The following is a 54,371-nucleotide window of genomic DNA, read 5'->3' as shown; positions in this document are numbered from 1 at the left end:
CGGATTCCAGTCTCGCCCGCGTAGGGAACGGGTGCGTTGCCGTTCCGGTAGAACGGAACCTTCTCGTGCTCCGTGCCGACGGCGAAGCGCTCGGGCGGTTTTTCGCCCTCGGCGAACCACGCGATCAGTTCGTCCCGCTTCGTCAGCGGTGTCGTGTCGGACGTATCGCGCGCCATGCGCTGCCTCGTGATGAAGGTCGTGTGTGGTGAGAGGCAGGCCGGACCGCAGCGGAGGAGCCCCTTTGAAGATGGCGACTCCTTAGTCCAGCCGCGAGCCATGAACAACGCGGCGTGGTGGGGGGCTCATCAGCGTGTGTCTCCCAGCACAGACTGCACCAAGGTGAGAGCCACCACGGCCGCCGTATCCGCCCGTAGTATCCGAGGTCCGAGGGATAGCGCGACTGTGTTGGGTCGCGCAGCGATCATTTCCCTCTCCTCTGCCGAGAACCCACCCTCAGGCCCGATCAGAACCGCCAGGGTCGGCGGCGCCGCCGGGTCGGCGGCGCCGCGCAGGGCCGCGACAGGATCGGCCACCGCGGCGTCCTCGTCGCAGAAGACGAGGAGGCGTTCGGGCGCGAGTTCCGCGAGCGCTACGGGGAGCCGGACCGCGTCGGGAAGATCGGGAATCGCCAGGATGCCGCATTGCTCGGCCGCTTCGATGGCGTTGGCGCGCAGGCGATCGAGATTGATCCGCTCGCCTTGCGTGTAACGGGTGAAGACCGGCCGGATGGTGCCGGCTCCCATCTCCACGGCCTTCTGCGCCAGATAGTCGAGCCGGGCGGTCTTCAGTGGCGCGAAGAGGTAATGCAGGTCGGCACGTTCGGGTTGAGGGCGTACCTGCTCGACAACGATCAGTTCTGCGCTCTTGCGCCCACTCTGAGCGATGCGGGTGCGCCATTCGCCGTCGCGGCCGTTGAAGACGAGGACGGGATCGTCCGGGCCACGACGCAGGACGTTCAGCAGGTAGTTCGCCTGGGCGCGTTCCAGGGGAAGGACAGTGCCTTCACCAAGGTCGCATTCGACGAAAAGGCGGGGGGCGGTAAAGTCGTATGCTGCCATGGCTCAGCGTGGTCGCCCGCGTTCGCAGGCCTGTCAACGCCGGCGTCCGATTGCGAGTGATGCGCCGGGGCAACAGCGCTGGATTTTGTCGAGTTTCCCCAAACGCAAACCTTACCGGCCATTTACGTCTCGAAAGACGCCACATTCCTATGGCGAGACGTCAACGAGGTTCGGCAATCGCTCCGGCAGCCACGGCAAGGCACTGGTGTAGATTGGGGGAGAGGGAAATCCAACTATGTCATCGAAGATCATCGCGGCCGTCGCCGGAGCTGCATTCGGCTCCGTTCTCATCGCTGGTCCCGCCTTCGCGCAGAACGCGGAATGCGGTGAGATCCAGAAGACGCTCCAGTCGCGCAAGGATCTCGTGGCCAAGGCGAATGCCGCGTCGAACTCCAAGAAGAAGATGACCCCCGCCGAAGCCTGCGCGCTGTTCGGCAAGCTGCAGACCAACGGCAACGAAGGCGTGAAGTGGATCGCCGCCAACAAGGAATGGTGCTCCATTCCCGATTCCTTCGCCGAAGGCTTCAAGGCCGACCATCTGAAGGTCGCCGGCATCCGCACCAAGATCTGCGGCGTCGCCGCCCAGGCCGCGAAGATGGAAGCCCAGGCGCGGGCGCAGGCCCAGAACGGCGGCGGCGGTAGCGGTGGTGGCATGCTCGGCGGGCCAGGCCTGACGGGCAGCTTGAAGATGCCGCAGGGCGCGCTCTAGGCCTTGGCTGCCATTTCGGTCCACGGTCACGCCCGCCCATGGCGGGCGTGACCTCGCCAGACGGCGCAGACGGGAAGGTCGCGGATGCTGTCGTTGGCCACTGGGTCGATCGTCTCGCCCCGCGCGGCCTCCGTCCCTATCTCCGCCTCGCCCGCATCGACCGGCCGATCGGCTGGTGGCTACTGCTCCTGCCGTGCTGGTGGTCGGCCGCCCTGGCGGCGCTCGCCGGTCACAAGCCGTTTCCGGACCCGGCGCATCTGCTCCTGTTCCTGATCGGCGCCATTGCCATGCGAGGGGCGGGCTCGACCTACAACGACATCGCCGACCGTGATCTCGACGCGCAGGTGGAGCGCACGCGCTCTCGCCCCCTCCCCTCCGGGCAGGTGAAGACGCGGTCCGCCGCCATCTTCCTCGTGATGCAGGCGCTGGTCGGTCTGGCCGTGCTACTACAATTCAACGCTACCGCCATCTGGGTCGGCATGGCGTCGCTCCTGCCAGTGGCGATCTATCCGTTCATGAAACGGGTGATGTCGATGCCCCAGGCGGTGCTCGGCCTCGCCTTCTCGTGGGGAGCGCTGATGGGCTGGGTCGCCGCCTTCGGCAGTCTCGGTGCGCCGGCCTTGGCTCTCTATGTCGGCGCGTTTGCGTGGATCGTTGGCTACGATACGATCTATGCTGTCCAAGACATCGAGGACGACGAGATTGCCGGAATCCGCTCGTCCGCCCGCCTGTTCGGCCGTGGTCTGAAGCCCGCCATCGGCCTGTGCTACGCGATCTCGGCCGCCGCCATTGCCACAGCTGCGGCACTGGCTGGTGCGGGCCCTGTCGGGTTTCTCGGCGTTGCCTTGTTTGCCACCCATCTCGGATGGCAGGTTTTCCGTCTGAAACCCGGTGACGGGCGCGGGGCATTGCTGCTCTTCCGATCAAACCGCGATGCCGGGTTGATACTTTTCGCTGGCCTGTCGGCCGATGCCCTGTGGCAGGCCCTCTTCTGAAGCCGGTCCGGCTTCAGGACAGCGCGCCTCCGACGATCTCGCTCTCACCGCGATAGATCAGGGGACGCACCGGCAGCACGCCGGTCTTACGACGGACGAGGAAGCGCGGGCGGCGGCCATTGAGCAGGCCGTGACGACGGCGGGTGCGGGTCGTTCCGAGAGCGACACGGCCGAGCTGGCGCGACACGGTTGCGAGGGTGCCGTCTTCCCGCACGATCATCCGCGGCAGGCCGGTCCGGGCCGAGCAATCACGCCAGATCGCGACCACATCGTCATCGCCATAAGGTCCGAGACGACCCAGCGTGGCGCCGGTCTCGTCCACGAGCAGAAGGGCGAAGCGATCCTCGTCGCAGGCATCGGAATCCTCGGATGCGAAGGCCAGGGCGACACCGACGGCCACGGTACCACCGGCGACGCGGCCCGTGATCGGCAGAACCGAAGTAGTGAACGCCACGGAGCTCAGCGCGACGCCATCCTGCAGGCAGTGATCGGTGGCGATGCCGACGTTTGTCTCGGTTGGATTCATGTTTGAGAAAGTGTTCATTGGTCCGACGCCCTGTTGGTGTGATCGGCCTCTGTCGGGCCGTCTCTTATGACAAGCAGATTTGCGTCTAACCTCCTCAAACCGCCTTAATAGCCACAGTTAAGCGATCGTGGACGGCGGGGAAGCGATTGGGATGCTCAACACTTCCTTGCTTCATTCCTCAGGATCGCGGTGCATCTCCGGATCCTCGATCCTTGTGGGCATGGGATGCCCGCCCTACAACGGTATCAGTCTCTTCCCGCCGCAGGGCGCGGAAAGGCCCGATTCGCATCCCTTCTCGAGAAAACCCGAAGATTCGGAGACGCATGTCCGACACGATGTCGATCGAAGCCGCCAAGGCCCTCGTCCCTGATCTGCGGGCGGCGATCCGCGAAGCTGCCTCCCTCGCCCTTCCCTACTTCCGGGCGGACGGACAGACGACGGCCCGGACATGGTCGAAGGCCGGTGGCTCTCCGGTGACGGAAGCCGATGTGGCGGTGGATACGTTCCTGAAGATCAGGCTGAGTGCTTTGCTGCCAAAAGCCGCCTGGCTTTCGGAGGAAACGAGCGACGATCCAATTCGCCTGGGCTCCGACCTCGTCTGGATCGTCGATCCCATCGACGGCACCCGTGCCTTCCTCACAGGCCATCCCGATTGGTCGATCTCGGTGGCGTTGCTCTCGCAGGGGCAGCCGGTTCTCGGCTTCGTCCATGCTCCCGTCAGCGACAAGTTCTACGAGGCGGTGGCGGGTGCTGGCGCGACGTGCAACGGCGTTTCGCTGTCGGTCTCGCGACAGGCCGGGCTCGCTGGTGCTCGGGTGACAGGACCGAAACCGATGGCCGATAAGCTTGCACGGGGCGGCTCCGTTGACGGAAAAGCGGTCGATTTCGAGATCATCCCGCGTGTGCCGTCCCTTGCTTTGCGGGTGGCCAGGGTCGCTGAGGGATCGATCGATATCGGCCTCGTTTCGTCCGACGCGCGCGACTGGGACCTCGCCGGGGCCGACCTGCTCCTGCGCGAGGCGGGAGGATCGGTGAGCGACCTGCGGGGAAATCGCACGACCTACAATAGACCAGATCCCGTCCACGGGGCCCTGATCGCGATGTCGGACACCCTGCGCGACGATGTCGTTGCCGCCCTGACGCGGGTCTGAAGCGTTCGACATCGCGACGACGCGTCATTCCCTTCGCAGCCTGGCGAAGCGTCGATCGCGTGTGGATGCGGCGGTGAAATCGACCGGAATCGAGCCGGGTTTCGACCGCCATCGGCGAGGCTTTCGGGGTCTCCGGGCCGATCGGCAAATCCGGCCGCGTTGCGGTGCTCCGTGGCGCCATCGACCGAGCGTTCACCCTGGTAAGCGCAGGCATCCGGCGAGGTGCGGGTCACCCGATGGTCGAGACGACCGAAGGTGATTCTCCCCCGCCCCATGCCGGCGCGATGGGCCCAGACACGCAAACGCCGAGCCCTGTGAGGAACTCGGCGCGAAACGTCCATCAGCGCGGGGACGATGCCCTCGACGCAGGATAAGCCCGATCAGGCGTGTTCGCGAACCGCGACCACTTCGGGAGCCACTCCGAGCCGCTCGGCGAGGTGCCAGCGCAGTTCACGGGGCGAATGGTAGTTGTATGAGGTATCGATGAGGTGGCTGAGATCGATGTCCTGCGCATCACGCGACGTCGTCTGCTTCAGCTTTCCTACCTTGAATGTCGCTGCATCGGTGATGGGCGAACGGACGCCGCGGCGCCGGGTGTATTCGAACAACATGTTTTCTTGTGATCTTTCAGATTTTCTTGGTGTGCAGAACAACGAGCTTAGCTCCGTGTTCCGTAAGTCAGAGGTTTGAAGGGTGGGAGGGATGCCATCCTCAGCGAACTCGTCTCCCCAGAGGAGATCGTCGGGATGGCGGCGGACACGGCGCTCGATCGCCGATGGTGACGCCAGCCCCGAGGGCTGGCGCCGGGGGCGTCAAGCCGCCTGGAGGTTACCAGCCGAGTCCTTGCCGCTGCGCTTGTCGGTCTGGATCTCGTAGGAGACCTTCTGACCTTCAATGAGATTGCGCATTCCCGCGCGCTCGACGGCGGAGATGTGAACGAACACGTCCTTGCCGCCGTCATCGGGCTGAATGAAGCCGTAGCCTTTGGTTTCGTTGAACCACTTAACAGTGCCGGTATTCACGAATAGAACCTCGTATCGTTCGTTGACCAAAGACGTGCATCTGCTCGAGATACCCGGCGCCGGTCCTCTTTTACATTTGACGGGATCAGCAGGTCGTGAGACGTGCGATGCACGTTGCGTTCGGCTCACTGATGCCCGCTGTCCTCCATGTAGGCTGATTGTGCGGCGGCAACAAGGCACCCGGCTCGATCTTGCCTGCCGCACCGGCACGCTGCACTCTCATGGGACTCCGATCGGACCCCGTGTTTTTCGGTCCGCGACATGCATATATGGGACCTGTTCCAGGCAGTTAGGCGACGCAATTAGGCGGTTCATGGCGGGCATCTCGGTTTCCCTCGAAGGCGCGAACATCCAGCTCTCATTCCAGAAGGACGATCAGGCCACGGCCGTCGTCATGGATGCGCGGGCGGCCCGTGCGCTCGTGCGTGCGGTGGGACAGCTGCTGACCGCGATCGACGAGCCGGACGATGTCGACCTGCCGGACGATCTGAGCGACGAGGATATCGCCATGCTCGAAGTCACCTCGTCCGCCATTGAGGTCGGCACCGACGAGCAGGGACAGGCCGTGGTCGCCTTGCAGGCCGGGGCGCTTCCCCCCTTCCAGCTGCGCCTGACGGACGAAGAGGCCCGCCACGTGGTGACGAGCCTCTCTGAAATCCTCAGTGCGCCCCGGGACGTGCGCGCGTCACACGGGGATCACTAGACCCCTCGATCACATCCTGACGCCGGGGTCGGTCGGTCCGCCCGGCAGATAATCGGGCTCGGAGCCCGGTCCCTTCGGCTCGTCGACGCCGGGATCGTCGACAGGATACGGGGTCCGTGGTCCGGTCGGGCCGATATCCGGCCCTTCATCTGGCGGCAGCGGCGGCGGTGGCAGATCACCGGGGATTCCGCCCGGCAGCGGCTCGGGGATCGGTAGGCCTGGATTGGCCATTCAGCGTCTCCTTCGCTTCTAGGTGGATCGCGCTTCTAGGTGGATCGCGTTCCGACGTTAAGTCGGTCGTCTGTCGGACCAACCCGCCCCGATCGTCGCCAGTTCCAGCAAAGCATGAATTCGAGCCTTGTGCTGCCGCCGTGGCTGCATTGCGCCTCGGCCCGTCCAGGAACCTGCCCCAGCCGCTACCGGTTCTTCCGCTACCTCTTTGAACACATGCGGAGATCTGCCATGGCCGACATCGAGCAGTCGAAGGTTCTCATCGTCGCGACAGACGGTTTCGAGGAAACCGAGCTCACCGTTCCGCTGCAGAATCTCAGGGGGGCCGGAGCCAGCGTCGTCGTCGCATCGCCGAAGTCACGCGAATCGCGGGAATCCATTCGCGGCTGGGACAAGACCGATTGGGGCAAGAACGTTGCGGTCGACAAGGATCTCGAGGATATCGACCCGGCCGATTTCGAAGCGCTCGTCCTCCCCGGCGGTCAGATCAACCCGGACAAGCTGAGGCTCGAGCCGAAGGCCCTGGAAGTCATCAAGGCCTTTCTGACGTCCGGCAAGGTCGTGGCCGCCATCTGCCACGCGCCCTGGCTGTTGATCGAGGCCGGTGCCGTGAAGGGCCTGAACCTGACCTCGTTCTCATCGATCAAGACGGACGTCATCAATGCCGGCGGCCAGTGGCACGACGAGGCGGTGGTGACCGACAAGGGGATCGTCACCAGCCGCAATCCGGGCGACCTCGACGCGTTCTGCGCCAAGATCGTCGAGGAGATCCAAGAGGGTAACCACGGCGCTCGCCAATTGGCCGCCTGACGGCAAGCTTGCGCTCCGCCCGCCCCGAAACGGGCGGGCTGTCCGACTCAGCCGCGCGATGACCCGACTTCGCCGGTGACTTCCAGCACCAGGCCGGAGGAGAGCGGACGACCATACTCGTCCTCGACATCCACGGTGATGCGGTGACTGCCGGCCGGGATGTCCCCGTCGAGACGTGCCACCCAGATATGGCTCGAGGGCTCCGCCTTCACCCAGGGTTTCTTCGCCTCGGGATAGCGGAGGTAGACCTCGTTCACGAACGGATCGGGGCGTCGCGTCCGCACCATCGCGACGGCCGGGCCGCTGCCGATCCGATAGGAGACCCGCGTGCGCGGGCCGCCGTCGAAGACGTTCACCACCAGATTGGTGGCGGAGAGGCTCTCTCGCGGCACCGGCGACCGCAGGGTCTGCATCGGCCGGTAATCGCGCAGGACCTCGCCCGCGCCGCCGCGATACTGGCTCTCCAGAACGATCCGCATCCCCTCGTCCGGCTCGCCCTGGGCCGGGCGGTAGCGGGTCGTGTAGCCGGCGCCGTCCATCGACAGGACATGGAAGCCATTCGGTGTTCCGTCGCGGCTGTCGGCCGAGGGGATGCCGGTGCGGGAAGAGGGGCCGCTCCACCACGAGCCCGAGACGGCGGTGAGGACGTGGTGATGGTGGCTCCCCGCGCCGCCCGCACGGGGATAATGATGCTCCGTCGTGTGGGTATGGCCGGCGAGGCTCAATACCGGGCGGTCGCCCAGAAGGTCCAGCAGGCGCTCGCGGTCCATCACGTTCTGGCGCGGATCGTCCGGGTTGAGGTCGGTGTAGAGCGGGATATGCATCGCGATGACCACGAGGCGATCCTTGGGCGTCTGCGCCAGCATGTTGGCCACGAAGGCGAGCTGGCGTTCGCCGATGCGCCCTTCGTAGCGCCCTACCCCATCGCCCACCCCCGATGCGGCGCCGAGATAATGGACGGTGTCCAGCATCAGGAACAGCGCCTTGCCGCGGTGGAAGGCGTAGTACGGCGCTCCGTAGACCCGCTTGAAGGTCTCGCGGCTGTAGCGTGCGTCGGGCGCCTCGAAATTGAGATCGTGATTGCCGCCGATATGGAACCAGGGAATGCCGATGCGCCCCATGATGCGGTTCGAGCGGCCGTAGAACGAGAGATCGTCGAACAGGATGTCGCCCGTGGTCATGCCGAAGGCGGCTTTCGTCCCGAGGACGCGCGTCACCGCCGTATCGCGGACATGGCCGAGTTCCACCGGGCTCTCGGGCTGCGGATCGGTGAACAGGATCACCTCGAAGGCATCCGGTTCCGCCTGGCGCGACAACGCGAAATCGATGGAGGCGGGAAGCGGTCCCGTCGGGTCGATGCCCCGATAGCGCAGCCGCAATTCGGGCGGCGTCCCTTGCGGTTGGTGGAGGTAGCTGAAGCGCGGGATGTTGTTCTCGTCGCGCGGCAGGGCAAAGCCCGGCGGCTTGACCACAAAGACGGTGTCGCCATCCGACACATCGAGGCCGTAGCGGCCCTGACGATCGGTGAGGACCACGTCCCGGCCGTTGGAGACGGCGACATCCGGGATGCCGATCCGTTCGCCGGAGACACTCTCGTAGACCATGCCCGTCGCACGCTCCGACGCCCGGGCGGAACTGGCCGACAGCGCCAGTGCGGCGGCGCCTGCCATGGTCTGGCGGCGGGTCAGAGCGGATCGGTCCATCATGCGAAAGCCTGTTGCAACGGGTCGGCCACACCGAACCACGTGCCTTTGACCATCGCGTGACGCTTCCGGCGAGCGTCGCCCGTTCAATGCGTGGCGACGGTCTTCTCGACTTTGGGCTTGGTCACGGCGGCCCCGGAGATCAACTCGCCGAGACGCTTCTGGTCGAGCCCGCGTGTCACGTCCACGAGGCGATCACCGGCGGGGGATTCGACGGCTCTCACGGGGATCGACCCCGTCGCCACCGGGTCCTTCATCGCTGCCACAGGCACGGCGGACAGCGCGGGCTCGCGTTGGAGGCGCATGGCCCAATGGGCGGCGGTGGAAAGCGCGGCAATGGCGACGATCGCCTTGGTGCCGTTGGTAAGAAGGCGGCGCATGAGGAGGAGCCCGAGACTACGCGGAGGAACCTGGCCGGTTCCCCGGCCCGTCTCACTTGTGCGTGAAGTCGGTAAACCAATCCGCTCAAGCACTCGTCCGGCACTTGTCCTGAAATGGCTCGACAAGCTGAGCGCGCAATGAGCGTGGGCCATCAGCCACGGCGACGGTTCCTGTTCCCCGCACTCGTGACACACCTGACGCGACCCGGCCCACCAGGCCTCACAGGATCGACGCAGAGAACTGGTCCGCATCGCCCCGTCACGGCAAGCCCTGCAGCCACGCAAGTCCGAGAGGGTTCGCGAAACCGTCGAACGCATTAGCCGCGGGGACCGCCGATGTAGACATCCTACACCGAGCCGGCAACCGATCCGGCTGCATAGGGCCCTTCCGCCGCAGGCTCGTCCGCTGGCGGAACACGGGACTGGATGGGATCGGCCTCGGCGAGGCTCGTCCATGTCGGCATTCCCGGCTCACGCCGGGGACAGCATCACTGCAGCGAAGAACGGTGAGGATATTCCCACCGCTTCGATCGAAGCGGGTTTCGACCGCGCTGCCTCATGGCACCGGGTTGGTGTTGGTCGGCGCTCGACGTCTCAGCTCAGCGAGCCGCAGAAGCGCTGGATGCGGGTGCAGGCCTCTTCCAGCGCCGTGTTCGACGTGGCGTAGGAGATGCGCAGGTTCGGTCCGAGGCCGAAAGCCGAGCCGTGAACGGCGGCGACACCCTCGGCCTGGAGCAGTTCCAGCACGAAATCCTCGTCCGATTCGATGACCTTGCCCGACGGCGCCTTGCGCCCGATCGTCTCCGCGCAGGACGGGTAGACGTAGAAGGCGCCTTCCGGCGTCGGGCATTTGAGGCCCTTGGTCTGGTTCAGCATGGAAACCACGAGGTCGCGGCGCTCATGGAAAGCGGCGCGGAAACGGGCGAGATGCTCCTGCGTGCCGTCGAGGGCCGTCACCGCCGCCCATTGCGAGATCGAGGAGGCGCCGGAGGTCTGCTGGCCCTGGACGAAATCCATCGCCTTGATGAGGTGCTCGGGACCGGCGGCGTAGCCGATGCGCCAGCCCGTCATCGCATAGGCTTTCGAGACGCCGTTCATGGTCAGCGTCCGGTCGTAGAGGCCGGGCTCGACCTGGGCCGGCGTGACGAACTCGAAATCGCCGTAGCAGAGGTGCTCGTACATATCGTCCGTGAGCACCCAGACATGGGGATGCCGCATGAGGACGTCGGTGATCTTCTTCAGCTCGTCGCGGGCATAGGCCGCGCCGGAGGGGTTCGACGGCGAGTTGAGGATGATCCACTTGGTCTTCGGCGTGATCACCCGCTCGAGTTCTTCCGGCTGGAGCTTGAAATCATGCTCCATGTCCGTCTCGGCGAAGACCGGCGTGCCGCCGCACAGCACCACCATCTCCGGATACGAGACCCAGTAGGGACGCGGGATCACCACCTCGTCGCCGGGGTTCAGCGTGGCCAGGAGTGCGTTGTAGATAACGTGCTTGCCGCCGGTGCCGACGATGGTCTGCGACGCTTTATAATCGAGGCCGTTCTCGCGCTTGAACTTCCGCACGATCGCTTCGCGCAGGGGCACGATCCCGGAAACCGGCGTGTACTTGGTCTCGCCGCGACGGATCGCGTCGATCGCCGCCTCCTTGATGTGGTCGGGCGTATCGAAATCCGGCTCGCCCACCGACAGGCTGATCACGTCCATCCCGCCGGCTTTCAGCTCGCGGGCCTTCTGCGTCATCGCGATGGTGGCGGACGGCTTCACCTTGGACAGGGCGTCGGCGAGAAAGCCCATGATGGTCTACTCCGATCACGTCAGATGGGCGCCGATACGCGCCTCTTCAAAAAGCGCGCGGACCCTAATCCCGGAGCTGTGAGCCGGCAAGGCTGGCGGACACGTCAAAGCGGCCACCCCTGGCGCGATGACGCTTCGGGATGGCCGCTTCGTACTGATGAGGACAGATGTGCCCTGAGGTCAGATGCCCCCGAAGACCCAACGGAGCTTCGACAGGAACCCTCCGCCGGATTTCGCAGCGCGGGTCGCCTCTGGCTCGTCCTTCTCCGTTGCGGAGGCCTTGTCCGCATGGATCAGCCCGAGGGCCGCCGTATCGGTGGTCTCGCGATCGATGAGGATGAACCCGCCGGTATCGCGGTTGGCGGCGTAGGCATCGATGGCCACGGCGCGGTCCAGGCTCAGGGTCACGTCCGCGATGTCGTTGGCCACGAGACGGGCGGCCGGAACGGGATTGCCGCTCTCGGGATCGATCCGCGTATGGATGGTCGTGACGGTGGCGTTCACCGTCACGGTGCCGATCTTGGCGAGCAGGGTGGCGCCGGGCAGGAGTTCGGTCTCGGCCGCCCAGAAGAGACGGGCGTCGAAACGGTCGCTCACCCGCATCGGCGCATCGGCCGTGACGATTACCGAACCGCGCGAGGCGTCGATCTCGTCGGCGAGGACGAGGGTGACGGACTGGCCCTCCACGGCATGCGGCAGGTCGCCATCGGCGGTGTAGATGCGGGCGATGGTGGAGGTCCGGCCCGAAGGCTCGACGATGATCGCGTCGCCAGGGGCGACGCGGCCGCTGGCGATCAGGCCCGAGAAGCCGCGGAAGTCGGAGTTCGGACGGTTCACCCACTGGACCGGAAGACGGAACGGAGCGGCCTGCTCCTCGACCCGAACCGGCACCTCTTCCAGGTACTGGAGGAGCGGCGTTCCCGTGTACCAGGGCACGGCGGCGCCGGGCAGGACGACGTTGTCGCCGTTCTTGGCGGAAAGCGGGATGGGCCGGATCTCGGTGAAGCCGAGGGGCGCGGCGAACGCGTCGAACGCAGCCGTGATCTCCTCGAACTTGCCCTGCGACCAGCCGACCAGATCCATCTTGTTCACCGCGAGGGCGACGCGCTTGATCCCGAGCAGCGAGACCAGCAGCGCGTGCCGCCTCGTCTGGCGGGTGAGACCCTGCCGAGCGTCCACCAGGATCACGGCGACGTCGGCCGTGGAGGCACCGGTCGCCATGTTGCGGGTGTACTGCTCGTGGCCGGGCGTGTCGGCGACGATGAACGAGCGCTTGTCGGTGGAGAAGAAGCGATAGGCGACGTCGATGGTGATGCCCTGCTCGCGCTCGGCCTGGAGACCGTCCACGAGGAGGGCGAGGTCGATCTCGGCGCCCTGGGTGCCGTGCTTGCGCGAATCGCGCTGCAGCGCCGTCACCTGATCGTCGAAGATCTGCTTGGTGTCATGCAGGAGGCGGCCGATCAGGGTCGACTTGCCGTCATCGACGGAGCCGCAGGTGATGAAGCGCAGCACTTCCTTGCTCTGGTGAGCGGCGAGGAAGCTGTCGTAGCCGAAGGCTTCGGGTGATTGATGGATCGTCATCTTAGAAATACCCCTCCTGCTTCTTGCGCTCCATGGCGCCCGATCCGTCCTTGTCGATCACGCGGCCCTGACGCTCGGAGGTCCGGGCGGCCAGGGTCTCGCCGATGATCTCCGGCAGGGTCGCGGCATCGCTCTCGACGGCACCGGTGAGCGGGTAGTCGCCCAGCGTCCGGAAACGCACGGACAGGTTCTGCGGGGTCTCGCCGGGGTTCAGGGGCAGGCGGTCGTCGTCGACCAGGATCAACTGGCCGTCGCGCTCCACGACGGGGCGGGGCTTGGCGAAGTAGAGCGGCACGATCGGGATCTGCTCCTGCTCGATGTAGAGCCAGACATCGAGCTCGGTCCAATTCGAGATCGGGAAGACGCGCAGGGATTCGCCGCGCTTCTTCTTGAGATTGTAGAGGTGCCAGGGCTCGGCGCGCTGGCGCTTCGGGTCCCAGCGATGCTGGGCCGTCCGCAGGGAGAAGATGCGTTCCTTGGCGCGGGACGCCTCCTCGTCGCGGCGCGCGCCGCCGAAGGCAGCGTCGAACTTGTGCTTGTCCAGCGCCTGACGCAGGCCCTGCGTCTTCATCACGTCGGTATGAACTTCGGAACCATGGCTGATCGGGCCGATGCCCCGGGCCAGGCCGTCCTGGTTGGTGTGGACGATGAGATCGAGGCCAAGCTCCTTGGCGCGCTGATCGCGGAACGCGATCATCTCCTTGAATTTCCAGGTCGTATCGATGTGCATCAGCGGGAACGGCAGGCGTCCCGGTGCGAAGGCCTTCAGCGCCAGATGCAGGAGCACCGACGAATCCTTGCCGATCGAATAGAGCATCACCGGGTTCTCGGTCTCGGCGACCGTCTCCCGCATGATGTGAATGCTCTCGGCTTCGAGACGCTGCAGGTGAGTCAGACGCTCGGGCAGCGTGGCGGCCAGGGCGGTGGCGGCGCTCATCGGGCCATCTCCAGATTGCTGTTGCGGGGTACGGATTCGAACGCGGCGGCTTCCTGGCCCGGCTGAACGTTCGCCTCGGGCTGGTGCACGTGCAGGCCGCATTCCTTCTTGGATTCCTGCTCCCACCACCAGCGGCCGGCGCGTTCGGATTCGCCGACCTTGATGGCACGCGTGCACGGGGCGCAGCCGATCGAGGGGAAGCCGCGATCGTGCAGAGCGTTGTAGGGGATGTAATTGTCGATCACGAAGCGGTCGACATCGGCTCTGGTCCAATCCGCGAGCGGATTGATCTTGATGAGACCACGCGCCTCGTCCGCCTCCGCCAGGGGCGTATCCGCGCGATTGGCGGATTGGCCAGCCCGCAGGCCCGTCAGCCAACCGGCGGCGCCGTCGAGGGCCCGGCCCAGCGGCTCGACCTTGCGGAAGCCGCAGCAGGCCTGCCGGGCGGCGACCGAGTGGCGAAAGCCGTTGATTCCCTCGTCGCGGACGAACGCCTCTTCGGCGAGCCGCTCAGGTGCATAGGCCTGGATGCGGATGCCGTAGGCCGATTCGGTCTCCGCCCATACATCGTAGGTCTCGGGAAAGAGCCGTCCGGTATCGAGCGTGACGATCTCGGTCCGCCCTTTGGCCATGGCGAGGGCGTGGGTCAGAGCCTGATCCTCGATTCCGAGGCTGGTCGTGAAGACCAGTCGGCCGGGAATCGCGGCTTCGATCGCGCGGATCCGGCCCCGCAGATCGAGGCCGGCCATCGTGGACGCGAGGTCCCGCGCCGTTCGTTCCAGGGAATTGCTCATCTGCGGTGCTCGATACGACTGCCTGAAAGATGCCTGCTTGTCTGACGCCTGAAATGTTCGCTATAACGAACGCTGTCAAGGCATAGCGGCCATCGCGGCGCGGCATTCCCACGCGGACGCCGCTATGGTTTGCAAAGGCGCGGCGACCGGATTGGTTGCCTGTCGAAGGAATATCCTTCTCAATTCGCCGGTCGACGTCGTGCCTCCGCGCACCTCGGCGCTGCCGATCGGAACTGCTTAACGAGGTCAATATGGACGCGATCGATCTGAAGATCCTGGCACTGCTGCAGAACGACGCCACTCTGTCGATCGCGACGATCGGAGAGAAGGTCGGCCTGTCTCAGACGCCGTGCTGGAAGCGTATCCAGCGCCTCGAAGCCGATGGCGTGATCGACCGCAGGGTCGCGGTTCTCGATCCCGTCAAGCTGGGTCTCGGCCTCACCGTCTTCGTGTCCATCGAAACGTCGGACCATTCCCGCGATTGGCTCGAGCGCTTCGCCTCGACCGTCGCAGCCATGCCCGAAGTGCTGGAGTTCTACCGCATGGCGGGGGATGTGGATTACATGTTGCGGGTCGTTGTCGCTGATATGCAGGCTTACGACACATTCTATAAGCAGCTCATCGCCACCCTGCCGCTCAAGAACGTGACGTCGCGCTTCGCCATGGAAAAAGTGAAGTCGACGACGGCACTTCCGCTGCCGGCCGCTCCCTCGAACGGTCGTTTCACGCCAACCCTCTCGGTCGTGGCGGGAGAATAAAATTCTCTATTGCGCTGCAAGGATAGGCAGCTCCTTCTACCCCGACGTCGTTCTGTAAAACGGACATCCCGTTGACAGCCGGCCTCTCAGGACGACATGGCTTACCGATGGCACGACAAGCGATCCTTCCCCAAACCGCCCCGTTCAACGACAGCGAACGCGCGAGCCTCGACTCGGTCCTCGGCGGAGCGACGCCGATCCAACGCGCCTGGCTCGCGGGCTTCCTCGCGGGGTTGGATGCGGCCGGCGGCCAGAACGCCGTGGCACCCGCCGCGCCGCCGAAGGCATCCGAGCCGTTGACGATTATCTACGCGAGCGAATCCGGCAATTGCGAAGCCCTGGCCGGCTCCGTGGCCAAGCTGGCCAAGAAAAGCGGCTTCAAGCCAAAAGTGGTGGATTTCGCCGACCTCGACATCGCGACGCTGCCCGGCGCGAAGAACGTGATCGCCATCGCCGCCACCTGGGGCGAGGGTGAGCCTCCGGCCCGCGCCACCCGCGCCTATAACGAATTGATGGGCGACGGCGCCCCTCGCCTCGACGGCGTGAATTTCGGCGTGCTGGCGCTCGGCGACACTTCCTATGTCGAGTTCTGCGCCATCGGGAAGGCGCTCGATGCGCGGTTCGAGGCGCTGGGCGGAAAGCGTAGTGTGGACCGCGCCGATCTCGATCTCGATTTCGACAAGCCCGCCGCCGATTGGATCAAGAACACCCTGAAGGCTCTGGCGCCCGCGCCGAGCGCCGACAACGTCGTGGCGGTCGATTTCGCCGGCCGCGCCGCCGTCGAGGACGACGATGCCGAGCCGAGCCGCGAACCGGTCGTGGTCGAGGTGGTGGATCACATCAACCTCAACTCGTCGCTTTCGGACAAGGAGACGATCCACCTCGCGCTCGAATTCCCGGACGGTGCCCCCGCCTACGAGCCCGGCGATTCGCTCGAAATCTACCCGGAGAACGATCCGGCCCTCGTGGAGGAGATTCTGAAGGCGACGAATCTTTCAGGCGACGAGAGCCTGCGCAAGGCTCTCTTGGCGGAGCGCGACATCACCACCTTGTCGGCCACCACGGTGGAGCGATTCGTGAAGACGACGGGCCATTCCGAGGCGCAGAAGCTCATCGACAGCGGTGAGGTGAAAGCCTGGATCGAAGGTCGCCACCTCATCGATCTCATCGAGACCTTTCCCGCGACGTTCTCGGCCGAGCATCTCAACACCATCACGCGGCCCTTGCCGCCGCGGGCCTATTCCATCGCTTCCTCGCGCAAGGAAGTGGGCGACGAGGTCCATCTCGCCATCGTCGCCGTTCGTTACGACAGCCATGGCCGCTCCCGGTCGGGCGTCGCCTCGGTCCATGTGGCCGACCGGATCAAGAACGGCGCCAAGCTGCGGGTGAAATTGAAGCCGAACCGGCATTTCCGCCTGCCGCAGGACCCGGCCACCGACATCATCATGGTAGGCCCCGGCACCGGCGTCGCCCCGTTCCGCGCCTTCGTGCAGGAGCGCCGCGCCATCGAGGCCACCGGTCGCTCGTGGCTCTTCTTCGGTGACCGCCACTTCACCCACGACTTCCTCTACCAACTCGAATGGCAGGACGCCCTGGAAGACCGCTCGTTGACGAAGATCGACGTCGCCTTCTCCCGCGACCAGCCCGAGAAGATCTACGTGCAGGACCGCATCCGCCAGCACGCCAAGGAAGTTGTGGAATGGCTCGATGGCGGCGCCAGCTTCTATGTCTGCGGCGACGCGAACCGGATGGCCAAGGACGTGCGCAACGCCGTCGTCCAGGCTTATGCCGAGGTCAAATCGCTGAGCGACACCGATGCCGAAGCCGCGGTGGCGGCGCTGGAGCGGGCCCATCGCTACCAGCAGGACGTCTACTAGGGCGCGTTGTTCCTCCCCCGCTCAAATGGGGATGCGCTTGCGGCGCCCAAATATGAATTGAACAAGACCGGATCATCGCCATGGACGACCTGACTCCTCCCCGCACCTACGAGACCCCGCCGACGACCCGTCCCATCGACGAGGCCGACGCGGCCCGCGAGGCGGGCCTCGCGCATAATGAGCACATCAAGATCGCGAGCGGCTTCCTGCGCGGCACCCTGGCGGATGGCCTGCTCAAGCATGCCACCGGGGCGATCTCGGAGGATGACGGCCAGCTCGTGAAGTTCCACGGGATGTACCTGCAGGACGATCGCGACCTGCGCCCCGAGCGCACCAAGAAGAAGCTCGACAAGGCCTACAGCTTCATGATCCGCCTGCGCATTGCCGGCGGCGTCGTCACGCCCAAGCAATGGCTCGTCCTCGACAACATCGCCACCACCTACGCCAACGGCACGTTGCGGGCGACGACCCGCCAGACCTTCCAGTATCACGGCGTCATCAAGTCGAACCTCAAGCGGACCATGGCCGCCATCGACGCCGCCCTGCTCGATACCATCGCGGCGTGCGGCGACGTGAACCGCAACGTCATGGCGTCGACGAATCCGGCCCAATCGGGTGCCCACAAGGCGGCATACGATCTCGGCAAGGCGATCTCCGACACGCTCCTGCCGAAGACCAATGCCTGGCGCGAGATCTGGCTCGACGGCGAGAAGGTGATCGGCGGCGAACCGGAATTCGAGCCCGTCTACGGCAAGACCTACCTGCCGCGTAAGTTCAAGATCGTCATCGCGGTGCCGCCGTCGAACGAAGTCGACGTCTTCGCCCACGATCTCGGCTTCATCGCGATCCTCGACAAGAAGAACAAAGTCACCGGCTGGAACGTCACGGTCGGCGGCGGCATGGGCATGACCCATGGCGAGCCGGACACGTTCCCGCGTACCGCCGATGTGATGCTGTTCTGCAAGCCGGACGAGGCGGTGCGGGTCGCCGAGGCGGTGATGACGGTCCAGCGCGACTGGGGCAACCGCAAGAACCGCAAGAACGCCCGTCTGAAATACACGATCGAGCGCTACGGTCTCGCAGCCTTCCGCGCCGAGGTGGAGAAGCGCTTCGGCAAGCCCCTCTCCGACCCGAAGCCCTTCACCTTCACGGGGAACGGCGACCGCTTCGGCTGGACCGAGGGTGACGATGGCCGCCACCACCTGACCCTCTACGTCCCATCGGGCCGCATCAAGGACGATCTGGGCGACGGGCCGAAGCTCCTGGCGGGCCTCCGCCGGATCGCGGAGATCCACGAGGGCGACTTCCGCCTCACCGGCAACCAGAATGTCATCATCGCCAACGTGCCGTCCGAGAAGCGTGCGGAGATCGAGGCGCTGGTGGACGAGTACGGGATGCAGAAGGGCGCCAGTGCCCTGCGTCGCAATTCCATCGCCTGCGTCGCCCTGCCGACCTGCGGATTGGCGCTCGCCGAGAGCGAACGCTACCTGCCGGACCTGATGACGGAACTGGAGGAGAGCCTCGCCTCGCATGGGCTGCAGGACGACGAGATCACGATCCGCATGACCGGCTGCCCCAATGGCTGCGCCCGGCCGTTCATCGCGGAGATCGGCTTCGTCGGTCGCGGCCCGGAGCGCTACCACCTCTATCTCGGTGCCGCCTTCGATGGTTCGCGCCTCGGCAAGCTGTACGCCGAGGATGTGAGCAGCTCCGAGATCAGGACCATCCTCGATCCGCTCTTCGCGGCCTATGCGCAGGGCAAGACGGCGGGCGAGCGCTTCGGCGACTTCCTCATCCGCGCCGGCTATGTCGAGAAAACCTTCAACGGACCGGACTTCCATACCAAGACCGGCGCCCTGAAGGCTGTTGCCTGAACCGACCTTCCTCCGTGCATTGCTTCGGCAATGTTGCAGTGCACGGGGGTTTGTCTTTACGGCCAAGCTCAGGTTGGAACCGAATATAAGTTCGAGACGGCTGAACTCTGACGCGGCTTAGCGGTTGATCTGGAGATTCGACCGGAGGCTGCGATGGCCAAGCACGAGATCCTGAATTTCTTCGAACATCGCCGCGACGGCGCCTGGATCTGCGTGAAGCCCTTCACGCTGACGACGAAGCAGACGAGCGTCGATATCCGGCAGGGCATGCGGTTCGATTACGGCAAGCGTGTCGGCGGCGTGGACCTGGCCGAGTATCTGGAACAGCTCGGATCGCAGTTCGGCTCGTAAACGCACGCCCGCGAGCCGGCCGCGATATGAGCGTCCGCTTCGGCCACGGCCCATTTGTATCGTGAGCCCGACATTCGTTATTGCAGTCCTCTTCGACCCATCTCTTCGCGGGAACGCCGACGGTCCCGGCCTCCTGTCCGGAATGTCGTATCACTGACGGCGCGTAGGCCGCCCCGCAATCGTGGATCGTCGCCGTCAGCGATCCCTGGGCGGTAAAGACACGAGTGGCTCCGGACATCCGACGCGGTGTCCCGACGTGCGCCGGCCACCACCTCAAATCCATCGTTCATGATGGTCCGATGAGACCTTCCGCCGACCTCACCGTTTCTTGGATGAGCCGCTTCGATTTAGCGCTGGGATCATTCCTGCGCCGTTCATCTGTTCCGTGCGATGATCCACTGTTCAACGCCGTGTTTTTGACGGCTGGAGGCAGGAGATTTAGGGTCCGTTTATGACAATCACCGTCGACCCGTTGCAGGCGAGCCTGGAAGACGCGGCCCCCACGACACGATGCAGGATTCTGGCGACGGCAGAGCGTTTCTTTCGCGAGATCGGCTACCAGAAGACCACCGTCTCCGACATCGCCAAGACGCTCCGGATGAGCCCGGCCAATGTCTATCGGTTCTTCGAATCGAAGAAAGCCATCAACGAGGCGGTGGTCGAACGCGTCACCCGTGAGGTCGAGGCACTGATCGCGGGCATCGCCGTGGCTCCCGGCCTCAGCGCGGACCAGCGGGTCGCGGAAATCATCCGGGAGCTTCACCGCGACTGTATCGAGCGCTGCAAGGACAACCCGCGCATCCATGAGATGGTGGAAGCCGCCATGACGGAGAGTTGGGGGGTGTGCCGGCACCATATCGACCGGATCGGCGCGGCATTGGAACGGGTGGTGACGGACGGTGTCCGCAGCGGCGAGTTCCAGGTCGAGGATCCCGCGACCACCGCTGCGTGCCTGCACGTGGCGATCACGCGCTATTGCCATCCCGTTCTGGTCAGTCAGTACCCCAATGCGCCGGCGCCACCCATCGACGCAATGATCGCCTTCCTGTTGCGGGCGCTCCACGAACCCGCCTTGACCGCCACCCCGGTCAAGGCCAGGGAACCGGCCGAGCCGCTGTAGCGCGCCGAGATCATCAGCCCATCTGGGCGAGGATCGCCTGCGCCGCGGCGCGAGGATCGGCGTTCTGGGTGATCGGCCGGCCGACGACGATGTGATCGATCCCCACCGCCATGGCGGCCGCCGGCGTCAGCACGCGCTTCTGGTCGCCGAGATCGTCGCCTGCCGGGCGGATGCCGGGAGTCACGATCAGCCGCGACGGGCCGATGGCGGACCTTACGGAGGCTGCTTCGACGGCACTGCAGACGATGCCGCCGATCCCGGCCTCGGCCGCCTGCCTCGCGCGCAAAGCCACCAGATCCGCGATGGGCATGGCGTAGCCCGCCTCGTCCGCATCGGCTTGATCGTAGGAGGTGAGCACGGTGACGGCGAGGATCGTCGGCCCGCCCCGGCCGGCACCCCGAACGGCGGCGCGCATGGTCTGCGGATAGGCATGGACGGTGAGGAAGGTCGCGCCGAGGTCGGACAGCGCCCGGACGCCGTCTTCCACGGTATTGCCGATATCGTGCAGCTTCAGGTCGATGAAGACCTTCAGGCCCGCTCGCGAAAGCCGCTGCACCAGGGGAAGGCCACCGGAATAGGCCAGCCGGTACCCGATCTTGTAGAAGGTCGCGGCATCGCCGATGCGGTCCACCAGCGCCTCGGCCTCGGCCACGCTCGGCAGGTCGAGGGCGACGATGAGGCGGTCTCGCGGATCGTTGGCGGCGTGGGACATGGAAGGCTCCGGGGGATCGGGTGACGGATCGCCGCCACGGCGCTCCATGTCAACGCGGGCGGCCCTGTCACCCACGCGTCATCACCCGGGAAACCTCCTCCTTCAGCACCGGCAGCAATTCGGCCTCGAACCACGGATTGGTCCGGAGCCAGCCGTTGTTCCGCCAGGACGGGTGCGGCAAGGGAAGCACGCGCGGCCTGCGCGGCTCATCGAGAATGGTTCGCCAGTTGCGCACCATGGCGGTGAGCCCGCCCTCGACCCGGCCGAGATGCCAGGCTTGCGCGTATTGGCCGATGACCAGGATGAGTTCCATCTCGGGCAGGCCCTCGAACAGCGTATCCCGCCAGCGTTCGGCGCATTCACGGCGCGGCGGCTTATCGCCCCCCTTCGCGTCGAGGCCAGGGAAACACGCCCCCATGGGCACGATGGCCAGCCGGCTGGCGTCGTAGAAATCCGGCTCGGAGAGGCCGAGCCACGACCTCAGGCGGATGCCGGACGGATCCATGAACGGGACACCGCTCTTGTGCGCCCGGTTCCCCGGAGCCTGGCTGGCGATGCAGAGACGCGCCGAACTCGAGCCCTGGACGATGGGTTTGGGCTCCTGCGGCAGGCGCGCCCCATAGAGCGGCGCATCGCGGCACAGGCGGCAGGCACGGAGGGACGCGGCGGTCGATTCGAACGAGGTCATGCGTCGTGACAGGTAGTGTGAACACGGGATCCTGGGAGTACGGGACGTGGGAACGAGAGGCCGCACCCCGCGCTTGAATCGTCGGAGGAGCCCACGACGCCGGCCTCCCCCGCGAGCATGCCCTACCGAGAAACACAGGGAGTACCCCATGGCCTTCATCACCGCGCAGGATGGCACCGGCCTCTATTACAAGGATTGGGGTCACGGGCGGCCCGTCGTGTTCCTCCACGGTTGGCCCCTCGACGCGGATATGTGGGAATATCAGATGGTACCCGTGGCCGAGGCGGGCTTCAGGACCATCGCGTATGACCGCCGTGGGTTCGGACGCTCGGAGCAGCCGTGGCAGGGCTACGATTACGATACGTTCGCCGACGACCTGAAAGCGGTGCTGGACGCCCTCGACCTCACCGACGTGACCCTGGTCGGATTCTCTATGGGGGGCGGAGAGGTGGTGCGCTACCTGTCGCGGCACGGCAGCGCCCGGATCTCCCAGGCGGTCCTGATCTCGGCGGTGACGCCGATGATGCTGGAGACCCCGGACCATCCCGATGGCGTGGATGCCGGCGTGTTCGAGGAGATCATCGACGGGCTGAGGATGGACCGGCCGTCCTTCCTCGCCAATTTCAACAAGGGATTCTTCGGTGCCGGCATGTTCACCTCGCCAGCATCGCCCGAGATGATCGCCTGGGCCGGTCAGGTCGCAATGCTGGCCTCGCCCAGGGCCACCATCGCTTGCGTGAAGGCCTTCTCCGAGACCGATTTCCGTCCCGACATGGCGAAGGTGACGGTGCCCTGCCTGATCATCCATGGCGATGCCGACCAGACGGTGCCGATAGACGTCACCGGAAAGGTCGCGGCCTCAGCCGTGCCGAGCGCGGAATTCGAAATCTACGAGGGGGCTCCGCACGCGATCCCGCTCACCCATCACGAGCGTCTGACGACGGACCTCATCGACTTCCTGAGGCGCTGACGCCGCCGCGACTGGCGGAGGCGCGCTCCCGATCGGGCTCAGACCCCCTTCAACCCGCTCAGGTCAAGGGGCAGCGAGCGCAGCCTCTGGCCCGTCGCGGCAAAGATCGCGTTCGAGATCGCCGGGGCGATGACGGGCACGCCCGGCTCGCCGATGCCGGTCGGGGCAACGTCGGAGGCCACGATATGGACCTCCACCACCGGCATCTCGCTCATGCGCGTCGGCTCGTAGGCGTCGAAGTTCTTCTCCTGCACCACCCCGTCCGTCAGCGTGATCCTGTTGCGCAGCACGGAGGAGAGCGCGAAGCCCACCGATCCCTCCACCTGGGCGCGGATCACGTCGGGGTTCACGGCGATGCCCACATCCACCGCCGCGACGATGCGGTTGACCTTCACATGGCTCCCATCCGCCGTGATGTCGGCCACCATCGCCACGTAGGAGCCGAAAGATTCGTGCGCCGAGATGCCGAGGCCCTGGCCCTTGCCGCTACTGCGCTTGGCCCAATCCGCCTTCTCGGCGGCGAGCTTCAGGACGGCGGAGAGGCGCGGCGCGCCGCCGAGCATCCCGAGGCGGTAAGCCAGCGGGTCGGCCCCTGCGGCATGGGCCAGCTCGTCGATGAACACCTCCATCGCCTGCGCCGTATGGGTGTGGCCCACCGAGCGCCACCACAGGACGGGGACGCCCTCACGGGCGTTATGGACCTCGAACCGGTAGGCCGGGATGGCGTAGGGCGTGTCCGATGCGCCCTCGACGGTGGTGGAATCGACGCCGTTCTTCACCAGCATCGCCTCGAAGGGCGATCCGATCATGATCGATTTGCCCACCATCCGGTGCTGCCAGCCGGTGACGGCGCCCTTGGCGTCGATCCCGGCCTTGAGGGTGTGGAGCACCATCGGGCGGTAATAGCCGCCCGCCATGTCGTCTTCGCGGGTCCAGACCAGATGGACCGGCGCCTTGCCGCCGGTCGCCTTCATGATCGAGGCCGCCTCGGCGATGTAATCGGCCGTTGGCGTCGCCCGTCGTCCGAACGATCCGCCGGCCCATTGCGTGTGCAGCCTGACCTTGTCGGCCGTGACGCCAAGGGTCGCGGCGGCGACTGCCTGTTCGATCGTCTGGAATTGCAGGCCGGCATAGATGTCGTAGCTGCCGTCGGATGCGCGCTCGATCGTGGCGTTCAGCGGCTCCATGGCCGCGTGGGCGAGGTAGGGGAAGGTGAATTCCGCCTCGATGACCTTGGCCGAACCGGCGAGAGCGGCGGCGGGATCGCCCTTCTCCGACGCGACGATTCCGGGCCGCTTGGCCGTCTCGCGATACTCGGCGAGGATCGTGTCCGAGGAGCGCTTCTCCGCAGCGCTCTCATCCCAGGTGACCGAGAGAGCGTCGCGGCCCTTCATGGCCGACCACGTATCCTTGGCGAGAACGGCGACGCCCGTGGGGATCGTCACCACGTCGATGACGCCCGGCACCGCCCGCGCGGCCTTGTCGTCGACCTTCGCCACAATGCCGCCGAAACGCGGGGCATGTGCCACCACCGCCGTCACCTGGCCCGGCCGGCGGATGTCCATGGAATAGATCGCGGTGCCGTCCGTCTTGGCAGCGGAGTCGAGGCGCGGACGCTTCTTGCCGATATGGACCCATTGGCTCGGGTCCTTCAGCTTCGGCTGCTGTGGCACGGGCACCGCCGCGGCGGCTTCCGCCAGGGCGCCGAACCGCTCCTCGCGCTTCGAGGCGAGATGGCTGACCGTGCCGTTCGAGACCGTGATCTCGGAGGCCGGGACGGACCATTTCTCGGCCGCCGCGGTGACGAGCATCGCGCGGGCGGCGGCACCGGCCTTGCGAAGCTGGAACCAGGAATTGGCCACGGCGGTCGAACCGCCGGTCCCCTGGATCGGCCCCATCAGAAGGTTGTTGTAGAGCTTCGCATCGGCGGGTGCGAAGGCCACGCGCACGCGCGACCAGTCGGCATCGAGTTCATCGGCCAGGATGGTGGCGAGACCCGTCGTATTGCCCTGCCCCATATCCAGATGCTTGATCAGTACGGTGACGGTGTCGTCGGCGGCGATCCGCACGAAGGCGTTGGGTTGAGCCGGGGCGGAGGAGAGATCGGGCCCGGCCGCCGCGCGCACCGGCTTGGCGGGGTCGAGGGTGAAGCCGATCACCAGGGCGCCGGCCGCGACGCCGGCTCCGCCGAGGAAGGCGCGGCGCGACGGACGGGGGGCGGCCGCCTCGGATTTGGTCTGACGGACCTTCAGCATGGCTTCCTCCAGGGCGACGACGGCGGGCATTGCATGGGTTCAGGAGTGTGCCGGCCCTTGGGCCGGCCTTCGGTGCGGATCAGGCGAGGGAGCGCGCGGCCTCGTGGATCGCGGCGCGGACACGCTGATAGGTGCCGCAGCGGCAGATGTTGCCGTCCATGGCACTGTCGATTTCGGCGTCGCTCGGCTTCGGCGTGGTCGAAAGCAGACCGATGGCCGACATGATCTGGCCCGATTGGCAATAACCGCACTGGACCACATCGAGGCCGCGCCACGCGGTCTGAACCGCCTCCGCCACCCGCCCGGACACACCCTGGATCGTCGTGATCTTCGCCTCGCCCACATCGCCGATGCGGGTCTGGCAGGAGCGGACGGGCTGGCCGTCGAGATGCACCGTGCAGGCGCCGCATTGAGCGATGCCGCACCCATATTTCGTACCGGTCTTGCCCAGATGATCGCGCAACGCCCAGAGGAGCGGCATGTCGGGATCGGCATCGACTTCATGCGACGCACCGTCGACATTCAGCTTCAGCATGACATCTCTCCGACTTTAAGCTCGACTACTTCTAAATACTGAATCGACCTGGGAAATGTGCGCTTTCGCACACCAGGCGGGCAGCCGGATCGGGGCCTGCATAGGTGCCAGCGGAGTGAAGCCACGCGATTTAGAGACAAGTGTTCGGATCACGGCAGGCCGTTCTTAACGTATCTGGCGCACCTTGGCCTTGTCGCTGCACCGACAGGCCGAGGTCCTTTCGACCTCCGTTTTCCCTCGCAAGATCCCCAAGACGGTGATGTCGGACCTGACAGCGGAGATGGTTCAGCGTGGACGCGGTCCTTCGGCACCGGAATCCGTTCGCCGCCGCAAAGTGGCCCGCGACATCCGTTCGGCACGCGAGCGGCTGACCTCGACGAACGGGCTCGAACGCGCCTTCGATTACGAGCTGCTCCGGATCTACGCCGAGTACCGTTCGGGGGCCGGGCTGACCCATGCCGTTCTGGGCCTCGTCATCGCCGGGGCGTCCTCCCTGTGGGTGCCGATTCCCGTCGCCCTGTCCTGGGCCGTCTGCCTGATCTGCGGCGTCGGCCTCTCGATGGGATTGACCAATCATTTCCTCCGGCAATCGGCGGACACAGTCTCGGTGAGACGCTGGCGCAGCGCCTTCATGCTGAGCGAGATCGTCCAGAGTTCGGCATGGGCCTTGATGATCCTCGTAGCCGCGCCCAGCGCCCGCATTTTCGTACTGTTCGGCCTCGTCATCGCCGCCGCGGTGGCCGCGATGCTGGCGGCGACCCTGCCCGCTGCCGCCGCCGCCGCGCTGCTCCCGCTGATCCTGGCGGCGCTCTCCCTGCTGGCGTTCTCGCAGGACATGGACACGATCCTGCTCGTGACCATGGTGGTCGGATCGCAGATCTTCTTCCTGGGGCTCGCCCGCCGCGTCTACGCGTCGGCCGTGGGGGCGCTGAAATCGCAGGCGGAAAAGGACGCGATCTTCATCGAACTGGAACAGGCGAAGGGCAATTCCGACGAGGCGCGGCGACGCGCGGAGGAGGCCAACCTCGCCAAGTCGCGTTTCCTCGCGACCATGAGCCACGAATTGCGGACGCCGCTGAACGCCATCCTGGGCTTCTCGGAGGTGATGAAGAACGAGGTTTTCGGCGCCCACGTGGCTCCGTCGTACAAGGAATATGCCGGCGACATCCACGATAGCGGGATGCACCTGCTCAACCTCATCAACGAGATCCTCGACCTGTCGCGCATCGAGGCAGGGCGCTACGAGCTCAACGAGGAGGCGATCCAGCTCGCCCATGCGGTGGACGAGTGCCGCCACATGGTCGCCCTGCGGGCGCGTGGAAAGGGTCAGGCCTTCCACGAATTCATCGATCCCGCCCTCCCCCGCATCTGGGCGGACGAGAGGGCCTTGCGCCAGATCGTGCTCAACCTCCTGTCCAACGCGGTGAAATTCACGCCGCCGGGCGGCGACATCACGATCAAGGTCGGGTGGACGGCGTCGGGCGGGCAATATGTCAGCGTGAAGGATAGCGGGCCGGGCATTCCCGAGGACGAACTCGGCACGGTCATGTCGTCGTTCGGTCGCGGCTCCCTGGCGATCAAGACGGCCGAACAGGGGTCGGGTCTCGGCCTGCCCATCGTGAAGGGGCTGGTCGACCTGCATGGCGGCAACTTCCACCTCAAATCCAAGCCGCGCGAGGGGACGGAAGTCGTGGTGATCTTCCCCGCGAGCCGCGTCATGGACACGCTGCCCGCCCTCAACCTCCCCGAGGAAGCGGATTCAGGGACGACCCTGCGCGGTCGCCGAAGCGCGGCCCGCGCAGCCTGAACCGGACTGGAGCCGCGCGAAGTCGAGATCCGCGCGGCGGGTCGCGGCGGTTTATGCCTCGCTGCGCCCCGATACCCCCGCCTGGGCGAAGGTCGCCATGTCGCGGTGGCAGGCGAGCGCGCCTTTCAGGAGACCGATGGCGAGGGCGGCGCCCGACGCTTCGCCAAGCCGCATGCCGAGGGCCAGCAGCGGCACCAGTCCGAGGCGTTCCAGAACCTCCGCATGGGCCCCCTCCGCCGAGACATGGCCGGCGAGGCAATGGTCCAGCATCGTGGGATCGATGGCGTGGAGGATCGCTGCGGCCGACGTCGCCACATAGCCGTCGATGACCACGGGGATGCGTTGCATCCGCGCCGCCAGGATGGCGCCGGCCATCGCGGCGATCTCGCGGCCTCCGAGGCGCGACAGCACCTGAAGCGGGTCGTCGAGATGGCCGGAATGGAAGGCCAAGGCGGCCTCCACGGCCGCGACCTTGCGCTCGATTCCGGCCGCATCGACGCCGGTGCCACGCCCGACCCAATGCGCCGCCTCGCCACCGTAAAGCGCCGCGTAGATGGCCGCCGCGATGGTGGTGTTGCCGATCCCCATCTCGCCGAGGCCGAGGCAATCCGTGCCTGCGGCGATGGCCTCCATCCCGAAGGCCATGGTGGCGACGCATTCCTTCTCGGTGAAGGCTGGCCCTTCGCAGATGTCGCCGGTGGGAAGGTCGATGGCGAGATCGAAGACCTTGAAGCCGAGGCCGTAGGCGGCACAGAGCTGATTGATCGCGCCGCCGCCCGCCGCGAAATTGTCGAGCATCTGGCGGTTCACCTCCGCTGGGAAGGCGGAGACACCGCGCTTGGTGACCCCGTGGCTGGCGGCGAAAACGCAGACGAGGGGGCGGTCGAGGCTGGGCTGGCCCTTGCCCTGCCAGGCCGCGAGCCATTCGACGAGGTTCTCGAGGCGACCCAGCGCACCGGCCGGCTTCGTCAGCAGCGCATCCCGCTCGCGCACCATCGCGACGGCGTCACGGTCCGCGCCCGGCACGGAGGCGATCAGGCGGCGGATGTCCGAGAACGGCGTCTGGTCGGAATGATCGTGGGTCGGGGGTGTCTGGGTCATCGCGCGAAACTTGCCTTGGGTCTCGGCGCGTCCGGTATGGCGGCCTGCCTGTGGGGCGAGCTATAACCAACGGGGCGCGAACGGTGAAGGCAGGCCTCCATGACACAAGGCCGGGATCTGGAACCGGAAGACACGTTTCCGGGCGCTTCGTTGGCCTACGATCTCGCTATGTGCCTGCGGTTCTATTCGAGGCTACCGGTGCCGCGCCTTCCCGGCGAGGGCGACCCACATCGCTTGCCCGACTTCCGCACCCTGCCGCGGCTGCTGCCCGTGGCGGGTCTCATCCTCGCCCTGCCCTCCGCGCTGATCCTGCTCGTCGCCTGGGGGCTGGATCTCGGGCCGTTCCTGGCGGCGACCCTCGCCGTGGCGGCGGGGACGCTGGTGACGGGGGCGCTGCACGAGGACGGTCTCGCGGACGTGGCGGACGGGTTCGGCGGCGGCGCGACGCGCGAGCGCCGCATCGAGATCATGCGCGACAGCCGGATCGGCGCCTATGGCGGCGTCGCCCTCGTCCTGACCCTCGCCCTGAGGATCGGCGCATTCGCGACCCTTCTCGATCGCACCGGGGCCATGGCGGCGATGGCCCTCCTGCTGGCCGCGTCCCTTTCGCGCAGCGCCGCGCTCGCGCCGATGGTGCTGCTCGGCCCCGCCCGTCCCGGCGGGGCGGGCGCGTTGGTGGGCGTGCCCGATCGCCGGACCATCGCAATCGTCGTGTCCCTCACCCTCGTCTTCGTCGCGATTGGCTGGATCGCCGGCTTGCCCGTCCTCGGCATGGTGCTGATGCCCGCCCTGGCGCTGGGAGCATCCCTCGGCCTCACCGCCCTGGCCCGCGCCAAGATCGGCGGCCAGACCGGCGACGTCATCGGAGCCTGCCAGCAGGTGGCGGAGATCGCGGCGCTTCTCGGCCTCGTGGCGACGGTCCCGCGCTGACCATGGCACTTTGGCGCTTGATCGCGACCCACGCCTGAGGGCATGGAACGGCCATGACCCAGCCTGTCGCCCCGAGGGCTTCGAGCCCCTGCACGAAGCTCTGCATTCTCGACGCGGCGACCGGGCTCTGCGAGGGCTGCGGACGCACGCGCGAAGAGATCGGGATGTGGGGCTCGCTGTCGGAGACGAAGCGGCAAGCCATCATGGCGATCCTCGGGCATCGCCTCCGCGCCGCTTATCCCCTGCGTGGGAAGGCCGTGGCCGGGCCATGATCTACGCCGCCCTCGCGATCCTTCTCGGCATCGTCGCCTTTCTCGTCCTCTCGGATGGTGAGAGCACGGTGGCCGGGCTGGACAAGGACCAGCTCGCACGCCTCGCCTTCAGCGGAACCCTGCTGACGATCTTCCTCGCCGGGTTCTGGCATCGGTTCAGCCAACAGATCGGCACCAACCTGAAGGCGCTGCTGTTCTGGGCCGCCCTCACCGTCGCCCTGGTCGCGGGCTACGCCTACAAGGAGGAGGCCGGGGATGTCGGCAATCGCCTTGTCGGGACGCTGCGGCCCGGCAGCGCCGTGACGTCTGGCGATGGAAGTGTCACGGTCAACCGCCGGGCGGACGGGGCTTTCTCCGTGCGGGCAGCGGTGAACGGCCGTGCCCAGGTCTTCCAGTTCGATACGGGCGCCAGTTCCGTCGTCCTCACGGCGGAGAACGCGGCCGCCATCGGGATCGCGCCGCCGGACTCCGACTTCTCGATCCGGGTCTCGACCGCCAACGGCACCGCGATGGCCGCCCCCGTCTATCTCGACAGCCTCACCGTGGGCACGATCACCGAACGGCGCGTCTCGGCCCTGGTGAGCCGCCGCGGCGCCTTGTCGGGCAACCTCCTCGGGATGAGCTTTCTCGACAGGCTCGGCTCCTACGAGGTGCGGGGCGACCGGCTGGTCCTGCGCCCGGTGCGATAGGGTGGCCCGCGCGATATCGACTCCAGCCCTGGTTTTGCGTCAGCCGTTCGAGGATGCGGAAGCGCTCGGCGGCGGGAATGCGTAGCGAAGGTAAGCCTGGACGAAGTCGGGCATCGACCGGGCGTCGATCTCGTCGCTGGACGCGACCGTGATGAAACCAGCCAGTTCAGGGTCGATCTCGGCGAGGCGATGGCGCTCCATGTCCTGCCGCAGCGTATTTGCCTGATCGGGGAACGTCACGGGCCGCAGAAATGCCGCCTGGCTCTTTCCGCGAAGCAGAAGCCATCGGTTCTGCGCACCGGCCGGAAGTGCCATGCCGGTCTCCTCGACGAACTCGCGCTCGGCGCTGCCGGCCAGATCGACCGTGTCACCGTCACGCACGTCGTCGAGATCCGGCGTGCCGCAGGGGAAATAAGCCTGCCCGGCATTGGCCGTGTGAGCGCCCATGACACCGAGAAGCACGGCGCCATCCGACCCGTGAGGGGCAATGGCCGCGAAGGCGTTCAGAACGGTGGGGTCGGGCGAGCCCAGGTCCTTGTGGGTGATGAAGCTCGCGTAGGACGTCTCGAACAGTTCGACGGAACAGAATGCCCCTTCGAGCCGGCACGATCTCGCGAGGAGGACGCGTCCGTCGAACAGCCCGGACCGCGCGGCGCAGCGCCGACGCCAGTTCTCGGAGATGAGAGCCGCGTTGGCCTGCGCCCATTCCCATGCGAACGGCACCAGCCGCGCCGTCACCCCCTCGATCCGCGTGAGGGTGAAGCCGTCAGACAAGCAAGGTCCCCTCGCTCATCACCACGGCCGAACCACCGATCTCGACGGATTGGAGGGCTCCGGATTCGATGACCAACTGGAGCGCGATCTCGCTCGGACGGCCCATGGCGACGCCCTGGCGGATCAGGACATCGTGCTCGCCGTCACCGAGAGGCTCGAACTCCATCATCACGCCCGCGAAGGCCGCGGCGGCGGACCCCGTTGCCGGGTCCTCCATCACGCCGAGATGCGGCGCGAACATCCGGGTCTGGAAGCGGAGGCCGAGGCCCTCCGGGTCCACGGCGTAGAGGTAGAGCGCCGTCTGAGGATCCAGGGTGGAGAAGGCGGCGAGGTCCACACGCGCCGCGTCGAGCTTCGCCCGCGTATTGACCGGCACGAACAGGAAAGCCGGCCCTGCCGTGTGCCGGCTCGGCACGTGACGCCCGAAGCCGATATCCTGCGTCTCCAACCCGATCATCTGCGCGAGGAGCGTCGCGTCCGGTCCCTCGCCATCGTATCGCGGCAGGATCGGGAGCTTGAAGCGCCCACGGCCGCGCCCCTCGCCGGCCTCGACGACGCAGGCCACGGTACCGATCGTCTCTTCGAGACCGAAGGCGGTGGCGTCGGTGAGGCCGGATTTCGCATCGTGCAACGCAAGCAGGATCGCCGCCCCGAGCGTCGGGTGGCCGGCGAACGGAAGCTCGCGCGTGGGCGTGAAAATGCGGAGGCGGGCCTTGTGGCGTGCTTCCGTCGGCGGCAGCACGAACACCGTCTCGGACAGGTTGAACTCGCCCGCGATCCGCTGCATCGCCGCGTCGTCGAGCCCTTCCGAATCCAGCACCACGGCCAGCGGATTCCCGGCAAAGGGCGTGTCGGTGAAGACGTCGAGGGTGACGAAGCGGCGGCTCATCGGCTTTTCCTTTTCGTTGACCATCAGATCGGCTCTACGGGAAACGTCTCGCTGGGTGCCACGAACTCGTCCTGCGCGTCGACGGTGAGGATCTCGCGCGAACCCGCCTCGGCCGTGCGGCGCAGGAGGCCGTAGACCGAGGCACCGGCCATGCCCAAAGCCAAAGCCGCCGAGCCCGTGCGGGCGTAATGAACGAGGAACAGGGCCGCGATGGCGTCGCCCGCGCCGTTCACGTCGAGGGCGAGGCGCGGCGTGCGCAGGCGCCAGAACAGGCCACCCTCCCCCGCCATCAGGTCGATGGACTCGGACGGGGTGTCCTCGGTGACCAGGGACGTCACCAACACGACGCGCGGCCCCAAAGCCTGGATCGCCGCCACCGCGGCCTTGGCCTCGCCGAGGGTGCCGGTAGGCAGGCCCGACAGGAAGTTCAGCTCGAACTGGTTCGGAGTGACGATATCGGCGGCGGGCAGGGCCTGATCCCGCAGGAATTCAGGGATGCCGGGGCGGACATAGATGCCTCGCCCGGTATCGCCCATCACCGGGTCGCAGCAATACAGCGCCTTCGGGTTGGCGCTCCGCACCGCCGCCACGGCCCGCACGATGGCGGTGCCGATATCGGCCGAGCCCATATAGCCGGACAGGACGCCGTCGCATTGCCCGAGCATACCGCGCTCCGCGATACCGAGCACGAGGTCCTCGATCATCGGCCCATCGAACACACGGCCGCGCCAGGCGCCGTAGCCGGTATGGTTGGAGAACTGCACGGTATGGATCGGCCAGACCTCGACGCCGAGCCGCTGCATGGGAAACACCGCCGAGGCATTGCCCACATGGCCGAAGGCGACGTGCGACTGGATCGATAGAATTCTCATCGGCGTATTCGGCCTTGCTTCGACGGGTGCGAGCGCGACGGGCTGCGTCGTAGCCGGTTTTGTCCCGTGGTGCATTCACAACCGACGTGAGGCCGCCCTCGTGACGAGATCGACCCTTGCCGGAATCGCGGCCTTCCCGCACATCGGGCGCGACGAGCAGGGGCATCCATGGATTTCGAAGCGCTGAAGACCACGATCCTGACCTTCGTGGAGACGCACAAGGAATGGGCACCCCTCATCATCGCGGTGCTCGCCTTCTGCGAATCGCTGGCCTTCCTGTCGATCCTAGTCCCCGCCACCGTGCTGTTGGTGGCCATCGGCGCGCTGATCGGTGCCAGCGGCATCCCGTTCTGGCCGATGGTGATCGCGGGCGGTATCGGCGCCGGGCTCGGGGATTGGGTGTCCTACGAGATCGGCCGCTATTTCCAGCACGGCGCCAAGTCGATCTGGCCGATGAGACGCTATCCGCAGATGGTCGCCAAGGGCGAGGATTTCTGCCGGCGCTATGGCGCCTGGGGCATCGTCATCGGCCGGTTCATCGGCCCGGCCCGCGCGGTGGTGCCGCTCATCGCCGGGATGTTCGAGGTGCCGCGCCTGCCGTTCCAGCTGGCCAATTGGAGTTCGGCCTTCGTCTGGGCCTTCGTCTGGCTCGCGCCGGGCGCGGGCGTCATCAGCTTCTTCAACTCCTGACGCCGCATGCGCCGGTTCCCGCCCGAACGCATCGTCTGCCTGACCGAGGAAACCGTCGAGACCCTCTATCTGCTGGGTGAGGAGGACAGGATCGTCGGCGTGTCCGGCTATGCCGTGCGGCCTGCCCGCGTCCGCAAGGAGAAGCCGCGCGTCTCGGCCTTCACCAGCGCCGACCTGCCCAAGATCCTCGCCCTGCAGCCGGACCTCGTCCTCGCCTTCTCCGACATGCAGGCCGAGATCGTCGCCGACCTCGCCCGCGCCGGAATCTCGGTCCATCTCTTCAACCAGCGCGACGTCGCCGGCTGCCTCGCGATGATCCGCACCGTGGGTGCGCTGGTCGGAGCCAGCGAGATGGCCGACGCGCTGGCCCAGGGTTACGCCCACCGCCTCGGCGCCGCCGCCCTCGACAATGCCGGCCCGCCCCGCCTGAAGGTCTATTTCGAGGAATGGGACGAGCCGATGATCTCTGGCATCGGCTGGGTCTCCGAACTGATCGGCTATGCCGGCGGCGACGACGTCTTTCCCGACCTCTCCCGCCAGCCGGCGGCCAAGGACAGGATCGTCACATCCGAACAGGTGATCGCCGCGCAGCCGGACGTCATCCTCGCCTCGTGGTGCGGCAAGCGGGTGAACATGGCGCGCATCCGCGAGCGGCCGGGCTGGGATTCGATCCCGGCCGTGGCGGTAGGGCGTATCCACGAGATCAAGTCGCCTCTGATCCTGCAGCCCGGGCCGGCGGCGCTGACCGACGGGTTCGACGCGATCCGCGCCGCACTGACGGGCGGGCAGGCTGCCGCAGGTGACAAGGGCGGGCCGACCTGATTCCCTGGCGGGACATTCGATTCGAGACAGCACTCTCCCCAAGCGAAGCCATCCCCAAGCGAAGCCATCCCCAAGCGAAGCCATCCCCAAGCGAAGCCATGTCAGCAGCCCTCGCCCATCTCGTTCTGCCGCCGGACCGCCGGCAATCGGCGACCGCGCTCCAGGTCCAGCGCGGGGTCCGCCGGCTGTTCGCCGACCTTGGCCATGTGACGATCCCGGAATTCTCCCTCGCCAATGGCAGGCGGGCGGACATCATCGCCCTGTGCCCGGCCGGCCGGCTGACCATCGTGGAGATCAAATCCAGCGTCGCCGACTTCCGCGCCGACAAGAAGTGGCCGGATTACCGGGACTATTGCGACCGCTTCTATTTCGCCGTTCCCGATTCCCTCCCCGAAGGACTGACGCCCGACGAGGCCGGGCTGATCATCGCCGACGGTTACAGCGCCGCGATCCTGCGCGACCCGGTCGACCATGTGCTGAGCGGCGCCCGCCGCAAGGCGGTGACCCTGCGCTTCGCCCATTCCGCCGCGCGGCTGCTTCACTCGCTTGCCGATCCGGGGGCGGTGCGGGAGGGGGCGCTTTAACCAAGCAGGAAGCTGCCCCAGTCCTGTAACCCGGCCGCCCCCGGGATCGGCCTACCGCCCGCTTCGCCGCGCCGAGACCAGCGCCAGGGCGGCGAGATCCTTGTCGCCGTCGCCGTGGCTGACGGCATCGATGAGGTTGTCGCGCAGCACGCTGGCGAAAGGCATCGGTACGCCGGCCTGACCCGATGCCGCGAGGGCGAGGCCGATATCCTTGAGCCCGAGCCTCAAACCGAAGCCCGGCGGTTCATAGCGCCCGGCGGCGATGGATGCGCCGTAGCCCTTGTAGACCGGCGAGGCGAACAGCGTGTTGGTGAGAAGGTCGAGGAGATCGGCACCGGCGACGCCATGCCCTTCGGCGAAGGCGGCGGCTTCGCCCATGGCCTCGATGGCCGCGATGAGCATGAAATTGCCCGCGAGCTTCACCGCATTGGCCCGGTACGGCTCGGTTCCGAAGGGCCAGGTCTTCGTGCCGAGGGCGTCGAGCAGCGGTTGCGCCTTTGCGATGACATCCGGGTCTCCGGCGACGACGATGTTCAGGGCACCGTTCTGCGCCACGTCCGGCCTGCCGAAGACGGGGGCGGCGATATAGGGCACGCCGGCCCGCTCGTGGATCGCGGTGAGCTCCTGCGCGAGCGCCACCGAGATCGTGCTCATGCTGAGATGCAGGCCGGGCCGCGTGCCGGAATCGAGAAGTCCGCCCTCCACGATCACCGAACGCAGGGCCGCGTCGTCGGCGAGCATGGTGATCGCCGCATCCCCGGTGAAGGCGTCCGCTGCACTACGCGCGACCGTCACCCCGTCGAGACCGTCGGCGGCGGATGCGGTTCGGTTCCAGACCCTCACCCGATGACCGCCCCGGACGAGGCTCTGAACCATACCCCGGCCCATCCGGCCCAACCCGATCACGCCGACATCCATCCGAGGGCTCCCTTGTTCGTCCCGGTTCAATGGCCGTTGAGAAATTCGATCATCGTGGCGTTGAAGCGATCGGTCGCTTCCATATGGACGAGGTGGCCGACGCCCTCGAAGACGACCGCCCGTCCGTCCGGCATCCGGGCCGCCAGGCTCTTGGCATGGCCGGCATTGTCGCCCATGGCGGCGCGCAGGTTCTCGGGGGCGAAGGGCTTGCCCGGTGCATTGCGATCGTTTGCGCCCATGATGAACAGGGTCGGCGCGGCGATCAGCGGGATCTCGTGCACCACCGGCTGACCCCAGATGATCTGGTAGGAATTGACGAAGGATTGGAGCCAGCGCGGATATTCGCCCGAACCTTTCACGCGCTCGCGGATCGCCACGAAGGGCTCGATCGCCGTGGACGGAAGCGACAGCGCGTAATTCGTCATCAGCTGGCGCCGGTAGACGTCCGCGGTGACACCGCCTTCGATGCGGAGAAGCGTGTCGTTGGAAACGGGCGGGACGGTGAAGCGATAATCCTCGAGACCGATCGGCGCTTCGAGGACGAGGCTGTTCACCCGGCTCGGCGCGTTTCGGGCAAGTCGGGCAGCCAACATACCGCCCATGGAATGCGCGACGACATCGACGCGCGGGAGATTGAGGGCATCGAGAAGCGATACGGTTTCCGCCGCCATCACGTCGAAGCTGAACGGTCCCACCGGCTTCGACGATTTGCCGAAGCCGAGCTGGTCGGGGACGACCACGCGGTAGCCCGCCCCCGCCAGGGCACCGATCACCGGCTCCCAGTAACTCGACGGGAAATTACGGCCGTGCAGCAGCAGAACGGTGCGTCCGTTCGGTGTCCCGGTCGGCGTGACATCCATGTAGGCGAGGCGCTGCAGCTCGTTGTCCCGCGTCAGGTCGAGAAACCAGACGGGGTGGGGATAGGCAAAGCCCTCCAGGCCAATTCCTAGGGGCCCGGCATCGTCGGCTCGCGTGAGAGAAGGTGTGACCGCCAGAAGGAAGCCGAGCAGGAAGGTCGCCAGACGCATGTGATCCCCGGTGGAACGCCTCGATGATGTCTTTGCGATCGATGGGTGACATAGGGCACTTGCCGAAGCGAGCAGGGATCGTTCACGGCTCTGTGCGATGACGCACGAGGCAGACCCTCTCAATAACGGTGGAGCCGGATCGCGGCCCGGCGCGAAACCCATGGATGGTCTGCCGGTGCGAGAGCGCATGCTTGCGCTTCTCGCCATCGGACTCGCCATGACCATGGCGGTACTGGACGGGGCCATCGTCAACGTGGCGCTGCCGGCCATGGCGAAGGATCTCGGGGTCAGCCCCGCTTCCGCGATCTTCGTGGTCAACGCCTTTCAGATCGCCGTGACCGCGTCGCTGCTGCCGCTTGCCTCCCTCGGCGACATCCTGGGCTATCGGAAGGTCTATCTCGCCGGCCTCGTCGTGTTCGTCGCGGCCTCCCTGGCCTGTGCGCTGTCGACCTCCCTGCCCGGGCTCATCGTCGCCCGGATCGCCCAGGGGCTCGGTGCGGCCGGCATCATGAGCGTGAACATCGCCCTGGTGCGCTTCATCTATCCGCATCGCATGATCGGCCGGGGGGTCGGCAACGTGGCGCTCATCGTCGCCATGGCCTCGGCGACCGGCCCGACCGTCGCCGCCGCGATCCTCTCGGTGGCGACCTGGCCGTGGCTGTTCCTGGTCAACCTGCCCGTCGGCCTCGTAGCCCTGGCGGTGGCCGCGCGGACTCTGCCGGTGACGCCGGTGAGCGGGGCCCGGTTCGACGTCCCGAGCGCGATTCTCAACGCCCTCACCTTCGGCCTTCTCATCATCGGACTCGATGGAATCGGCGAGGCGAATGGGCGCTGGCTCGCCCTTGCCGAGATCGCCGCCGGGCTCGCGGTCGGCACCGTCTTCGTCCTGTATCAGGCCCGGCTCGCGACACCGCTGCTGCCGGTGGACCTGCTGCGCATTCCCGCCTTCGCCCTGTCGATGGTGACCTCCATCGCCTCGTTCGGGGCGCAGATGATGGCCTATGTCGCCCTGCCCTTCTATTTCCAGGACGCGTTGCACCTCTCCGCCACCGAGACCGGTTTCCTGATGACGCCCTGGCCCATCGCCATCGCGATCACGGCGCCGGTCTCCGGCCGCCTCGCCGACCGGTACGCGCCGGGTGTTCTCGGCGGAATCGGCCTGGCGCTCATGGCCGGCGGCATCGCGGCGCTGGCTTTGCTCCCCGCCGCCCCAACGCTGGTGGATATCGCCTGGCGGCTGACCGTCTGCGGGATCGGCTTCGGATTGTTTCAGGCGCCGAACAACAAGGTGATCGTCACGAGCGCTCCGCGTTCGCGCAGCGGTGGAGCCAGCGGCATGCAATCGACGGCGCGGCTGACGGGGCAATCGCTCGGCGCGGCCCTCGTCGCCGTCATCTTCGGGCTGACCCATGCCGGCGGAACGGCCGTCTCCATCGGGGCAGCGCTCTGGTGCGCCTGCGCCCTGTCAGCGGCCGGTGCCGTCTCCAGCATCATGCGGCGCCAGCCGACGGGCTGATCCCCGAACGCAGCCACCCATCGCCTGAGGCGTTGATCGACGAGGCTGCCAACGGAGGAAGACATTCATGGACATGAATCTGAAGGGGCGACGTGCCCTGGTGACCGGCTCGACCGGCGGCATCGGCTACGGCATCGCCAAGGCCCTCGCCGAAATGGGCGCCACCGTCGCCGTCAACGGGCGCACACCGGACCGGGTCCGGGCGGCGATCGGGCGCTTGACGGAGGAGACCGGCACGACGGCGTTCATCGCGGCCCCCGGCGATATCGCCACGGCGAGCGGCGCGGAGGCCGTGGTGAAGGGTTTGCCGGAGGTCGATATCCTGGTGAACAACACCGGCATCTTCGAACCGAAGCCCTTCTTCGAGATCCCCGACGACGATTGGCTTCGCTTCTTCGAGACCAACGTGATGAGCGGCATACGCCTCTCGCGGGCCTACACGCCGGGCATGGTCGAGGCCGGATGGGGGCGGGTCGTCTTCATTTCCAGCGAGTCGGGCCTGAATATCCCGGTCGAGATGGTCCATTACGGCATGACGAAGACGGCGCAGCTCGCCGTGTCACGGGGCCTCGCCGAGACGGTGGCCGGAAGCGGAGTGACCGTGAACAGCGTACTGCCCGGGCCGACCCTGTCGGAGGGTGTCGCGGACTTCATGGCGAAAATGGCGAAGGATACCGGCGAGGTCGATCTCGACAAGCTGGGACGTGACTTCGTCGCCGAGCACCGCTCGACCTCGCTCATTCGTCGCTTGGCGACGGTCGAGGAGGTCGCCAGCATGGTCGCCTACATCTGCAGTCCGTCCGCCAGCGCCACCAGCGGTGCGGCCCTACGCGTCGATGGGGGAGTGATCCGTCACATTGCCTGAGCGCAATGCTCTCGAGTCGCTAGCGGACGCGCCGAAACTCACAGAGAGCCTGCCCGGCGCCACTCGAGCGCCGGGCCGCACCGGCATCAGGCCGACTTGAGATGGGCAGCGAGGTGCTTGTTCATCTCGAACATCGTGCATTTGTCTTTGCCGAAGACCTTCTTCAGCTTGTCGTCGGCCAGGATCTCGCGCTTGTTCTCGGGATTCTGGAGATTGTGCTTCTTGATGTATTCCCAAACCTTGCTGACGACCTCGCCGCGCGGAAGCGCTGCGGAGCCGACGACGGCCGCGAGTTCCTCGGAGGGCTTCAGCGGCTGCTGCAGCGCGTTGGGCTTAGCGGCGCCTTCAGCCTTCGGAGCAGCGGTCTTCTTGGCAGCGGCCGGCTTGTCGGCTGCCTTGGTGGTGGTCTTGGTTGCCATGAGTTCCTCCGGTTTTTGGCTTTGAGCGCCGTCACGCCCACGGCCAAGGGCCTCGGAGCGCATAGCTGCAACAACTAAGCGGTGCTGAGAGCGTTCCAAGAGGGAATCACGTAGACCCCGCCGCCCATCCACAGAAGGGACGGGGATAGCGGGGATATTGCAAGCCCACGAAGGCGGGAGCACGGACTTCCGTCCCGACGCGATCCGATCCGCATGACGGCCGCTCCCTCTATGATCGTCATTTGGGACGACAGAGCGGCCCGGCGGCATCGAAACGGGCATCGTCCGAAAAACCTGTCGTCCGACAATGCGTTAGGAAGACAACCGAGTCGTTCCGAGGCCTTCGCTGTGCGGTTCGCGAGAGAAGCGCCGCATGATCCAGTGGTAAGGAGAGGATCGGGTCTGCGCCGGGTGGCAGGACGGTACGTCGCCGGACGATGCCGCATCACGGCAGCGTGCAATCTTTTTTCGTTCCTCCCCCGGAATCGCCGCATCTGCGCGATCTCGGAACACCGCCCAGATGCGACGGAGAACGATCCCTTAAGCGCGATGAGGAACACTGAGGGCATGTTCATCGCAGCCATTGCCCTCGCCCTCGTCGCTTCCGGCGTGCTCCTCGCTGGCCTGACGGGACTCGTTGCCGCCGAAGGTCGGGTCGATACCGACACGCGTGGTGCCGATCTCGTCTGACCGGCATCGTCGCCCTCACACACGACAACGCCGCCGATGGGGGCTCCATCGGCGGCGCTTTTAGAATCCGTCAGTCGCGTCGCGCGGTTCTAGAACTTCCCGCCGAGGCCGACACTGCCGCCCGACCCCATCTGCGGGGCGAGCCCGCCGGAGCTCGAACGGCTGGTCGTTTCGCCCTCGATGTCCTCACGGCGAATCCGGCGCTCCGCCTCTGCCTGGGAGCGGGTCTGGCCGCCGGCCGATTTCGGCAGGTCCAGGCGCCGCGTCGGAGCCGTCTGGAGCGGCGCCCCATCGGGATCGACCTCGGCCGCCCGTGCGCGCTGAGCGCCGGGCACGGCACCGCGCATGGAGGGCGGAGGACCGACTTCGCTCTCAGGCATGACGCCACCGCCGCCGGACAATGCCTGGCAACCGCCCAAAGACGCTGCAAGAAGCGCCAGAGCGCAGGCTTTCGACGGGATACGCATCGACGAGTTCCTCAAAAGTATTCCACCTCAGTTCGCGCGGGTGGTTCGGCACGCTTGCGCGCATCTCTACGATGCACAAAAGGCGAAAACCAGACGATCACAGGGCTTTCGTCATACCTCACGCGGCGGACAGGGAAAAATTCCGTGTCGGCGGGCGCCGGTTCGCCTGGACAGCTTCCGCGCTGCACGCCACCATGACCGCCACGGTCCGGTTCTTGCCAATCCGTGATCGGGACGAGCCGCTCCTCTGCCGATCGGTTCGCCGTCATCCACAACTTCGCCTTGGTCCGCTCTCATACGCCTTCCCACTCCATGCCAGGCGAGAACGTCTCGGGATGGCCGAGGTCGAGCGGGAGCCGGCGACATGCTTCTTCGGGGAACGCACGTGTTCAGAACTGTCCGGCTGGTTGCCGCCGCGTCGATTACCCTTTGGGCCGCAGGAGCCGCAGCAGAGGGAACCGCTCCGGCTACCGGCGCGGCGAGCGACGCGTCTCCGGCCGCGCCCGCGGCACCCGCACCCCCTGTCTCGCCGCCGGCGCCGCCACCGCAGATCACCGCTCCGGCACAGCCGGCGGCTGCCCCGCCCGTACCGGCCACAGGGACACCCGCGACGGTTCTGGATACCCAGGATTACGAGGGTGTGCTCGGCAAAGCCGTGCGCAGTTCCACCGGCGAGGATATGGGTCGGATCATCGACATCATCCTCGACAAGGATGGTCGGCCACGCGCCGCCATCATCGATTTCGGCGGCTTTCTCGGCGTAGGCTCGCGCAAGATCGCGGTGGACTGGCGCGCCATGCGTTTCTCGCCGGATGGCAAGCCGAGCCGCCTCGTCCTCCAATTGAGCCGGAACCAGGTTCGCGTCTCGCCGGAATACAAGCCGGGCGATCCCATCGTCGTCCTCGGCCCGGCGAGCCCGAGCGTTCCGCCCGACGGCGACGCGGCGGCCGGCCAAGCGGCTCCGCCCGCTCAGGTGGCCCCTGCGCAAGTCGCTCCCGCGCAAGTTCCGGCAGCGCAAGGCCCGGCAGCGCCAGTCCCGGCAGCGCAGCTCCCTGCGGTTCAGCCCCCCGCCGCACCGACTCCGGCGGCTCCGGTCCAGGCTCCCGTCACGCCGCCGTCGACCCCTGCGGCCACTCCCATGCCAGACAAGCCGGCTGAGAAATCGCCGGACAAATGACGGCATCCCGCTCGCAGAATCGACGCGTCATCAAACCCCGCGAAGTGCCCCGGTCGGAATTCCGACCGCGAGGGGTTCCCCGGCGTGACGCCTATGCCGAGATGCCCGGAGAGGCTTCGACCGACATGCAGGCCGTTTCGGTGAGAAGCAGCCGCGGGCTCGACGCCTTCGCGTTCTTCGTCGCGAACCTCCAGACCGGGTTCGGTCCGTTCCTCGCCGTGTACTTCACGCAGGCGCAATGGACGCAATCCGACATCGGTTTCGCCCTCACGGTGGGCAGCCTCGTCAGCCTGCTCGGTCAGGTGCCGGGCGGTGCTTTCGTCGATGCGGTTCGTTCGCGACGCTTCGCGGCGGGGCTCTCGGTCGTGGCGATCTCGCTCAGCGCCTTCGCCCTCGCCATGTGGCCGAGCTTCCTCATCGTTCTGCTCGCCATGGCGGCCCATTCGGCCGCGAGCTGCATCCTGACGCCGGCCATCGCGGCCATCAGCATCGGGTTGGTGGGGCATAAACGTGCCGGTGAACGGCTGGGGCGCAACGCGAGCTTCTCGGCGCTCGGCAACGCGGTCGCGGCGGCGTTGATGGGAGCCTGCGGCTACTACCTGTCGAACGACGCGGTGTTTTACCTCACCGCCTTCCTCATGATCCCGACCCTGATCGCGCTCTCGTTCATCCGTCCGGGCGCGGCACCGCTGCAGGCCCGCCAAGCCGAGGCGGTGGAGTCGGGGCCGAAGGAAAGCGCGCTGAAGGCCATCGTCACCAATCGCCCCCTCCTGTGCTTTGCCGCCTGCATGACCCTTTTCTTCCTGGCCAACGCGGCCATGCTGCCTCTCGTGGGCAGCATGTTGACCCTACGGGCCAGCGAAACCGCCACGGCGCTCATCGCAGCCTGCATCGTGGTGCCCCAGGTCGTCCTGGCGATTTCCGGCCCGGCGGTCGGGCGGGCCGCCGAGAAATGGGGCCGCCGCCCGCTCCTTCTCATCGGCTTTGCCGCCCTCCCGATCCGCGGCCTGCTCTTCGCCTATACCGACAGCCCCGAACTCCTCGTGGCGATCCAGGTCTTCGACGGCGTCTCGGCGGCCGTGTTCGGGGTCATGGTTCCCCTCGTCGTGTCCGACGTCACGCGCGGCACCGGCCGGTTCAATCTCGCCCTCGGTGCGGTGGGAACCGCCATGGGCATCGGCGCTGCCCTGTCGACGTCGCTGGCCGGAATCATGGCCGACCACCTCGGCAGCCACAGCGCCTTCCTCGGCCTCGCCATCGTGGGTCTGGCGGGCTTCGCCCTCCTCGCCCTGATCATGCCGGAGACCCGTCAGGTGGAGGCGACCTGATGGGGGTACGGCATCGAATTCGCTTGCCGCTCAAGACCCGTTCAGGTTTCCTCGGTATAAGAGCGCAAGCTTGACGGCAGCCTGCAACGCTTGGACGAGATTTGCGTTGCGACCTATAGGTTCACGGTTCCGTGCTGCCTGCTTGCAGGGTCACGTCAGAATCCGACAGTTAAGAATGAGCACCGGGATGGTCACCCATATGGAAGACCTCTGCGTCTATGCCGACAGGCCCTTCGCCTTCGTCTCCCGTTACCTGAAGCGGCGGGCCCTTCCCCATCTGGTCATCCTCTGCGCTGTCCTCGGAGCCGTCGCTTTCTCCGTGAGCACGGATTACGCGCTGAAGGGCGTCGTCGATGCCCTGAGCAAGGGGCCGGATGCAGGCCTGATCTGGGGCGCACTGGCCGTCCTCATCGCCTTCATCGCTGCCGACAACATGCTCTGGCGCGTGGCGAGCCTCGTCGGATCCTTCACTTTCGTCGGTGTCACGGGTGATATCCGCCGCGACCTGTTCCGGCACATGACCGGGCATTCGCCGTCCTTCTTCGCCGACCGGCAGCCCGGAACTCTCGCCTCGCGCATCACCGCAACCTCTAACGCGATCTTCACGGTCGAGAACATGTTCGTGTTCAACGTGATGCCGCCTTGCGTCGCGGCCTTCCTGTCGATCGTCTATATCGGCACCGTCAACCTCACCATGGCGGGCGTCCTGGCCGGCATCTTCGCCGCCGTCGTCATCCTGATGTTCAAGATGGCGGCTGCGGGAAAGCCGCTCCACCACGACTTCGCGGCCAAAGCCGCGAGCGTGGATGGCGAGATGGTGGATCTCGTAGGCAACATGCCGCTGGTCCGCGCCTTCTCGGCGTTCAAGCGGGAATACAAGCGCTTCGACGGCACCATCGGCGTCGAGATGCGGTCGCGCCGCTCCTCGCTGCTCTACCTCGAGAAGCTTCGGATCGTTCACGCGATCCTCACAGTCTTCGCCGTGCTCGGCCTGCTCTACTGGGCCATCACCATGTGGGAAGCGGGCCAGGCCACGAACGGACAGGTGGTCCTCGTCTGCACCCTCGGCATCCGTATCCTCGCCGCCACGCGCGACCTCGCCGTCGCCTTGGTGGATGCGACCCAGCATACGGCCCGGCTGTCGGAGGCCCTGCATACCCTGCTTCAGCCGCACGACCTGATCGACCATCCCGAAGCGATGCCGCTTTCGGGCACCGGCGCCGAGATCGAGTTCGATCACGTCGCCTTCTCGTATCCCGACGGTCGCGCGGTCTTCACGGATTTCAACGTGAAGATCGAGGCCGGGCAGCGCATCGGTCTCGTGGGCAAGTCGGGTGGCGGTAAATCGACCCTCTTCTCGCTGCTCCAGCGCTTCTACGAGGTCCAGAGCGGGAAGATCCTGCTCAATGGTCAGGACATCAACCGGGTGACGCAGGATTCCCTGCGCGAAGCCATCACGGTGGTGCCCCAGGACGTGTCGATGTTCCACCGGACGCTGCGCGAGAACATCCGCTACGGCCGGCCGGACGCGTCGGACGAGGATGTCTGGAAGGCCGCCGCGGCGGCGCATTGCACCGACTTCATCGAGGCGTTGCCGGAGGGCTTCGACACGATCGTGGGCGACCGGGGTGTGAAGCTGTCCGGCGGTCAGCGCCAGCGCATCGCCATCGCCCGCGCCATCCTGAAGGATTCGCCGATCCTGCTGCTCGACGAGGCGACCTCGGCGCTGGACGCCGATTCCGAGGAGGCGATCCGGCACGCCCTGGCCAATCTGATGAAGGGGCGGACCGTCATCGCTATCGCGCACCGCCTCTCAACGCTGAAGGATTTCGACCGGATCGTGGTGCTCGAAGGCGGGCGCGTCATCCAGGACGGCTCGCCGGACAAGCTTACCCACCTCGACGGGTTCTATCGCGAGTTGATGAAGAAGGAATCGATGTCGATGGCACTCGCCGCCGCCTGACCGATCAGGCGGGTGGTGACACGCCGAACCCTTTGATCGCGCGGATGACCGCCGCCGCGCGATAGGGCTTCTGAAAGAAGACCGCGCCGCCTACCATCCGGGGCGGGGTGTGAGAGAAGCCGGTGGCGTAGATCACCGGCAGGGCGGGACGGATGTCCCGCGCGGCTTCGGCGAGTTGCCATCCATCCATCGCCCCCGGCAGACGGATGTCCGTGAACAGGATGTCCACCGGGTCGCCACGCTGCAGAATATCGAGGGCGCTTTCTGCGGTGACAGCCGGGATCACGTCATATCCGACCTCCTCGAGATGGGCGGTGATGACGTCGAGAAGCATCACCTCGTCCTCCACGATGAGAATACGGACAGCGGACGCTGGATGGTGCATCGACGACTCCGTTCGGATGAGACTCGGTTAGGATGCCCATGACGGCCACGTTCGCCGCCACCGGTCGAACCGTTGGCGCTCCCCGAGCGTCGCGGCGGGCCTGACGACCAGCATGAACGACCCGGGTGGAATCGGGAATCGCCACAGCGTGGTCCGGCATCGAAGTGCCAGACCGCAACCGTGTTTCGCTACTCGACGACGAGCTTGTAGCTTTGGCCCGCCCGGATGACGGCACCCCGCTCCAGCTCGTTGAGGACGAGGAAGCGGTCGAGGGGACGATCGGGCACCACCATCCTGCGCGCCATCTCGTCGGCCGTATCGGCCGGCCCGGCGACGACGACTTGGATGCGCAGCGGGCGCAGGGACTTCACTTCGTCGGGGCCGACGCCGGACAGGCTCTCGGTCCAGCGACGGAACGCGCCATCGGGATCCGTGCTGCCCTTGGCGGCCATGATCATGCGGAAGGTTGTCTCCCCGACCCGGACAGCGGCGAGGCGGAAGGTCCAGTCCTTACCGCGCGACATCGCCGTGACTGCGGAGTTGCCGGCGATCATCCGGTTCTCCACCGAACTCGCCTCGATGCTGTCGCTCCAGGTTGCGCGCAGCACCTCCTCCAGGCTCTGGCCGACATGGCTTTCGACCTGATCGAACAGAAGGCGGCGGCTTCCCTCACCGGTGGCGCCGAGGACGGCGTTCCGCGTGTTCTCGATCGTGAATCCCTCCGGTACCTCGAAGGCGATGCCGAGGCTCGGATGGAGGAAGCGGCGGCCCTTGACGATCCCGTCGCCCGGATTGTCGCCATAGGCGATACCGTCGATGGCCGCGAGGTAGCGGGCACGCTCATCGACGCCGAGGCCGGGCGCGCCGATCAGGCGGGCTGCACGGGTGACGAGGTTGATCCGCTCGCTGGTACCGGGATGGGTGGCGAGCATGTCGGGCTCGCCGGCCATGCCCGTCCCGGTCTTCATGTTGGTCGTGCGATTGAGCGAGTTGAGGAACCGGCCCGCACCGAACGGATCGTAGCCGGCCCGCGCCAGGGTCCGGACACCGATCCCGTCCGCCTCGAGCTCCTGATCGCGGGAGAACCGGGCCAGGGCGAATTTCGACTGGTTCTGCAATTGGGCGCCGGTGGCCGGATCGTTGAGCACGTCGGCGACGACCCGGCTCACCAGCTGCGAGCGCAGGGCCAGTTCGGTGCGCGCCGTGGCATGGCGCAGGGTGACGTGGGCGATCTCATGCGCCAGCACGGCGGCGATCTCGGACGTATCGCTGGCCAGCGCCAGCAACCCCCTGGTCACGTAGAGCCGGCCATTGGGCAGGGCGAAGGCATTGATGACCGGCGAGTCGAGAAGCGTGACCGCGTAGGTCTCCTCCGGACGGTCGGTGGCCTTCACCAGACGGTCGGTCACCTCCGTCAGCAGGCGCAGAGCCGCCGGCGAACGGTATTCACCCCCGAAGGAAGCCACGAGCTTGGCATGGTCGGCATCCGAGGCGGTCCGCTCCCGGCCCGTGGTGCGGGGAGCCTCCACCGGGACCTTGATCGCGGCCGGCTGCAACAGGGCGCCGGTCTGGTCGGCGCCGCAGCCTGCCAACAGCGGCAGGATGAGCGTCGACATGAGCAGGCCGCTTCGGCCAGCCCAGAATCCGCGATGTCGAGTGTGCCCCCCGCTCATTCCGTTCAGCGCCGAAGCGCCCGCTCCTCATCCAAAACTTCGATCATGTCTGCGCTTGCGATGTCGAGGGTGGGTCCGCGCCAAGACTCGACGACACCGCGAACGCGGACGAGGCGCCCGCGTAGCGTCGCCGCACTCAGACCACGTTCACGCAACTGGCGCCAAGTGCGCTTCGACACGGTGACCGTCAAGCCGTCTTCACCCCGCCTGGCGAAATCCACGTAGGTCCGGGCCGACCGCTCGCCGACATTCACGACCCTCCCTTGCGCCACGATGAAACGACCGGTCGCTTCGCGCAACGCGCCACCCTCCCGGCCCTCACGCACGCCCGTGCGCCAAAGCCCCCTCGCCGCTCCGCGAGCCTCGGTTTCGAGGCTCAGCAGCGCTGGCCTGCACAGCGTGTCGCGTTCGCCGGCATCCACATAGGCAAGTCCCTCGGCGATCAGCCCACCGGCAAGGTCCACCGCCTCGTCGAGAACGGCCGCATCGACCTGCGTGCGTCCCCAACGGTCGGCCTCGCCGCGCGGCACGAGCTCCAGCGGACGGTCCCGCTGCCGGAGGAGCCAGGCACGGGCCGCGCCATCATCTTCCACCGGCCAGCGAATGCCGCCCAGAATTGCGCGACTGCCCGATGCCAGGATCAACTCGCCGCGCTCGCCGACTCCCGTGAGCGCATCCTGGCGCGTCGACCCTGCCCGGCATTCCGGGGCGACGAAGCACGTCGCCTCGGCCTGTGCCGAACCGGCCAGGACCAGCGCGAAGTTCGCCCATCCAAGGATGCGTCCGATCCTCACGTGCTGAACCCTCACACCGCCCGGCTCCGAACCGCCCGCCATTGTGGGGCGTCGCGGTGCAGCAAAACAAGGAAGCGATCGATGGCGACGAGCGGTTTGCCCCGTTCTGCGGCCGGTTGGCCACACCGGTAGAGCGCTCGGAACCCGCGCTCGGCGTGAACGCGACGGCACCGCCGTGCCGTCTCTTGATTACCGTCCCGGCGGTTCCCAGCTAACGGAAATCGGCTGCGGGCCCCTCTGGCGGATGCGCGTTGACGCCTTCCGTGATGTCGGAGCCGATGCTTTCCTGCGTCTCGCAAAGCATCGACGGTCCCACATGGTCGACTTTCTCTTCATCGAATGGCTCGGCAAGCCTGTCTGGATGTGGCTCGGGTTCCACGCCCTGGTCGCTGGGCTGCTCGCCTTCGACCTCGGTCTGCTACATCGGGACAAGGACCACGAGATCGGGGTGAAGGAGAGCCTCCTTCTCACCGCGTTCTATTTCAGCCTCGGCCTCGCCTTCGGCGGTTGGATCTGGTGGTATTTCGGGGCACAGCCCGCTCAGGAATACGTGGCCGGCCTCGTGGTCGAGAAGTCGCTGTCCATGGACAACGTCTTCGTCATTGCGGTCATTCTCACCTCCCTGGGTATTCCCCGCGCGGCGCAGCACCGCGTTCTCGTCTGGGGCATTCTCGCCGCGGTGGTCCTGCGCGGGCTGATGATCGGGCTCGGCGCCGCGCTCGTGCACCAGGCCGCCTGGGTCTTGTCGATCTTCGCTGCTTTCCTGATTTTCGCCGGGCTGAAGATGCTGTTCGGCAAGGAGGAAGAGGCCGGCGACATTCAGGACAACGCGATGGTTCGGATGCTGCGCAAGGTGATGCGCATCACACCGGAGATGCACGGCCAACGCTTCGTCGTTCGGAAGCCGGATCCACAGAGCGGCAAGTCCGTCCTCTGGTTCACCCCCCTGGCGCTCGGCCTGATCCTCGTGAACGGCGCGGACGTGATCTTCGCCGTCGACAGCGTCCCGGCGATCTTCGCGATCACCACCGATACGTTCGTCGTCTACACCTCCAACATCTTCGCGATCCTGGGCCTACGCGCGCTCTACTTCGCTCTCGCCGCCATGGTCGATCGCTTCGCCTATCTGAAGACCGCGCTGGCGTTCATCCTCATCTTTATTGGGACGAAGATCGTAGTGGCCGACACGTTCGACCTCGTTCATGTGCCGCCATGGGTGTCGCTTGTCGTGACGCTGGTGCTGCTGGCGGGCGGCGTCGCTTACAGCCTGTGGCGCACGCGGGACGCAGCCAAGGATGCAGCGAAGGACGAGAACAGGGACGCCGTGTCGCAACGCGCCTGAGAGCCGTCTTGAAGTTCGTCACCGGCACCTGTGCCGGTGACGTCACCGATGACTGCGAGGTTAACCGGTCTTCAAACTATGGGGCCGGACCGCTCAGGTGCAGCGACGGATGCGGCGTCGAGCAATCACCGTGACGGTAATGCGGCCAGCAAGTCGCGCAAGGTCGTGATCGTCGAGGCATCGGCGACTCCATCCACGCGTGCCTGGCGAAATCTGCGCTGAAATGCCGTGACGACCGCCTGGGTTCGACGATCGAAAGCTCCGGTCACGGGTATGTCGTAGCCGTAGAGTGCGAACATGGCCTGGAGCGCTTCGATCGGCTGTCCGGTATCGCCCTCCGCGAAGAAGCGCCCGTCGCGGATGGGTGATGCCGGCACGTGATGTCCGATTCCCGCCGCGGCCAGTCGGTGCCAGGGAAAATGCTCGCCTGGATCTTCCTTGCGTTCCGGCGCCACGTCCGAATGGCCGAGGACATGCCACGGGGCGATGTTCCAACGTGTGACGAGATCCTGGGACAATGCGATCACCGCGTCGATCTGCTCGGGCGGATAGGGCGGTAATCCGCCGACATGCCCGCCATTGACGATCTCGATGCCGATGGAGCGCGAGTTGATGTCTCGCTCGATTCCCGTTGTGGCGCGGCCCCATGTACCGGCCCCAGCATGCCAGGCGCGGCGTGATTCCGGCACCATCTGGATCACCCGGCCATCTTCCAGCACCACGTAATGCGCCGAGACCTCGGAGATCGGGTTAGCGAGGCGCTGCAATGCGGCGGCCGCACTCTCCATTCCGGTATAGTGCAGGATCAGCATGGTCGGCGGCCCGTCGCGGCGCTCCCCATGGTTGGGCGATGGCATCACACTGGTCGCCACCGGGCTTTCCGGTTTGGGCTTCATGCGGCAGTTCCTCCGTTCCGCCTCAACGCAAACGTCGTTCGGCGGCGATCCGGTCATAGGCGGCATTGATCGCCGCGAGCCTTTCGGTCGCGATCGTCACGGCTTCGGGGGGGACGCCTCGAGCGATGGCGCGATCGGGATGGTTCTCCATCACCAGGGCGCGATGCCGGGCCTTCACCTCGGCGTCGCTCGCCTCATGGTCTAGATCGAGGACCAGATACGGATCGTCGGCGAGCCGTACATGCCGCGCGGCGATCCGTCGGAAGGCGACATCGTCGAAGCCGAAGGTCTCGGCCACGGCACGCAGGTAGCGCTCCTCTGCTTCATGGATCGCACCATCGGCCTTCGCGATGTGGAACAGGCCGTCGAGGACATCCTCCAGCAAAGCCGGTTCATCGCGAAACGCCGTCGCCATCTGTCGCGCATAGGCCTCGAACCCGGCCGAGGTGCCCTTGGCAAGGTCGAACAGCCGTTGGACGCCGGGCCGCTCCCGCTCGCTGACCTGGATGACCTTGGCGAAGGCCTCGACCTCGGAAGGCGTCACCACGCCGTCCGATTTCGCCATCTTGGCGGCCAGCGCCACGAGGCCGGTGGTGAAGACGACATCCCTCGGCGTCGCGCCGAAGATCGCGCCTTCCCGATCCACCAGGAAGTGACCGGCGACCCCGCCGACCAGACCGCCGATCGGTCCACCGATGGCCAGTCCGATTCCGGCGCCGCCGAGCTTGCCCCAGATCCCGACGGTCATGCGGAACCGCCTTGATGGGCGTGGAGGGCGCATTCGAGGGGCGAAACGAGAAAAGCGTGAGACAGCATCGGCATCGCAGAGGATCGTCGGCCGGTCATTCGCCGGCGCAGACCCGCATACGGCAAATGCCCCCGGCCCGTCTTGTCTCCACGTCATGAAAAAGGGCCGAGGCATGCGCCTCGACCCCGATGTTCTTCCCGTTTGGAAAGATCTCAGCGGCAGTACACGTCGCCGTAGGCGTCGCGATAGGTGCCGTAGGGGCAGCGCGGGGCCGTGCCGGCGCCGATGATCGCGCCGCTGGCGCCACCGATGGCCGCACCGGCAAGAGCGCCGCCGGCCCGACCGGTGGCTGCACCGCCAATGGCAGCACCGGCCAAAGCGCCGAGGCCGGCGCCGCCGAGTGCACGATCCTGCGGCGTGTTGCAGGCGCCGAGGGAGAGGGCGAGAGCCCCGGCGAGGGTAGCGGCAATGAGCTTCTTCATGGTCCCGAGACTCCCTTGTGCGTTTTCTGGCCCGGCTTATCGCCGTGGTGACCTTGCGCAACGTAGCTTAGCCATTCCTTTCGTGGAATGCACGTGATGGGGGAACGGTTCCGGCCAAGCTTTCCGTTCCGGCGAAAAACCCGTTAGTGATGCACGCCAGACACCTTGGGCCGCCCTCGCCGGATGCCCAGATGAGTTTAAACCGTTCGAGGAAGCCATGCTGCGAGCCACCGCCATCGTCCGCAAAGCCGCCATCCGCCCCGATTCCGTTGCCGATAGCGTCACGCTCGATCACGATGGTCGCCAGGGGGCGGCTGCGATCCTCAACGGCGCGGGAGGCTTGAGCTTCACCCTGGCCTTGTCGAAGCCGGCGCCCGTCGAGGACGGCGATGCCTTTCGTCTCGAAGATGGACGCTTGGTGACGGTTCGCGCCGCAGCCGAACCGTTGCTCGAAGTACGCGCCGAGAATCCGGCACGCTTGATGCGGCTTTCCTGGCAGCTCGGCGGCAGTCACGTCCCGGCGGAGATCGGCGCCGACGTCCTCTATATTCCCGCGACTCCGGCGAATGCGGAACTCGTCCGTGGCCAGGGCTGCGCCGCGAACCCGGTCTCACGGGCTTTCAAGCCCGAGCGCGAGGCCCACGACCATAGCCAGTGCGGGCACGATCACCATCACGATCATTCTCATGCGCACGACCATTCGCATGCGCACGATCATGGTCATGACCATGCAGATCACGGGCACGCGCACGATCATGGGAATGACGGCCACGCTCATGTGCATGGGCCGGATTGCAAGCACGATCATTGATTGGAACAGCCGAGGCAGACGTCACTCCGGCAAAGCCGGAGCCAGTCTCTTTGATGCGGACATGATGAAACCTGACGATATCCGTTTCTCGGTCGCGCCGATGATGGATTGGACCGACAGATACTGCCGGTCGTTCCACCGCGTCCTGTCGCGCCGTGCACGTCTCTATACCGAAATGGTAACGAGCAACGCCGTTTTGCACGGAGATAGGGAGCGTCTGCTCGGATTCTCGGATGCGGAACATCCTGTAGCGGTCCAGCTTGGCGGTTCGGTGCCTGCGGATCTCGCTGCGGCGGCCCGTATCGCGGAAAGCTTCGGCTACGATGAGATCAACCTGAATGTCGGCTGCCCATCGGATCGGGTCCAGGATGGGCGCTTCGGCGCTTGCCTGATGCGGGATCCGACTCTCGTGGGGGAATGCGTGGCCACAATGAAGGCCGCGGTTTCGGTGCCGGTCACGGTGAAATGCCGGATTGGGGTGGACGACCAGGATACCGAGGTCGCGCTCGATTCCCTGGTCGATGCCGTGGAACGCGCGGGTGTCGATGGGCTCATCGTTCACGCCCGCAAAGCGTGGCTGCAAGGTTTGTCGCCAAAGGAGAACCGTGATGTCCCCCCCCTCGATTACGAGCGTGTGGCACGGCTGAAACGGAACCGTCCTTTCCTGCCGATCGCCATCAATGGCGGCATCGCCACGATCGAGGAGACGCTGAACCAACTGAATGCGGTCGACGGCGTGATGATGGGCCGCGCGGCTTATCACGAACCCGCACTTCTGTTGGATGTGGATCGCCTGGTCTTCGGCGAGGAGGCCCCGGTCGCGGATGCCTTCGAGGCGGTGGAGGCGTTCTTACCGATCGTTGCTGGGGCTTTGGCGGAAGGTATCCGCCTGCACTCGCTGACCCGCCATATGCTCGGATTGTTCACTGGCCGCCCGGGGGCCCGCGCCTACCGCAGACACCTGTCGACCTTCGGCACCCGGGCGGATGCCGATCTTTCGACCCTGCGCGAAGCGGTGGCTCACGTCTCCAGAGAGATTCCCGAAGGAGCGGCGGCCGCCCAGGCGGCCTGAGCCACAGGGCTCTTAAATGTCAGACGCGCGCTCGAAGGTGACGATGCTGCGGGTCTCACCTTCCTCGGCCCAGTTCGGCATGAGACGCCAAGGGGTCAGGACACGAAGGCGCGTGTCGACGATCTCGAAAGATCGCGTCTGTTCGGTTCCGACCCACGACGGGTTCCAAGCGGCGTCGAGCTTGGCGGTCCACTGGTTTCCCGTGACAGTGAAACGCCCGGTGTAGGAGACCATCGTATCGAGAAGAGCCGCGCGCTCTTTATCGGTGAAAGCGGGCTTACGGCCCTCGCCAGTCAGGTTGAAGAACACCCTCCCCTCAGGCGTGAAATAAGCGAACCCGGCGGGATGCGCGCCCATGACCGGTATCGTCTTGCCCGTGGAACGAACCTCGACCTCATACGAGACGAGCTTCCACAAACCGGTGATCCGGGCATCGCCCGCGGCCTGGACCGATCCGGGCAACAACGAGGCGAAAAGCAGCGGAAGCGACAGGCCGAGAAAGCTGCGGCGTAGGGTCGAAACTCTCATATTCAGATTCGTCCTCTCGGAGCATTGTCACCAGAGACACCCTCACGGTGATCTCGGGGTGAGCTATGCAGTGAGAACGTAGCGCGCTCAACGCTCCAATGCCCAATCTCGCTCGCTTGTGATGCGGTCTCGGTGATTGGTGCTGGGGCGTTGGAGGTTGGGATGTGGACATGACAAAGCCCGCGGCGTTTATGGCGCTGCGGGCTGTGTGGTGTGATGTGTAGGATTGGTTGCGGGGACAGGATTTGAACCTGTGACCTTCAGGTTATGAGCCTAACCTGTGACCTTCAGGTTATGAGCCT

58 protein-coding genes (1 of these 58 running past the window's edge) are annotated in these 54,371 nt (G+C 66.3%); 27 read left to right on the top strand and 31 right to left on the bottom strand.

Annotated elements, in window-relative coordinates:
• Positions 1–176 carry the 5' end (the start) of a glutamate--cysteine ligase gene (locus ASF32_RS12810; protein WP_056428870.1) on the bottom strand. It extends 1,192 nt beyond the left edge of the window, so the window shows 176 of its 1,368 coding nt (coding positions 1–176); the start codon lies at positions 174–176; the stop codon falls past the left edge of the window.
• Between the two features lie 129 nt (positions 177–305).
• Positions 306–1,058 (bottom strand): 16S rRNA (uracil(1498)-N(3))-methyltransferase, encoded by a 753-nt coding sequence (locus ASF32_RS12805; protein ID WP_056428867.1) that lies wholly within the window; start codon positions 1,056–1,058, stop codon positions 306–308.
• A gap of 235 nt (positions 1,059–1,293) precedes the next feature.
• Here ASF32_RS12805 and ASF32_RS12800 point away from each other — a divergent pair, with 235 nt between their 5' ends.
• Both ASF32_RS12800 and ubiA read left to right on the top strand, forming a co-directional pair.
• Positions 1,294–1,767 carry a hypothetical protein gene (locus ASF32_RS12800; RefSeq protein ID WP_056428862.1) on the top strand — a complete coding sequence of 158 codons (474 nt, stop codon included), beginning with the start codon at positions 1,294–1,296 and terminating at the stop codon, positions 1,765–1,767.
• Between the two features lie 38 nt (positions 1,768–1,805).
• Positions 1,806–2,762 carry a 4-hydroxybenzoate octaprenyltransferase gene (gene ubiA / locus ASF32_RS12795; RefSeq protein ID WP_156467796.1) on the top strand — a complete coding sequence of 319 codons (957 nt, stop codon included), beginning with the start codon at positions 1,806–1,808 and terminating at the stop codon, positions 2,760–2,762.
• 13 nt (positions 2,763–2,775) lie between these two features.
• Here ubiA and ASF32_RS12790 read toward each other — a convergent pair whose 3' ends face one another.
• Positions 2,776–3,288: a DUF6101 family protein gene (locus ASF32_RS12790; RefSeq protein ID WP_056428970.1), complete on the bottom strand. Its 513-nt coding sequence runs from the start codon at positions 3,286–3,288 to the stop codon at positions 2,776–2,778.
• 323 nt (positions 3,289–3,611) lie between these two features.
• Between ASF32_RS12790 and ASF32_RS12785 the strand changes: the two genes are divergently transcribed.
• On the top strand, positions 3,612–4,439 hold the full coding sequence (locus tag ASF32_RS12785) for a 3'(2'),5'-bisphosphate nucleotidase CysQ (protein WP_056428860.1): 828 nt from the start codon (positions 3,612–3,614) through the stop codon (positions 4,437–4,439).
• A 380-nt stretch (positions 4,440–4,819) separates the two neighbouring features.
• Here ASF32_RS12785 and ASF32_RS12780 read toward each other — a convergent pair whose 3' ends face one another.
• Both ASF32_RS12780 and ASF32_RS12775 read right to left on the bottom strand, forming a co-directional pair.
• Complete coding sequence (locus ASF32_RS12780; protein ID WP_056428857.1) at positions 4,820–5,050, bottom strand: hypothetical protein; 231 nt, start codon at positions 5,048–5,050, stop codon at positions 4,820–4,822.
• A gap of 201 nt (positions 5,051–5,251) precedes the next feature.
• Positions 5,252–5,461 (bottom strand): cold-shock protein, encoded by a 210-nt coding sequence (locus ASF32_RS12775; RefSeq protein WP_026175704.1) that lies wholly within the window; start codon positions 5,459–5,461, stop codon positions 5,252–5,254.
• Positions 5,462–5,774: 313 nt separating this feature from the next.
• Between ASF32_RS12775 and ASF32_RS12770 the strand changes: the two genes are divergently transcribed.
• Positions 5,775–6,164, top strand: a complete 390-nt coding sequence (locus ASF32_RS12770; RefSeq protein WP_056428856.1) for a hypothetical protein — start codon at positions 5,775–5,777, stop codon at positions 6,162–6,164.
• Positions 6,165–6,173: 9 nt separating this feature from the next.
• Here ASF32_RS12770 and ASF32_RS12765 read toward each other — a convergent pair whose 3' ends face one another.
• The gene (locus ASF32_RS12765; RefSeq protein WP_056428854.1) at positions 6,174–6,395 is read right to left on the bottom strand and encodes a hypothetical protein; all 222 of its coding nucleotides are present in this window, start codon (positions 6,393–6,395) and stop codon (positions 6,174–6,176) included.
• Between the two features lie 231 nt (positions 6,396–6,626).
• Between ASF32_RS12765 and ASF32_RS12760 the strand changes: the two genes are divergently transcribed.
• A complete protein-coding gene (locus ASF32_RS12760) occupies positions 6,627–7,205 on the top strand; it encodes a type 1 glutamine amidotransferase domain-containing protein (RefSeq protein WP_056428852.1) in 579 nt (192 codons plus the stop codon).
• Between the two features lie 47 nt (positions 7,206–7,252).
• On the opposite strand, the gene ASF32_RS12755 is transcribed toward ASF32_RS12760, so the two are convergent.
• From ASF32_RS12755 to ASF32_RS12730, 6 genes are all read right to left on the bottom strand, one after another.
• Positions 7,253–8,911, bottom strand: a complete 1,659-nt coding sequence (locus ASF32_RS12755) for a calcineurin-like phosphoesterase family protein (protein ID WP_056428850.1) — start codon at positions 8,909–8,911, stop codon at positions 7,253–7,255.
• A gap of 83 nt (positions 8,912–8,994) precedes the next feature.
• Positions 8,995–9,288 (bottom strand): hypothetical protein, encoded by a 294-nt coding sequence (locus ASF32_RS12750; protein WP_056428847.1) that lies wholly within the window; start codon positions 9,286–9,288, stop codon positions 8,995–8,997.
• Positions 9,289–9,882: 594 nt separating this feature from the next.
• A complete protein-coding gene (locus tag ASF32_RS12745) occupies positions 9,883–11,085 on the bottom strand; it encodes a pyridoxal phosphate-dependent aminotransferase (RefSeq protein ID WP_056428846.1) in 1,203 nt (400 codons plus the stop codon).
• A gap of 180 nt (positions 11,086–11,265) precedes the next feature.
• Positions 11,266–12,666, bottom strand: coding sequence for a sulfate adenylyltransferase subunit CysN (gene cysN, locus ASF32_RS12740; protein WP_056428843.1), 1,401 nt, complete (start codon positions 12,664–12,666; stop codon positions 11,266–11,268).
• Position 12,667: 1 nt separating this feature from the next.
• Positions 12,668–13,603: a sulfate adenylyltransferase subunit CysD gene (gene cysD / locus ASF32_RS12735; protein ID WP_056428839.1), complete on the bottom strand. Its 936-nt coding sequence runs from the start codon at positions 13,601–13,603 to the stop codon at positions 12,668–12,670.
• On the bottom strand, positions 13,600–14,397 hold the full coding sequence (locus ASF32_RS12730; protein WP_056428834.1) for a phosphoadenylyl-sulfate reductase: 798 nt from the start codon (positions 14,395–14,397) through the stop codon (positions 13,600–13,602). The genes cysD and ASF32_RS12730 overlap by 4 nt, the downstream gene beginning before the upstream one ends.
• A gap of 251 nt (positions 14,398–14,648) precedes the next feature.
• Between ASF32_RS12730 and ASF32_RS12725 the strand changes: the two genes are divergently transcribed.
• From ASF32_RS12725 to ASF32_RS12705, 5 genes are all read left to right on the top strand, one after another.
• Complete coding sequence (locus ASF32_RS12725) at positions 14,649–15,155, top strand: Lrp/AsnC family transcriptional regulator (protein ID WP_018042510.1); 507 nt, start codon at positions 14,649–14,651, stop codon at positions 15,153–15,155.
• A 107-nt stretch (positions 15,156–15,262) separates the two neighbouring features.
• Positions 15,263–17,032 carry a flavodoxin domain-containing protein gene (locus ASF32_RS12720; RefSeq protein ID WP_056428833.1) on the top strand — a complete coding sequence of 590 codons (1,770 nt, stop codon included), beginning with the start codon at positions 15,263–15,265 and terminating at the stop codon, positions 17,030–17,032.
• Positions 17,033–17,112: 80 nt separating this feature from the next.
• Entirely contained in the window at positions 17,113–18,906 is a 1,794-nt protein-coding gene (locus ASF32_RS12715) for an NADPH-dependent assimilatory sulfite reductase hemoprotein subunit (protein WP_056428826.1), read from the top strand.
• 153 nt (positions 18,907–19,059) lie between these two features.
• Positions 19,060–19,257: a hypothetical protein gene (locus ASF32_RS12710; protein WP_056428824.1), complete on the top strand. Its 198-nt coding sequence runs from the start codon at positions 19,060–19,062 to the stop codon at positions 19,255–19,257.
• 451 nt (positions 19,258–19,708) lie between these two features.
• A complete protein-coding gene (locus ASF32_RS12705) occupies positions 19,709–20,377 on the top strand; it encodes a TetR/AcrR family transcriptional regulator (protein WP_056428821.1) in 669 nt (222 codons plus the stop codon).
• 13 nt (positions 20,378–20,390) lie between these two features.
• Here ASF32_RS12705 and pyrF read toward each other — a convergent pair whose 3' ends face one another.
• Positions 20,391–21,089: an orotidine-5'-phosphate decarboxylase gene (gene pyrF / locus ASF32_RS12700; protein ID WP_056428818.1), complete on the bottom strand. Its 699-nt coding sequence runs from the start codon at positions 21,087–21,089 to the stop codon at positions 20,391–20,393.
• 67 nt (positions 21,090–21,156) lie between these two features.
• Positions 21,157–21,777 carry a uracil-DNA glycosylase family protein gene (locus ASF32_RS12695; protein WP_056428812.1) on the bottom strand — a complete coding sequence of 207 codons (621 nt, stop codon included), beginning with the start codon at positions 21,775–21,777 and terminating at the stop codon, positions 21,157–21,159.
• 148 nt (positions 21,778–21,925) lie between these two features.
• Here ASF32_RS12695 and ASF32_RS12690 point away from each other — a divergent pair, with 148 nt between their 5' ends.
• Positions 21,926–22,747: an alpha/beta hydrolase gene (locus ASF32_RS12690; RefSeq protein WP_056428810.1), complete on the top strand. Its 822-nt coding sequence runs from the start codon at positions 21,926–21,928 to the stop codon at positions 22,745–22,747.
• 38 nt (positions 22,748–22,785) lie between these two features.
• On the opposite strand, the gene ASF32_RS12685 is transcribed toward ASF32_RS12690, so the two are convergent.
• Positions 22,786–25,002 carry a xanthine dehydrogenase family protein molybdopterin-binding subunit gene (locus tag ASF32_RS12685; RefSeq protein ID WP_056428967.1) on the bottom strand — a complete coding sequence of 739 codons (2,217 nt, stop codon included), beginning with the start codon at positions 25,000–25,002 and terminating at the stop codon, positions 22,786–22,788.
• 79 nt (positions 25,003–25,081) lie between these two features.
• Positions 25,082–25,537 carry a (2Fe-2S)-binding protein gene (locus ASF32_RS12680; protein WP_056428807.1) on the bottom strand — a complete coding sequence of 152 codons (456 nt, stop codon included), beginning with the start codon at positions 25,535–25,537 and terminating at the stop codon, positions 25,082–25,084.
• Between the two features lie 259 nt (positions 25,538–25,796).
• Here ASF32_RS12680 and ASF32_RS12675 point away from each other — a divergent pair, with 259 nt between their 5' ends.
• Positions 25,797–27,344: a HAMP domain-containing sensor histidine kinase gene (locus ASF32_RS12675; RefSeq protein ID WP_056428966.1), complete on the top strand. Its 1,548-nt coding sequence runs from the start codon at positions 25,797–25,799 to the stop codon at positions 27,342–27,344.
• A gap of 51 nt (positions 27,345–27,395) precedes the next feature.
• On the opposite strand, the gene cobT is transcribed toward ASF32_RS12675, so the two are convergent.
• On the bottom strand, positions 27,396–28,445 hold the full coding sequence (gene cobT / locus ASF32_RS12670) for a nicotinate-nucleotide--dimethylbenzimidazole phosphoribosyltransferase (protein WP_056428803.1): 1,050 nt from the start codon (positions 28,443–28,445) through the stop codon (positions 27,396–27,398).
• A gap of 99 nt (positions 28,446–28,544) precedes the next feature.
• Here cobT and cobS point away from each other — a divergent pair, with 99 nt between their 5' ends.
• From cobS to ASF32_RS12655, 3 genes are read left to right on the top strand one after another with little or no spacing between them, the layout of a single operon-like run.
• Entirely contained in the window at positions 28,545–29,375 is an 831-nt protein-coding gene (cobS, locus tag ASF32_RS12665) for an adenosylcobinamide-GDP ribazoletransferase (protein WP_056428801.1), read from the top strand.
• Positions 29,376–29,428: 53 nt separating this feature from the next.
• Positions 29,429–29,647, top strand: a complete 219-nt coding sequence (locus tag ASF32_RS12660) for a DUF1289 domain-containing protein (RefSeq protein ID WP_056428798.1) — start codon at positions 29,429–29,431, stop codon at positions 29,645–29,647.
• Entirely contained in the window at positions 29,644–30,336 is a 693-nt protein-coding gene (locus ASF32_RS12655; RefSeq protein ID WP_056428795.1) for a TIGR02281 family clan AA aspartic protease, read from the top strand. The genes ASF32_RS12660 and ASF32_RS12655 overlap by 4 nt, the downstream gene beginning before the upstream one ends.
• Positions 30,337–30,375: 39 nt before the next feature.
• Here the strand turns inward: ASF32_RS12655 and ASF32_RS12650 are convergent, their stop codons facing one another.
• Genes ASF32_RS12650 through pdxY form a run of 3 tightly spaced genes read right to left on the bottom strand, consistent with a single transcriptional unit; the run spans position 30,376 to position 32,871 of the window.
• The gene (locus tag ASF32_RS12650) at positions 30,376–31,110 is read right to left on the bottom strand and encodes a hypothetical protein (RefSeq protein WP_056428792.1); all 735 of its coding nucleotides are present in this window, start codon (positions 31,108–31,110) and stop codon (positions 30,376–30,378) included.
• On the bottom strand, positions 31,103–31,999 hold the full coding sequence (locus ASF32_RS12645) for a PhzF family phenazine biosynthesis protein (RefSeq protein WP_056428963.1): 897 nt from the start codon (positions 31,997–31,999) through the stop codon (positions 31,103–31,105). Before ASF32_RS12645 ends, ASF32_RS12650 begins: the two co-directional genes overlap by 8 nt.
• 23 nt (positions 32,000–32,022) lie before the next feature.
• Complete coding sequence (gene pdxY, locus ASF32_RS12640) at positions 32,023–32,871, bottom strand: pyridoxal kinase PdxY (RefSeq protein WP_056428789.1); 849 nt, start codon at positions 32,869–32,871, stop codon at positions 32,023–32,025.
• A 168-nt stretch (positions 32,872–33,039) separates the two neighbouring features.
• On the opposite strand from pdxY, the gene ASF32_RS12635 reads away from it, so the two are divergent.
• The 3 genes from ASF32_RS12635 (at position 33,040) to ASF32_RS12625 (ending at position 34,967) form a co-directional block, all read left to right on the top strand.
• Positions 33,040–33,561, top strand: a complete 522-nt coding sequence (locus ASF32_RS12635) for a DedA family protein (RefSeq protein ID WP_056428787.1) — start codon at positions 33,040–33,042, stop codon at positions 33,559–33,561.
• Between the two features lie 6 nt (positions 33,562–33,567).
• The gene (locus tag ASF32_RS12630) at positions 33,568–34,383 is read left to right on the top strand and encodes a cobalamin-binding protein (RefSeq protein ID WP_056428782.1); all 816 of its coding nucleotides are present in this window, start codon (positions 33,568–33,570) and stop codon (positions 34,381–34,383) included.
• A gap of 98 nt (positions 34,384–34,481) precedes the next feature.
• Positions 34,482–34,967: an MmcB family DNA repair protein gene (locus ASF32_RS12625; protein WP_056143956.1), complete on the top strand. Its 486-nt coding sequence runs from the start codon at positions 34,482–34,484 to the stop codon at positions 34,965–34,967.
• Between the two features lie 51 nt (positions 34,968–35,018).
• Here the strand turns inward: ASF32_RS12625 and ASF32_RS12620 are convergent, their stop codons facing one another.
• Entirely contained in the window at positions 35,019–35,885 is an 867-nt protein-coding gene (locus ASF32_RS12620) for an NAD(P)-dependent oxidoreductase (protein ID WP_056428780.1), read from the bottom strand.
• A gap of 26 nt (positions 35,886–35,911) precedes the next feature.
• The gene (locus ASF32_RS12615) at positions 35,912–36,913 is read right to left on the bottom strand and encodes an alpha/beta fold hydrolase (protein ID WP_056428777.1); all 1,002 of its coding nucleotides are present in this window, start codon (positions 36,911–36,913) and stop codon (positions 35,912–35,914) included.
• Positions 36,914–37,100: 187 nt separating this feature from the next.
• Here ASF32_RS12615 and ASF32_RS12610 point away from each other — a divergent pair, with 187 nt between their 5' ends.
• Entirely contained in the window at positions 37,101–38,429 is a 1,329-nt protein-coding gene (locus ASF32_RS12610; protein WP_244483639.1) for an MFS transporter, read from the top strand.
• Positions 38,430–38,496: 67 nt separating this feature from the next.
• On the top strand, positions 38,497–39,294 hold the full coding sequence (locus ASF32_RS12605; protein ID WP_056428769.1) for an SDR family NAD(P)-dependent oxidoreductase: 798 nt from the start codon (positions 38,497–38,499) through the stop codon (positions 39,292–39,294).
• 86 nt (positions 39,295–39,380) lie between these two features.
• On the opposite strand, the gene ASF32_RS12600 is transcribed toward ASF32_RS12605, so the two are convergent.
• A complete protein-coding gene (locus tag ASF32_RS12600) occupies positions 39,381–39,713 on the bottom strand; it encodes an SWIB/MDM2 domain-containing protein (RefSeq protein WP_056428766.1) in 333 nt (110 codons plus the stop codon).
• A gap of 549 nt (positions 39,714–40,262) precedes the next feature.
• On the opposite strand from ASF32_RS12600, the gene ASF32_RS25765 reads away from it, so the two are divergent.
• The gene (locus ASF32_RS25765) at positions 40,263–40,403 is read left to right on the top strand and encodes a hypothetical protein (RefSeq protein WP_156652708.1); all 141 of its coding nucleotides are present in this window, start codon (positions 40,263–40,265) and stop codon (positions 40,401–40,403) included.
• Positions 40,404–40,492: 89 nt separating this feature from the next.
• Here ASF32_RS25765 and ASF32_RS12595 read toward each other — a convergent pair whose 3' ends face one another.
• Positions 40,493–40,870 (bottom strand): hypothetical protein, encoded by a 378-nt coding sequence (locus ASF32_RS12595; protein ID WP_056428763.1) that lies wholly within the window; start codon positions 40,868–40,870, stop codon positions 40,493–40,495.
• A gap of 385 nt (positions 40,871–41,255) precedes the next feature.
• Here ASF32_RS12595 and ASF32_RS12590 point away from each other — a divergent pair, with 385 nt between their 5' ends.
• The 3 genes from ASF32_RS12590 to ASF32_RS12580 all read left to right on the top strand — a co-directional run bounded on the left by ASF32_RS12590 (position 41,256) and on the right by ASF32_RS12580 (position 45,338).
• Positions 41,256–42,047 carry a PRC-barrel domain-containing protein gene (locus ASF32_RS12590; protein WP_348271053.1) on the top strand — a complete coding sequence of 264 codons (792 nt, stop codon included), beginning with the start codon at positions 41,256–41,258 and terminating at the stop codon, positions 42,045–42,047.
• Entirely contained in the window at positions 42,044–43,375 is a 1,332-nt protein-coding gene (locus ASF32_RS12585; protein WP_056428759.1) for an MFS transporter, read from the top strand. Before ASF32_RS12590 ends, ASF32_RS12585 begins: the two co-directional genes overlap by 4 nt.
• A gap of 199 nt (positions 43,376–43,574) precedes the next feature.
• On the top strand, positions 43,575–45,338 hold the full coding sequence (locus tag ASF32_RS12580; protein WP_056428957.1) for an ABC transporter ATP-binding protein: 1,764 nt from the start codon (positions 43,575–43,577) through the stop codon (positions 45,336–45,338).
• 4 nt (positions 45,339–45,342) lie between these two features.
• On the opposite strand, the gene ASF32_RS12575 is transcribed toward ASF32_RS12580, so the two are convergent.
• The 3 genes from ASF32_RS12575 to ASF32_RS12565 all read right to left on the bottom strand — a co-directional run bounded on the left by ASF32_RS12575 (position 45,343) and on the right by ASF32_RS12565 (position 48,205).
• The gene (locus tag ASF32_RS12575) at positions 45,343–45,723 is read right to left on the bottom strand and encodes a response regulator (protein ID WP_056428756.1); all 381 of its coding nucleotides are present in this window, start codon (positions 45,721–45,723) and stop codon (positions 45,343–45,345) included.
• A 188-nt stretch (positions 45,724–45,911) separates the two neighbouring features.
• Positions 45,912–47,339 (bottom strand): M48 family metalloprotease, encoded by a 1,428-nt coding sequence (locus ASF32_RS12570; RefSeq protein ID WP_156467794.1) that lies wholly within the window; start codon positions 47,337–47,339, stop codon positions 45,912–45,914.
• A gap of 62 nt (positions 47,340–47,401) precedes the next feature.
• Complete coding sequence (locus ASF32_RS12565) at positions 47,402–48,205, bottom strand: DNA-binding protein (protein ID WP_244483638.1); 804 nt, start codon at positions 48,203–48,205, stop codon at positions 47,402–47,404.
• 301 nt (positions 48,206–48,506) lie between these two features.
• On the opposite strand from ASF32_RS12565, the gene ASF32_RS12560 reads away from it, so the two are divergent.
• Positions 48,507–49,532 carry a TerC family protein gene (locus ASF32_RS12560; protein ID WP_056428954.1) on the top strand — a complete coding sequence of 342 codons (1,026 nt, stop codon included), beginning with the start codon at positions 48,507–48,509 and terminating at the stop codon, positions 49,530–49,532.
• 125 nt (positions 49,533–49,657) lie between these two features.
• On the opposite strand, the gene ASF32_RS12555 is transcribed toward ASF32_RS12560, so the two are convergent.
• The 3 genes from ASF32_RS12555 to ASF32_RS12545 form a co-directional block, all read right to left on the bottom strand.
• Positions 49,658–50,428 (bottom strand): N-acetylmuramoyl-L-alanine amidase, encoded by a 771-nt coding sequence (locus ASF32_RS12555; protein WP_056428746.1) that lies wholly within the window; start codon positions 50,426–50,428, stop codon positions 49,658–49,660.
• Between the two features lie 22 nt (positions 50,429–50,450).
• Positions 50,451–51,176, bottom strand: a complete 726-nt coding sequence (locus ASF32_RS12550) for a TerB family tellurite resistance protein (protein WP_056428741.1) — start codon at positions 51,174–51,176, stop codon at positions 50,451–50,453.
• Between the two features lie 212 nt (positions 51,177–51,388).
• A complete protein-coding gene (locus ASF32_RS12545; protein ID WP_018042474.1) occupies positions 51,389–51,658 on the bottom strand; it encodes a hypothetical protein in 270 nt (89 codons plus the stop codon).
• 217 nt (positions 51,659–51,875) lie between these two features.
• On the opposite strand from ASF32_RS12545, the gene ASF32_RS12540 reads away from it, so the two are divergent.
• A complete protein-coding gene (locus ASF32_RS12540; RefSeq protein ID WP_056428738.1) occupies positions 51,876–52,469 on the top strand; it encodes an urease accessory protein UreE in 594 nt (197 codons plus the stop codon).
• Between the two features lie 61 nt (positions 52,470–52,530).
• Positions 52,531–53,541, top strand: a complete 1,011-nt coding sequence (gene dusA, locus ASF32_RS12535; protein ID WP_200919122.1) for a tRNA dihydrouridine(20/20a) synthase DusA — start codon at positions 52,531–52,533, stop codon at positions 53,539–53,541.
• A 12-nt stretch (positions 53,542–53,553) separates the two neighbouring features.
• On the opposite strand, the gene ASF32_RS12530 is transcribed toward dusA, so the two are convergent.
• The gene (locus ASF32_RS12530) at positions 53,554–54,069 is read right to left on the bottom strand and encodes a lipocalin-like domain-containing protein (RefSeq protein ID WP_244478231.1); all 516 of its coding nucleotides are present in this window, start codon (positions 54,067–54,069) and stop codon (positions 53,554–53,556) included.
• Positions 54,070–54,371 lie beyond the last annotated feature (302 nt).

This window comes from Methylobacterium sp. Leaf91 (genome assembly GCF_001422815.1).
Classification (GTDB): domain Bacteria; phylum Pseudomonadota; class Alphaproteobacteria; order Rhizobiales; family Beijerinckiaceae; genus Methylobacterium.
This window is presented reverse-complemented; position numbering and strand designations above follow the sequence as displayed.

Bases quoted from the DNA above. Each gene is read 5' to 3' on its own strand.
- cobT (WP_056428803.1), bottom strand. From the start codon at position 28,445: ATGACCCAGACACCCCCGACCCACGATCATTCCGACCAGACGCCGTTC.
- ASF32_RS12715 (WP_056428826.1), top strand. From the start codon at position 17,113: ATGGACGACCTGACTCCTCCCCGCACCTACGAGACCCCGCCGACGACC.
- ASF32_RS12695 (WP_056428812.1), bottom strand. From the start codon at position 21,777: ATGACCTCGTTCGAATCGACCGCCGCGTCCCTCCGTGCCTGCCGCCTG.
- ASF32_RS12550 (WP_056428741.1), bottom strand. From the start codon at position 51,176: ATGACCGTCGGGATCTGGGGCAAGCTCGGCGGCGCCGGAATCGGACTG.
- ASF32_RS12710 (WP_056428824.1), top strand. From the start codon at position 19,060: ATGGCCAAGCACGAGATCCTGAATTTCTTCGAACATCGCCGCGACGGC.
- cysD (WP_056428839.1), bottom strand. From the start codon at position 13,603: ATGAGCGCCGCCACCGCCCTGGCCGCCACGCTGCCCGAGCGTCTGACT.
- ASF32_RS12805 (WP_056428867.1), bottom strand. From the start codon at position 1,058: ATGGCAGCATACGACTTTACCGCCCCCCGCCTTTTCGTCGAATGCGAC.
- ASF32_RS12555 (WP_056428746.1), bottom strand. From the start codon at position 50,428: ATGAAGCCCAAACCGGAAAGCCCGGTGGCGACCAGTGTGATGCCATCG.
- ASF32_RS12730 (WP_056428834.1), bottom strand. From the start codon at position 14,397: ATGAGCAATTCCCTGGAACGAACGGCGCGGGACCTCGCGTCCACGATG.
- ASF32_RS12690 (WP_056428810.1), top strand. From the start codon at position 21,926: ATGGCCTTCATCACCGCGCAGGATGGCACCGGCCTCTATTACAAGGAT.
- ubiA (WP_156467796.1), top strand. From the start codon at position 1,806: ATGGCGGGCGTGACCTCGCCAGACGGCGCAGACGGGAAGGTCGCGGAT.
- ASF32_RS12620 (WP_056428780.1), bottom strand. From the start codon at position 35,885: ATGGATGTCGGCGTGATCGGGTTGGGCCGGATGGGCCGGGGTATGGTT.
- ASF32_RS12765 (WP_056428854.1), bottom strand. From the start codon at position 6,395: ATGGCCAATCCAGGCCTACCGATCCCCGAGCCGCTGCCGGGCGGAATC.
- ASF32_RS12745 (WP_056428846.1), bottom strand. From the start codon at position 11,085: ATGGGCTTTCTCGCCGACGCCCTGTCCAAGGTGAAGCCGTCCGCCACC.
- pdxY (WP_056428789.1), bottom strand. From the start codon at position 32,871: ATGAGAATTCTATCGATCCAGTCGCACGTCGCCTTCGGCCATGTGGGC.
- ASF32_RS12600 (WP_056428766.1), bottom strand. From the start codon at position 39,713: ATGGCAACCAAGACCACCACCAAGGCAGCCGACAAGCCGGCCGCTGCC.
- ASF32_RS12615 (WP_056428777.1), bottom strand. From the start codon at position 36,913: ATGCGTCTGGCGACCTTCCTGCTCGGCTTCCTTCTGGCGGTCACACCT.
- ASF32_RS12645 (WP_056428963.1), bottom strand. From the start codon at position 31,999: ATGAGCCGCCGCTTCGTCACCCTCGACGTCTTCACCGACACGCCCTTT.
- ASF32_RS12545 (WP_018042474.1), bottom strand. From the start codon at position 51,658: ATGAAGAAGCTCATTGCCGCTACCCTCGCCGGGGCTCTCGCCCTCTCC.
- ASF32_RS12675 (WP_056428966.1), top strand. From the start codon at position 25,797: ATGTCGGACCTGACAGCGGAGATGGTTCAGCGTGGACGCGGTCCTTCG.
- ASF32_RS12585 (WP_056428759.1), top strand. From the start codon at position 42,044: ATGACGGCATCCCGCTCGCAGAATCGACGCGTCATCAAACCCCGCGAA.
- ASF32_RS12635 (WP_056428787.1), top strand. From the start codon at position 33,040: ATGGATTTCGAAGCGCTGAAGACCACGATCCTGACCTTCGTGGAGACG.
- ASF32_RS12685 (WP_056428967.1), bottom strand. From the start codon at position 25,002: ATGCTGAAGGTCCGTCAGACCAAATCCGAGGCGGCCGCCCCCCGTCCG.
- ASF32_RS25765 (WP_156652708.1), top strand. From the start codon at position 40,263: ATGAGGAACACTGAGGGCATGTTCATCGCAGCCATTGCCCTCGCCCTC.
- ASF32_RS12760 (WP_056428852.1), top strand. From the start codon at position 6,627: ATGGCCGACATCGAGCAGTCGAAGGTTCTCATCGTCGCGACAGACGGT.
- dusA (WP_200919122.1), top strand. From the start codon at position 52,531: ATGATGAAACCTGACGATATCCGTTTCTCGGTCGCGCCGATGATGGAT.
- ASF32_RS12785 (WP_056428860.1), top strand. From the start codon at position 3,612: ATGTCCGACACGATGTCGATCGAAGCCGCCAAGGCCCTCGTCCCTGAT.
- ASF32_RS12660 (WP_056428798.1), top strand. From the start codon at position 29,429: ATGACCCAGCCTGTCGCCCCGAGGGCTTCGAGCCCCTGCACGAAGCTC.
- cobS (WP_056428801.1), top strand. From the start codon at position 28,545: ATGACACAAGGCCGGGATCTGGAACCGGAAGACACGTTTCCGGGCGCT.
- ASF32_RS12605 (WP_056428769.1), top strand. From the start codon at position 38,497: ATGGACATGAATCTGAAGGGGCGACGTGCCCTGGTGACCGGCTCGACC.
- ASF32_RS12630 (WP_056428782.1), top strand. From the start codon at position 33,568: ATGCGCCGGTTCCCGCCCGAACGCATCGTCTGCCTGACCGAGGAAACC.
- ASF32_RS12680 (WP_056428807.1), bottom strand. From the start codon at position 25,537: ATGCTGAAGCTGAATGTCGACGGTGCGTCGCATGAAGTCGATGCCGAT.
- ASF32_RS12625 (WP_056143956.1), top strand. From the start codon at position 34,482: ATGTCAGCAGCCCTCGCCCATCTCGTTCTGCCGCCGGACCGCCGGCAA.
- ASF32_RS12595 (WP_056428763.1), bottom strand. From the start codon at position 40,870: ATGCGTATCCCGTCGAAAGCCTGCGCTCTGGCGCTTCTTGCAGCGTCT.
- ASF32_RS12750 (WP_056428847.1), bottom strand. From the start codon at position 9,288: ATGCGCCGCCTTCTTACCAACGGCACCAAGGCGATCGTCGCCATTGCC.
- ASF32_RS12570 (WP_156467794.1), bottom strand. From the start codon at position 47,339: ATGTCGACGCTCATCCTGCCGCTGTTGGCAGGCTGCGGCGCCGACCAG.
- ASF32_RS12610 (WP_244483639.1), top strand. From the start codon at position 37,101: ATGCTTGCGCTTCTCGCCATCGGACTCGCCATGACCATGGCGGTACTG.
- ASF32_RS12575 (WP_056428756.1), bottom strand. From the start codon at position 45,723: ATGCACCATCCAGCGTCCGCTGTCCGTATTCTCATCGTGGAGGACGAG.
- cysN (WP_056428843.1), bottom strand. From the start codon at position 12,666: ATGACGATCCATCAATCACCCGAAGCCTTCGGCTACGACAGCTTCCTC.
- ASF32_RS12580 (WP_056428957.1), top strand. From the start codon at position 43,575: ATGGAAGACCTCTGCGTCTATGCCGACAGGCCCTTCGCCTTCGTCTCC.
- ASF32_RS12770 (WP_056428856.1), top strand. From the start codon at position 5,775: ATGGCGGGCATCTCGGTTTCCCTCGAAGGCGCGAACATCCAGCTCTCA.
- pyrF (WP_056428818.1), bottom strand. From the start codon at position 21,089: ATGTCCCACGCCGCCAACGATCCGCGAGACCGCCTCATCGTCGCCCTC.
- ASF32_RS12655 (WP_056428795.1), top strand. From the start codon at position 29,644: ATGATCTACGCCGCCCTCGCGATCCTTCTCGGCATCGTCGCCTTTCTC.
- ASF32_RS12790 (WP_056428970.1), bottom strand. From the start codon at position 3,288: ATGAATCCAACCGAGACAAACGTCGGCATCGCCACCGATCACTGCCTG.
- ASF32_RS12755 (WP_056428850.1), bottom strand. From the start codon at position 8,911: ATGATGGACCGATCCGCTCTGACCCGCCGCCAGACCATGGCAGGCGCC.
- ASF32_RS12800 (WP_056428862.1), top strand. From the start codon at position 1,294: ATGTCATCGAAGATCATCGCGGCCGTCGCCGGAGCTGCATTCGGCTCC.
- ASF32_RS12560 (WP_056428954.1), top strand. From the start codon at position 48,507: ATGGTCGACTTTCTCTTCATCGAATGGCTCGGCAAGCCTGTCTGGATG.
- ASF32_RS12530 (WP_244478231.1), bottom strand. From the start codon at position 54,069: ATGAGAGTTTCGACCCTACGCCGCAGCTTTCTCGGCCTGTCGCTTCCG.
- ASF32_RS12705 (WP_056428821.1), top strand. From the start codon at position 19,709: ATGACAATCACCGTCGACCCGTTGCAGGCGAGCCTGGAAGACGCGGCC.
- ASF32_RS12720 (WP_056428833.1), top strand. From the start codon at position 15,263: ATGGCACGACAAGCGATCCTTCCCCAAACCGCCCCGTTCAACGACAGC.
- ASF32_RS12540 (WP_056428738.1), top strand. From the start codon at position 51,876: ATGCTGCGAGCCACCGCCATCGTCCGCAAAGCCGCCATCCGCCCCGAT.
- ASF32_RS12780 (WP_056428857.1), bottom strand. From the start codon at position 5,050: ATGTTGTTCGAATACACCCGGCGCCGCGGCGTCCGTTCGCCCATCACC.
- ASF32_RS12725 (WP_018042510.1), top strand. From the start codon at position 14,649: ATGGACGCGATCGATCTGAAGATCCTGGCACTGCTGCAGAACGACGCC.